Raw genomic sequence first — 57,671 nt, forward strand, 5'->3', positions numbered from 1 at the left:
ATGTCTAGTGATACAGTGGAACTGTTGTTGATAGGTAACGTCACGCCAATCCGAGAAGGCCGCACATATCCAAGAAAAAAGCATACCAAACGTGTAGTTCCACTAAGTTATAGAGCATAAATTTCTCCAAGAATAAATGGCACGGAAGAAGCAGGAGCAATCCTGCTTTCTTGGCGTGCCATTTGTTTTGCAAACAAGATATGAAGTTTTCTAAAACGGAGTTTTTATGCCATCCGTTATGTATTAAATGCACTTGAATACCTTAACTAAATGACATTGGGACGTCCCCATGGTCCGTTATTCGTTTCCTCCTGTCTCAAATATGTTCGCCATGATGATCTCGTCTCTGTAGGTTCCGTCCTTTAGCTTGAAAGCTCTTGGATTCATCCCGTATTCCTTGAATCCCATCTTCTTGTACATATGCCTGGCTCTGTCATTGTCAGAGAAAACTCCCAGCTCTACCTGCTCAAAGCCATTTGCTTTCGCCTGCTCAAGCGCGGTCTTCATCATAAAGCTCCCAAGTCCCATTCCTGTGTACATCAGGCGAATAGACATTCCAAGATATGCGCGGTGAAGATATTTTACATGTGGCCTAATGAGCGTTATTCCCAAATCTCCAATCAACTCATCGCCGAGATAAGCGCTTACCATGAAGTCTCTGTCACTTTCTGCAATACTTCCAAGTATCTCTTTGATTCTCTCAAGATTGAATGGACCATCTTCAGGTTCCCTCGCCATAAAATGCGTCTCAGCTGAAACTGCCTCCCTGTGAAGTTTTACCTTCATTGCATCCTCAGGACCTGCACTCTTTATAGTTACCTCTCGTCCATCAGGTAAAAGAAATTTCTGCTCTTTTATTCTCATAGCCACCTCCATAAGTTTTTATATTTTTTGAAATAAAATAAGCCCCATCAAACTATCGCTTGATGAGGCCCTGCATACTATTTTGGTTTTAAGCATTATCTATGCCTTACAAATAATCTTATCCTCATCACACATATCAAAAACAGACCCCTGAATCACATTCACGGATGTCAAATTGACTATATTCATTGTGACGAGATTAAGTCTTATCATATTGTTTCTCTTTCTGAAAAATTATTAGTTGTTAGTATAATTGACAGAAAACTTAATGTCAACCGTTTTGTTGTTATGAAATTATTTTGATGTTATCGTCTTACCGTCAATCAATGGATACAACCAGTCATTAAGCTCACGGAATCTATAACCGGTTGATTCAGCCTTTTTGGTATTAAAACTTAGTGTATCTTCAAGACCATTATATGGGGCATCATCCCCCTGACTACTTATCACAGCGCTTTTGCCGAGACGTTTCTCTATATGCTCAATGATATCTGAAATCTTAACGGTTTCTTTTGAGCAACCGTTTACCGGGCCTGATACAAAATGATCCGCCAGATATGCAATGAAATCACCGGCATCTTGTTCATATATGAATGCCATATCCTTATCAAGGTCATCAACATTCATCGGCTTTTGATTTCTTATGTGCTCTATATAGAAATCCAATCTTCCGGTGTAATCATTCTCACCCATAACAATCGGATATCTGACAAAAGAAATATTGGCAGGGTCCATATACTCAAATACTGCTCTTTCTGCCTGCCTCTTTGACTCTCCATAGTTCTGTATTCTGTCTATCCAATGAAGTTCATATTCTTCAGCTTTATATTCATCTTCCACAATCTCAGCGTGATCTTTAAAATAAACAGAGCATGTAGACATCTGTATGTATCTGTCACAGCTTACGTTTTCCAAAAGCGCCTTTACATCATTGGAACTGTAGGCAATTTTATCTATTATCAAATCAAAATATTGTCCATCCAAAGCGGCTTTGACGCTTGCCCCATCCGTCCTATCCATTGCAACATAGTCTACGGAACCTTCAAAAATCGGTTTTGAATTACCTCTTGTTGCAATCGTGATATCATGGCCGTTTTTGAGCAATGTATTGACCATAGGTATACCAAAATATCTCGTTCCACCAACAACAAGTATTCTCATATCATTCTCCTTCAGCATTTGCTTATATAATGTGATATTTATCATATATTCTGAAGAAACTCCACATTAGCATAAAAACTTAAAAGCCGCCAGAAGCAAAGCTCTGACGGCTTTAGATATTAATTATATTTACTTTCCTGTCCGGAGGAACCGATTCTTACGAGAGCTCTGTAGAGCTTGGCTTCTGCACGGATACGTGTTTCTTTATCAAGCTGCTGGTTCTTAAGAGCTTCTTCAGCTTTTGCCTTGGCAGCTTTAGCACGATCAACATCGATGTCTTCGCTCCACTCCCACGTAGTAGGAAGAACTCTGACTTCTCCGTTCATAACCGAAAGCATTCCACCGATACAGGCAGCCTTTCTTTCCTGGCCGTCGTCCATGGTCACTTTGGCAGTTCCCATACCAATAGCAGTACAGTAGTTGGTGTGGCGAGCAAGAATCTCCACATCACCATCTATTGTACGGAGCAGTATTTTCTGAACTTCACCTTCAAATTCCAGACCATCCAGGGACACAACCTGTAAATGATAAGAAGTGGACATAGGTTACTCCTTTGCTATTACTTGTTAGCTTTTGCTTTCTCGAAGACTTCATCAATAGTTCCTACAAGAAGGAATGCACTCTCAGGAAGATCATCGCACTCACCATCAAGGATCATCTTAAAGCCTCTGATTGTCTCTTTAAGAGGAACGTATTTTCCAGGAAGACCTGTGAACTGCTCAGCAACTGAGAAGCTCTGTGACAGGAAGTTCTGAACCTTACGAGCTCTGTAAACAGTAAGCTTATCCTCTTCTGAAAGCTCATCCATACCCATGATAGCAATGATATCCTGAAGTTCACGATATCTCTGAAGCACCTGCTGAACTCCCTTAGCTACTTCATAGTGCTCTTTTCCTACGATATCAGGAGAAAGAATACGGCTTGTTGAATCAAGAGGATCTACGGCCGGGTAAATACCCTTAGATGCGATATCTCTTGAAAGAACGGTTGTAGCATCAAGGTGTGTGAATGTTGTAGCAGGAGCAGGGTCAGTAAGGTCATCGGCAGGCACGTATACAGCCTGAACTGATGTGATTGAACCCTTCTTTGTAGATGTGATACGCTCCTGAAGAGCACCCATTTCTGTAGCCAATGTAGGCTGATAACCTACGGCTGAAGGCATACGTCCAAGAAGCGCTGAAACCTCTGAACCAGCCTGTGTGAAACGGAAAATATTATCAATGAATAAAAGCACATCCTGATTTTTTACATCACGGAAATACTCAGCCATTGTAAGTCCGGAAAGACCTACTCTCATTCTGGCTCCCGGTGGCTCATTCATCTGTCCATAAACCAGGGCAGTTTTATCAATAACTCCACTTTCCTTCATTTCTCCGTAAAGGTCGTTTCCTTCACGAGTACGCTCACCAACACCGGTGAATACTGAAATACCACCGTGTGCCTTAGCAACGTTATTGATAAGCTCCATGATAAGTACGGTCTTACCTACGCCGGCACCACCGAACAAACCAATCTTACCACCCTTAGCATAAGGGCAGATAAGGTCAACGACCTTAATACCTGTCTCAAAGATTTCTGTAGCAGGAACCTGATCCTCATAAGCAGGAGCCGGACGATGGATTGCCCATCTCTCTACTCCTTCAGGTGCAGGCTCGTTATCTACAGGTTCTCCAAGAAGGTTGAAAATTCTTCCTAAGCACTTGTCACCAACCGGTACAGTGATTGGACTTCCTGTGTCTACGGCATCAACGCCACGAACAAGTCCGTCTGTGGAGCTCATGGCTACGCAACGAACTACGTCATCGCCGACCTGCTGCGCAACTTCTGCAACAAGTTTGCGGTCTTCGATCATAATTTCTATGGCATTGTGAAGATCAGGAAGTTCACCCTCTTTGAAGCGGATGTCAAGTACAGGACCTGTAACCTGTATTACCTTTCCAACATGATTTTCACTCATTGTTAAACTCCTTAATATGTTTTAGTTAATTCCAGAATCTGCGGAAGTTCAGCTTTCTGCTCCAGCAACAATCTCAGTAATCTCCTGAGTAATGCTTGCCTGACGGGCTCTGTTATAGTAGAGACTCAAGTTATCGATCATTTCTTCTGCATTATCTGTTGCTGCTTCCATAGCTGTTCTACGAGCAGCAAGCTCAGATGCATAAGAAATATTGATACTTGAATATAATATTCCTGCCAGATACTCTGGAACAATCTCATTGAACACTGTCTCACTGTCAGGTTCATATAGTATCAGGTCTTTTGCCTTTCCATCTTTTTCCAGGTTTTCAGATTTCAAATCTGAAAGAGGAAGAAGCGATGTGGATGTAGGTACCTGAGACAGCATGGACACGAAGTTTGTGTAGCACAGGAAAACGTGTCCGAAGCCATCGCCACCATATGATCCGCAGATAAGCTTTGCTACCTGGAAACAGTCTGAAATGTTTACCTTGGCAACTTCGGCGTATTCCTCTGTGAGGATAGGCACATTTCTATGCTTAAAGAACTCCACAGATTTTTTACCGATAGGGAGAACTGTTACATTGTTCTTGTCCTTGATCTCCGCTTCCACAAACTTAAACAGGTTTGAGTTGTATCCGCCTGCAAGACCTCTGTCTCCGGCAATTACAACGTACAGCCATCTGTCATTTTCACCGCTCTTGGTGTAAATCGAACGGAAATCATTGTTTCCGTTGGCAATATCTGTAAGTGTGGCAAGAATTGTCTCAAGATAAGGCTTCGAATTATCAGCTCTCTCTTTAGCTTTACGAAGCTTTGAAGCTGCAACCAGCTGCATTGCTTTCGTTATCTGCATTGTGCTCTGGACGCTTTTTATTCGGAGTTTAACAGCTTTCATTGATCCAGCCATTTAGTTTTCCTCCTGATTATTTTCTCTTTAAAAAGTTTTCAGTATAAGCGTTCAGTGTCTCTTTAAGCTTTGCTTCTGTTTCAGTCTCAAGCTTTCCTGTCTCACGGATCTCGCGCATAGCTGCGATTCCGGTAGGATTGCTATCAAGGAATTCATAAAGTCCGGCTTCATATTCTGCAACATCAGAAGCAGCAACCTTGATAAGGATATTGTTGATAACGGCGTAAAGAATAGCTACCTGTTTTTCTACAGGAACCGGCTGATTCTTGTCCTGCTTAAGAACTTCAACGATACGTTCACCTTGTGCAAGACGTGCCTTTGTATCCTCATCCAGATCTGAACCGAACTGAGCGAAACTCTGAAGTTCACGATACTGTGAATATACAAGTTTAAGTGTACCGGCAACCTTCTTCATAGCCTTGATCTGAGCATTACCACCAACTCGGGATACTGAAATACCAGGGTTAACGGCTGGCATGATTCCTGAGTGGAAAAGCTCTGTCTCAAGGAATATCTGTCCATCAGTGATGGAGATAACGTTTGTAGGAATGTATGCTGATACATCACCTGCCTGTGTCTCAATGATAGGAAGGGCTGTAAGTGAACCTCCTCCATTTTCTTCTGAGAGTTTGGCAGCTCTTTCAAGAAGTCTTGAATGCAGATAGAAAACGTCTCCAGGATAAGCTTCACGTCCCGGTGGTCTTCTGATCAGCAAGGAGAGTGCACGGTAAGCTACGGCATGCTTGGACAAGTCGTCGTAGATACAAAGTACATGCTTTCCTTTATACATGAAGTACTCACCCATAGCACAGCCTGTGTATGGTGAAATGTACTGCAGTGGGCTTGGTTCTGAAGCTGTAGCTGCTACAACGATTGTGTAGTCCATAGCTCCGCCCTTTTTAAGGTCTTCAACAAGAGCTGTTACTGTTGAACGTTTCTGTCCGATAGCAACATAAATACAAATAACATCCTTGCCCTTCTGGTTAAGGATTGTATCTATAGCAATTGTTGTCTTACCTGTCTGTCTATCGCCAATGATAAGCTCACGCTGACCTCTACCGATAGGGATCATTGAGTCGATAGCCTTGATACCAGTCTGGAGAGGCTCCTTAACCGGCTGTCTGGCAATAATACCAGGAGCTGGTGATTCAACTGGTCTATACTCTGTTGTTTCGATTGGGCCTGCTCCGTCGATTGGCTGACCAATGGCGTTAACAACACGTCCAATCATTTTTTCTCCTACAGGAACAGATACGACTCTTCCTGTACGCTTAACGGTTTGTCCTTCGCTGATTCCTACATCCTCGCCGAACAAAACCGCAGATACTACTGTTTCCTCGAGGTTCTGAGCCATTCCGAATGTACCATTCTCAAACTCCAAAAGCTCACCGGACATACAGTTCAAAAGTCCGCTTACACGTGCGATACCATCACCAACTGTAAGAACTGTACCAGTCTCATTCTGGATAATTGCATTCTGATAATTCTTTATCTGGCTTCGAATGACCTCGGATATTTTTTCTGGTTTTAGTTCCATATCATCCTCCGATATATTTTTTAGATGACTGTCTCATCGACTCTTCTGCGAAGCTCGGATAACCTTCCCTTTACTGTTCCGTCAAAGAGCTGTCCCTCAAGATCTACTCTCACGCCGCCAAGAACGCTGCTATCAACCTTCTGTCGTAGCAATACTTTCTTGCCGCTTATGTTCTCAAGTTTTGCCTTGAGAAGTGAAAGCTGAGAATCATCTAAGGCCACTGCCGTGGTAACAAGGGCATCAGCGATGCCGTGTTCCTCGTTGTAGCATCTTCTGTATCTCTTTTGACATGCAGAAAACTCTCTTAGGATTCCCTTCTCAATGAGAATCTTGATGAAGTTTAAAAGGTACTCCTGGCAACCATCACCAAGTGCCTGGTCAACCAGCTGAAGCCTTTCCTTCTTTGGGACTGAGGGTTCCGAGAGGAGTGTTACATAATCCGGATTCTCTTTGAAGATTCCGTTTATTACCTCCATTTCGCCCAATATTTCATCCGATAGGTTTGATTCCGCTGCCAGATCATATAGGCTCTGCCCATAAAGATCTCCAGCTTTACTCATAGTTTCTCCTTATTACGCCCTCAGCAGCAAGTGCTTTCGGGCTGTTTTATTCCTTTATGCTCCAACTTGATTGATGAACTCATCAATAAGTTTCTTATGATCGGCTTCGTTGATCTCTTTTTCAACAACCTTGCCTGCAATATCCATTGCAAGTGAGCCAATCTCGTCTTTGGCCTCGTTGACCGCCTTTTTCCTTTCCTGCTCAATATCAGCAGCCGCCCTGGCTTTGATGCCTGCTGCCTCTTCCTGTGCCTCTTTTACAAGGGCATCAGCTTTGCTCTGCGCCTCTTTCTGTGCGTCAGAAACAATCTTTGCAGCCTCAGCATGAGCACTGGTCAGGCTATCTTCGTATTGATCTTTAAGAGAATCGGCTTCTTCCTTGGCCTCTCTAGCTTCCCTGATCGTCTTATCAGCAAGATTTTTTCTCTTTTCAAGAATGTCATTGATAGGCTTGAAAAGAAACTTCTTTATCAGGAACATCTGAATGAACAAGTTGATTATCGTTGCGATAAATGTCCAGGGAACCAATGTAACCAGCTCCTGCGTGTTTTCCGCAGAAAGCATCATTAGAGCCTGTAATTGCATATATATTCTCCTTTTAAAAAATTAGAGATTAGTTTAAGTATCCCATGAACATTCCAGGTGCAACGAAGATAAGAAGAAGACCTGTAACGAAACCGTAAATACCGGTTGTCTCTGCAACGGCACAACCAAGAAGCATAGTACTTGTTACATCGCCCTTACACTCAGGCTGACGTCCAATAGCTTCAAGAGCCTTAGAAACAGCAGTTCCTTCACCAATACCAGGTCCGATACCAGCTATCAGTGCACATCCAGCACCAATACCGCATCCTGCAAGTGCAATACCTTTTGCTAAAATCTGAAAATCACCCATGTTTTTTGCCTCCTAAAATATGGTTTTTAGTTTAATAAATGATTCAATATTTAGTTTTAAATTTTGCTTAGCCTTCTTCTGCCGCATTGGCGATGTACATGACGGTCAGCATACAGAAGATAAATGCCTGCATGCATCCTGAGAACCAATCAAAATATACGCCTGTAATTGCCGGAATACCTACGCTAAGAATTGGAATGTTGGATAAGAAATTGCCAACAACTCCGGGAATGAGTCCGAACAATGCTGCGGACGCAAGACCCAAAGCCCAATAGATAAGTCCGTCGATTACTACGCCTGAAAGGATATTTCCAAAGTGACGGCAAGCCATACTAACCGGTGTAGCAAGCTCTGACAAAATATTAAATGGTGTCATAACTGCTATAGGTGTTGTGAATCCCTTTAAGTATCCGCCAACTCCATTGGTCTTGATCTTAGTAGCTGTGATCATGATGAAAACAACTACAGCCCAACCGGCTTCTGTCGATAAGTCTGCTGTAGGACTACGAAGCCCCACAAGGCTGATAAGATTTGATATTACACTTGTGGCAAAAAGAGCTGACACAAATGGTATCAATTTATCGAACTTATTGCCTCCAGTATTGTTACGGACAAAATTATTGCCCATTTCCACAAGCATTTCTGCAAATGCCTGTCGTTTGGAAATATTCTCAATGCGTAGGTCTCTTGTGAGGAAGATACACAATCCTGTGATAATTATCATTACAAGCCAACTGACGATCAGCGTCTCTGTAATATTGAAGTCACCAAGAATCGGAATTCCTGTGTGGATCGTATAGTATATCTTCGGTCCAACGACTGAGAAATCATTACTCATATCTTCGCCTTCAACCTCCTTTCCCCGCAGACAAGATCCCGCGTAGTTTGATTATGATGCTCGGGATGAAAAGCGGTGCAATTCCTGACACCAGGTTGAATACCGGCAGAACAATAGCAAGTATCACCCACAGGAACTGGAGCATGGTCCTATATCTATAGCTTACGCTCATAGTCCTTCTTGCTCTCTCCTCATCCGTTATAGATGCAACTTTTTGCACTGATACAGCCATCCAGAAAAAATTACCGACAGCCACTATAAAGCCGCCTATTCCACCTAAGATGACCTTTATATCAAATGGTGCCCAGCTTGGAACAACCATGTGCAAAACATAAAACACTACATATATCACAAGAACCCCAACTGCTGTTCCTGCTGCAATTATCCCCGTTTCTTTCTTTACAGCATCCTGTAATTTCATACTTTCCTTTGTCTCCTGTCGAATTAAATATCAGAAGTGTTTATTAAAATAGACTTCTGTACTGGATTTTTCTTTTTTCTTTTTCTCTTCCCTGTGAATCACTGCCAGATAAACTTTATAGGCAGTTGTCATAGATCCTCCCAGGCCCAAAATGAACCCCGGTATATAAACCCAAGCCCCGACCGAAAGTCTGGTGCATAGAAGATAACAGATGAATAAACACATAAGTAGTGGCATAAGGAGTGATAGGCCAAGTTGTCCGACCATAGCAAATTGACTTAATATTTCTGACATTCGCTTTGCCTGCATTTGGGGCTTTACTCCTTTCGCTGTTGTCGCAAAATCGTTTATTGAGCATAAAATAAACAGTATAACAAGTTAATAATACACTTTTTGCCTATAATTCTCAACCTTGTTAGACAATTTAGTGTATCTGAAGTTTTTGGCATATAAAAGCCGGAGACCGCGCAAATTCTATGAATTCAGCGGCTCCGGCCACAATATTTATAAATATTTTATCAAAATTTCGGTTATTGTTCTTTAAATCTTGAATTTACTGATGAGTTCCTCAATTGCATCTGAAGAATCTGATACAGCTGCAGCACTGTTATCAACTCCCTTAGAGTTTTCAGCCACCTGTTCTGCACTTGTTGCAAGTGTTGTTGCTGTAGCACTTACTTCCTGCGTGCTCGCTGACTGCTCCTCAGAAATTGCCGCCATAGATGTCGCAATCTCATCAACAGTTCCTACCTTAGAAATCATCTCTCCTACGATATCGCTGGCCTCATCAAGGCTCTTGAAAATCTCTTCAAAGGTTGATCCTGCTGTAGTAACAGCATCCATGTTGTTACTGATCTCTTCCATGTTGGTCTTTGACTTATCTGAAAGATCCTGGATCTGAGATGTAATATCTTTTATGATCTCTGCGATCTGAGTAGTTGATTCAGCACTGTTATTGGCAAGCTGTCCGATCTCAGTAGCAACAACTGCGAATCCTTTTCCGGCCTCTCCTGCTCTTGCAGCCTCAATTGAAGCATTAAGTGAAAGAAGGTTTGTCTGCTCTGCAATAGATGTGATCATTTCAATAATAGAATTGATCTTGTTAGCTGATTCTCCAACGTCGCCAACAACTCTGTTCATTTCTTCCATGGAGGAAGATATATTGGTCATTCCTGTCTGAACAGCTTCCATATCACGCTGTCCTTCTTTTGCCTTTGTTACAAGACTGGACATTGTATCCTGAGTCTGATGGCTCTTGTCTGTAAGATTGCTAACTTCCTGAGCAAGTGTTGTTGCCTGGTTTGCAAGCTCAGTAACTGCATCTGCCATATCATCCATAGCGCCCTGGATCTGCTGCATTGCCTTGCTCTGCTCACCGGCCTGTTCGTTAAGGTCGCTGGATGCACTCTTACTGTTGCCCGCCTCGTCAGCAAGCTTATGTGTTACATTTTGAAGTTCAGCAAGTGTCTCTCTCATCTGGTTGACATAATCAAACATATTATTGTTCATTACGCCAATCTCATTTTCATTGTCTCCACCTTTTTGAATCTCAACTGTGAAGTCGCCCTGTGCAATCCTTGTGATGTTATCTGTAAGACTACTGACTGGCTTTGTAACCATCTTGCTTATGATCATTGCCATGATCACTGCCATTGCAATTATCATGATCAATGCCATTAAAATACTAATATTGAGGAACTTATAAAGAGAGGACATAACGTCAGATACCTTAGTGAAGGAAACAAGATACCAGTCAGTTCCCTCTACGTTGTTAAAAGCAACATAGTAATCTTTTCCATCTGTTCCATGAATAATCTTTATCTCACTTGTTCCACCTGATGATACAATCTGCGCAACCTGCTGAATGAATGCATCATTCGGGTATTCTGAAACATCTTTTCCTATTTGGTCTTCTGCAGGTGATGCAACCATCATTGTACCTGAGAACATCATTGATGAACCTGTGCCAAGAGGCTTGTATGCACTTGCGGTTTTGGATATATCATCCAGGAACACGTCAGATGACATAACGCCAGTTCTGCCATCTTTCATTGTGATCTTTCTTGAAATGGCCGCTACCATCTCTCCGGTGCTAAGATCAACTGAAGGAGGGTTTAATGTCATAGTGCTATTTGAACTTCCTGAGATATACCAGGGCCTTGATGTTGGATCGTAGCCCGCATCAGGAACCCATCCAGATATGTCTATATAATCTTTATTTGAAAGTCCAATATAAAAACCTGTACCTGTTTCAGCAAACTGTGACTGAGTGAACTGGTAAGCGTTTATCAATTCCTGATCACTTTCATAGGCAGTATTTTGAATTGCATCACAAATACCGTCATAGAAGACTTTTATACTCTCTACTTTTCCACTGATCTCAGCAGCATTAGCTCTTGCTTCCTGCGCAAGTCCATTGGTAGCCTGCGTCTCGATTACATTTTTCGCCTGAACGGCAATAAAAATAGCAACTATAGCAATTGCTGCAATGAGCATTGGCACCAATACAACCAAAAGTTGAACGCTAATTTTCTTTCCCTGCTTTGCACTTTTTTTACTATTATCTGACATATCTGCCTCCTTATGTAAAAATGTCACAATAATAGTATACAAAGCAATAATTAACGAAATATAAATTAAGTCTATTTTTATTATTAAATAAAAACCTAGAAAAAATGCGGCTTTGCGCCGCATTTTAAATTGAATCTTTATTCATGTAAATAAACTTTATAAGGACCAAAATCATACTCTTTAAAATCAAGTCCAATCAGTGATTTCCTCTCGCTTTCCTCAGGAAGATACATCACATAATTGCATGACACATCATATGGCTCCGGAGCCCAAAAACTGTATTTTAATCCATCTCCATTGTTGCCATATTTGTTGTGATCGTACTCATATGGCGAGATTTCTTTTGCCCAAAGGTAGTAAATATAAGCTTCGTTGGCACCGCCCACATAAGTAAGCCTTGACCTGACACTTTCCGACTGACTATCGAGGAAGTTATACACATCAGTAGGGTCTTCTGCAAAAAGTCTCTGTGGATAAACAGTGTCTGCATATTTATTAAAATAAAAATCAACAAACTGAACACCTTGTATCAGGTACAGCGCCATAAGGCAGATGGCAAGGGCAGTTGACGCAACCTTCTGTCTGTTTCTGGCAAAAAGGAATTCGATAGTTGCCACAATAAAGAAGGCCAGGCCAAAAAATGCGCTGTTAATCCTGTATGTGGTAACTCCCTGAATGAACAAACCAAAAAGAAGCACTGAAAATGTATAGATAAGGATAACGCTTTCAAATCTTATCTTCTTTTCGCGAACACTTTTTACAAGCCTTGTCAGAGTATAGAGCCCACCAAAAGCAATAACCGGAAGCGAGAACATATAAAGAGCTCCAAACTGAGGAAATGAATCAAAATCAGTGTTGTCCGCCCTGAAGAGACTGTCAAACGTCCAGCGCAGATTTGGCTTTACCTGGTCAAAGACAATGTCATCAAGTCTGTAGTTTAGGACTATCGGAATTGTCATCGGTCCAATGTGTATTGCGGGAAGGCCGTATATATTCACTATCTGCAAGAGTATCTGTGGAATGGCAAAAATAATAACAGGGATTGCAAAAGCTACTACGGAGCTTATTGCGACTTTTTTCCTTGCTACAATGAGATAGATCACCAAAAATAAGTAAAATAGCGGAAGTACAACATCGCTGAGGGCATAGGAATAAAAGGTTATTCCTGTCACTGTCCCAAGAAGAACAAAGCATGTCTTTTTCCCATAGTTCTCGTCCCTTAAGCAGTACTCCAAAATATTAAGCATAATGACGCTAAGTCCAAGCATCAGGTTGCAGTCAAGTGCTATTCGTCCAGCCTGGGTAAAATAAGGTACCGCAAGGAAAATAAACAGATAGATGAGACTAGCTCTTTTACCTGAGACTATGCGAACGAGGCGCCAGCCAAAGATTCCGGCAAGCATTGAAAAAATAACCGATGGAAGTCGTAGCATAAGCGGGGTAAATCCGCCTAAAAGAATAAACGGAACTGTGAGATAGCAATATAATGCGCTCTGTCCGCCGCCATAATTGCTTAAGTACATGGGAAAACTGTTAAGATATCTGTCTACACCAAAGTGAGCTATGCACCAGGAATCATACCCCATGCCTATCTCATCAACGTGGAGGCCTCGTGGGATATCACTAAGTTTATATAATCTCAAGATAAGCGCAAGAACCAGCATTACTACAGAAACAACTGTATAGAAATATTTTGAATCATTTATTTTCTTAAAAGTTGAAGTCATTTTTCCCCCAAAAAGTATAGTGTTAAAAAAGCACCATCACCATTATATCAGTGACAGTGCTTTTATTCATCATATTATCAAGCTTCGTCTTCTGTCTTTGTAACAGCAATATGGAGCTCTTCAAGCTGCTTGTCTGTAACGTATCCGGGAGCGCCCATCATAATATCCTGAGCATTCTTGTTCATAGGGAAAGGAATAATCTCACGGATTGAATCCTCACCTGCAAGAAGCATTACCATACGGTCTACTCCAGGAGCAATACCTGCGTGTGGCGGTGCGCCATAGCAGAATGCGTTGTACATAGCAGGGAACTTAGCCTTAACATCTTCCTCGCCAAGTCTTACCATCTCAAAGGCCTTGATCATAATCTCAGGATCATGGTTACGAACAGCACCTGATGAAAGCTCTACACCATTACATACAAGGTCATACTGATCAGCAGTGATTGAAAGAGGATCTATCTCACCTCTCTCTGCCTTAAGAAGTGTTTCAAGTCCACCTGAAGGCATTGAGAATGGATTGTGACAGAACTCAAGCTCGCCTGACTCCTCACCGATCTCATACATAGGGAAGTCTACGATCCAGCAGAATGCATACTGCTCTTTGTCCATATGTCCAGGTACTGCAGCACCGAATGTCTTAACAATAACGCCGGCTGTCTTCTGAGCTGCACCAAGCTTTCCGCTTGAAAGGACTACGAGGTCGCCAGCCTTAAGTGAAAGAGCTGAAACAACTGCATCCTTAATAGGTGCAACAAATTTGGAGATACCACCAACAAGCTCTCCGTTCTCATCCATTCTGAACCAGTAAGCTTTATTGCCTGACTGAACTTCTACATCTGCGATTGTCTTGTCGATGAACTTTCTGCTTTCCTTGAAATCAGAAATAACTACAGCTTTGATTCTTACGTTTGTATCACTGCCGTCCTCAGCCTTTGTTGCAAAAGGTCCGAAACCGCAATCAGCAAGGCTTTCTGTAACGTCATCAACTGTAAGATCTATACGAAGATCAGGCTTGTCTGAACCATATTTTTCCATAGCCTCAAGATATGGAATTCTCATAAATGGAGCGCCTGATGCACGGTTATATGTACCATACTTAGCAAAAATAGGAGGAAGAACATCCTCTAATACTGCAAATACGTCTTCCTGAGAAGCGAAAGCCATTTCCATATCGAGCTGATAGAACTCTCCCGGGCTTCTGTCTCCTCTTGCATCCTCATCTCTAAAGCAAGGTGCAATCTGGAAGTAACGGTCAAATCCTGCAGTCATGAGGAGCTGCTTGAACTGCTGTGGAGCCTGTGGAAGTGCATAGAACTTACCGGGGTGCTTTCTTGCAGGTACAAGGTAATCTCTTGCTCCCTCAGGAGATGATGCTGTAAGGATAGGAGTTGTAATCTCCAAGAATCCGTGCTCTGTCATGGCCTGACGAAGAGCTGCAACAACGTTGCATCTGAGAATAATATTCTTTTTAACTTCAGGATTTCTAAGATCAAGATATCTGTATTTAAGTCTTGCTGTCTCATCTGCTTCTCTTGAGTGGTTAATCTCAAATGGAAGCTCATTGTAACGGCATCGTCCAAGAACAGTAATGCTCTCAGGAACAACTTCGATGTCTCCTGTCGCCTGCTTAGGGTTCTTGGAACTTCTCTCTCTAACAATTCCCTTTACTGAAATAGTTGATTCCTTGTTGATGGCCTTGGCTGTCTTAACCATCTCTTCTGTCTCAAGGACGATCTGTGTTGTGCCATAGAAGTCTCTTAAAACAACAAAGCCGAGTCCGCTTCCAACTTCACGCATGTTCTCGAGCCAGCCAACAAGAGTAACACTCTCGCCGACATTTTCCATGCGCAGCTCGCCACAGTTATGTGTACGTGATTGCATCATACTAATGTACTCCGTTTCTATTAAAATCTCTACAAGCTCAACTAAGCTCGATAAAACCTCGCTAAGTTGACTTGTATGGTTCGCACTAAGTTCGTAAAATACCTCACTAAGTGCTCTACTCAAAAAAATGTTGTGCGTAATTTTGAAAAAATCCAATACTACGCACAACATTTTAGACTATCATCGTAATAGTTTCAAGGTCTTTTATTTTACCTTGTTTCCACCCCATTCAACTACTGTAAATCCACTTCTGTCAGTTCCCTCGATATACTGAGGATTGATCTTCACAAATTTATCTGTCGGATACCACGCCATAAATACCCTTATAACTGTATCAGGCTCAGGAGAAACTGAAAGCTTTGCTCCATTTTTGTAAGCATCTGTCTGGAAGCTGATCATGTTGTATTCGTTGCCTTCCATCATAGGAAGCCAGAAATCCATAAATTCCGCTGTCTCTGCATCGTTAAGTCCAAGAGCGTGAAGCTTTTCATCAAGGAAAGCACTTGTATCCGCTCCTGCTACACAGAAACCTGAAAAGAAATCATAGGAGAAGTTTGGATCTCCCTCCCAGAAAAGGTAATCATACTGCTGTCCTTCAAAGGTTATCTTTCCATCAGTATTAGCAGTGACATTCCAGGTATTCTCTGCATTAAACTCAGGGATCAGATCAACAAGATTTCCATCATAATCCAGACTTACGGAAATCTCTGTGTTATCTTCCGTAGGATATAAATAGATTACAGGCTTAAGATCGCGCCCTGCTATGCATTTATCACTTGGTTTCTGGGGGACATTGGCGACATTGGCAGCAAAAGCTGTTACTCCCACTCCTAACATTAATACGCCAGCTAGAAATATACCCACAATACTCTTCTTACCCATAGAAAGTACCTCCATTTCGTACTAATATTATAATTCTTTTTTCGGAGTTATTAAACGGTTTTTTGCGCGAATTTATCGTATTTTTTCAAATTTTATCAATTGTTTTCAGGTGTAAAAAATGCCACCACAACATAGCCTTAGAACATGGTTTTGGGGCACAAGATATTGATTTGTAAAAAGTATGAGTCTATTACAATCTGGCATAAAAAAAGACTGCGAAAAAATGATCTCTCATTTTTCGCAGTCCCTTCTAAAGCATATTTTTACATCATTTTCTTTATCTCATCGAATACGAACTGAACCTTAGGTCCAACGATAACCTGAACAGTTGACTTTGATGGACGTACAACTCCGGCAACTCCGGCTTTTTTGATAGTCTTTTCATCAACCTGAGTATAATCATTAACTTCTACACGAACTCTTGTAGCACAGTAATCATATTCCTTGATGTTCTCTTTTCCGCCAAGGCCTTCCAGAATAATCTTAGCCATTGTGGTGAAATCATCATTTGAAAGCTCGATCTTGTTTTCTTCTTCCTCGTCATCCTCACGGCCCGGTGTCTTAAGGTCGAATTTAACAATGACAATACGGAATACAACGTAATAAATTACTGCAAACACAAGTCCTACAGGAATAAGGAGCCAAGGATTAACTGCCATAGGTGCCTTAAAGCTCAAGAACCAGTCAACGAAACCTGCTGAGAAATTGAAACCAATTCTAAGAGGAAGCATTGCACATACGATAGCTGAGATACCTGTGAGAACTGCATGTACAAGGTAAAGTCCCGGAGCCATGAACATAAATGCAAACTCAAGGGGTTCTGTAATTCCTGTAAAGAATGAAGCAAGAGCACCTGCAAGGAGAAGAGATGCAGCTGTCTTCTTTTTGCTGTCTTTTGCTGTATGATACATAGCAAGAGCTCCGGCAGGAAGGCCGAACATCATAACAGGGAAGAAGCCTGTCATGTACTGTCCTGTAACGCCCTTAACTGCGCCATCAGCTCCTGACCAGAAAAGTCCAAGGTCATTGATTCCTGCTGTATCAAACCAGAATACAGCATTGAGGGCATGGTGAAGTCCCAGAGGAATAAGTGCACGGTTAAGCATTGCATAGATACCTGCTCCGACAGGACCAAGTCCTAAAATAGCTTTTCCGAAAGCAACAAGAGCACCGAAGATAATTGGCCATATAAAGTAAAGGATAACAGCACACACAATAGAAGCTGCGGCAGTTACAATGGCAACACATCTTTTTCCACTAAAGAATGCAAGCCAATCCGGAAGCTTGGTGTCTTTGTACCTGTTGTAGCAGCTTGAACCGATAACACCGGCCAGAATACCGATGAAGGCATTGCTGATCTTGCCAAAGGCTGCGGGTACTTCAGATGCATCCACACCTCTGTACATTGCAACTGCGCCTGTACTCAGCAAAGTGGTGATCATAAGGAATGAAACAAGACCTGCAAGAGCACTTGTTCCATCGTGATCTTTTGCCATACCTACAGATACACCGATGGCAAAAAGAATAGGAATCTGGTCGATAATAGCAGATGCTGCCTTGATGAAAAATGCTGCAACAACGCTGTTAGCACCCCAACCAGTTGGATCGATCCAATAGCCGATACCATAGAGAATACCTGCTGCCGGTAAAACAGCTACTGGAAGCATCAGGGATTTCCCGATCTTCTGTAAATACTTCATCATACTTTTGTTCCTCCTTATATTATTGTAATTTTCATTACAATGGTCACTGAGTCAAAAGAATTACTGTGTCCCCTGCGGATACGACTCCGCTCTTCTTTTCAATTTTTGAAAACTTTCCTGAATTAGAAATGATGACAGGCGTAACAGTATCGAACCCCGCATTCTTAACGCCCTCAAGATCTACTTCGACGATCAGATCGCCTTTTTTCACATCATCGCCCTGTTTGGCATGAATTGTATAGTGTTCACCGTTTAATTTAACAGTATCAATTCCTATATGTACAAGTATCTCGGCACCATCCTTGGTAGTCATGGCGTATGCATGGCCTGTTGGAAAAAGAGCCATAAGCTTCCCATCAGCCGGTGCATAAAATTTACCTTCAGAAGGCTGAATGGCTACTCCTTTTCCAATCATTTCCTGTGCAAAGGTAGGATCACTAACTGTCTCTATCGGTACCAATTCACCATTTACCGGTGATGATATTTCTATACTATTTCCTTTAAATAACTTATCTAAAAGCCCCATTACTGCACCTCCAATGTTACTATTAATATAACGCTAAACCGATAAAAATTCCATTGAAAAACTTTATTTATTTTTAATATAAATTGTGTTACATTAAACTCGGTATTAAATCTCGTATGAAAGGTGGTGGTTTTTATGAAGTCTGATTCACATATATGCAGTAGTGACTCTGCTCCCGGTCGAAGTACCAATTTAACCACCATTAACAAATTCATAGGAGATTATTATCATGGAATTACAAGAAGAAAAAACAATCGCTGAAATCTTGCAGGAGCTTCTTGAATCCAGACAGTATACTAAGCTTCGCCAGACTATCTCTGAAATGAACACGGTAGATATCGCTACTGCTATGGGAGAGATGGAAAACGAGGATTCTCTTAAAATGTTCAGAATTCTCCCAAAAGATATGGCTGCAGATGTATTCGCTGATCTGGAATTGGATGCTCAGCAATATATTATCCGATCACTATCTGATCGTGAAGCTTCCAACATTATTGACAATCTGATGGCCGATGATGCTACTGACCTGCTTGAGGAAATGCCCGCAAACGTAGTTAAGCGTATTTTGGCCAATGCAAGCCCTGAGACCAGAGCTGATATCAATCACCTTCTCCAGTATCCTGAGGATTCTGCCGGAAGTATCATGACTGTGGAGTATGTAGATCTCCGCGAAGACATGACTGTAGCAGACGCCATTGAAAGGATTAGGAAAAAAGGCGTAGATTCAGAGACCATCAATATTTGCTATGTAGTTACAAGGCAAAAGGTACTGGTTGGTACTGTTGCTCTTAGATATCTGCTCATAATGAAGCCTGATGAGATTATCGGCGACATCATGAACACCAACGTCATCAGCATCAACACCATGACTGACCAGGAGGAAGCTGCAAGAGTCTTCCAGAAATACGGATTCACTGCTATGCCTGTAGTTGATAATGAGAGCCGTATGGTCGGTATCATCACTATCGATGACGTAGTAGACATCCTCGAAGAAGAGGCAACAGAGGATATCGAAAAGATGGCAGCTATCGTGCCATCCGACAAACCTTATCCAAAGGTTGGTATTTTAGAGACCTACAGAAGCAGAATACCCTGGCTCTTGTTTTTGATGATAAGTGCTACATTCACAGGCGCCATCATCACTGGATTTGAAGATGCACTGTCCGCTTTCGTTGTACTTACAGCATATATTCCAATGCTTATGGACACAGGCGGAAATGCCGGTTCACAGGCAAGTGTTTCCATTATCCGTGGACTTTCACTTAAGGAAATAGAGTTTGAAGATATATTTAAGATCATCTGGAAAGAAATACGAGTTGCTGCTCTGTGTGGCCTTACACTGGCAGGCGCAAACTTCGTAAAGCTTATCTTCCTTGACAGATTATCTATCACAGTTGCAGCTGTAATCTGCGTGACGCTTTTGATAGTAGTTCTTATTGCAAAAATGGTTGGCTGCTGCCTTCCTATGCTTGCCTCAAAACTTGGATTTGACCCGGCTGTAATGGCAAGCCCGTTTATCACAACAATTGTTGATGCCCTTTCACTTTTGGTTTATTTCAACATCGCCACAAGGGCACTGCATCTGACTATATAAATGACATGTATTTTTGTCTCGTCTATCTACAAATAATAAGCCTTGTTTTCTTTCATGTTTATTTAGCAAAGAAAACAAGGCTTTTGTTTTATATCAGCTCATAGATTTGTATATCCCATGAGGTACTCATCTACTTCTTTTGCACAGGCTCTTCCTTCGGCAATTGCCCAAACTACCAGGGATTGGCCTCGGTGCATATCTCCTGCGGAAAAGAGCTTTGTATTTGGAATATGATAGCCATCATCAGCTGTTACTACTGTTCCGCGCGGGCTCCTCTTTAAAGAGAACGCATCTGCAGAGTAGTCTTCACATCCAATAAATCCAGCTGCGATAAGTAAAAGGTCACACTTAAGTGTCTTTTCTGAACCGGGAACTTCTGCCAGCTTACCGTCTTTGAAGGTAACCTTTACTGTTTCAATCTGTTTGATATTTCCCTTTTTGTCAGTGACCACATTTTTTACCGTGGTTTCGAAAACCCTCGGATCACTACCATATACATAAATAGCTTCTTCATGACCATAGTCGGTCTTAAGGGTCTTTGGCCATTCAGGCCATGGGTTGCTCTCTGCACGATCTACAGGTGGCTTTGGCATCATTTCAAGAGCTGTGACAGATTTGGCTCCCATCCTTATAACTGTTCCTATGCAGTCATTTCCGGTGTCTCCACCTCCGACTATCACAACATTTTTTCCTGCTGCATCAATATAGCCGCCATGATTTTTAAGTGCCTCAACTGTTCTGTTTTCACTGTCCAAAAGAGCTTTTGTAGTCCTTGTCAGGAAATCAACCGCGTAATATACACCTTTTATCTTCTCAGGATCTGCTACCGGAAGTGGTCTTGCTTTCTTGGCTCCGCAGCACAGTACTACTGCATCGAAATTCTCCAATATTTCTTTCTGCGATACTTTTTTCTCACCTGTTTTATCACCTTCTGAAGAGTCACCTTTTCCAACGTTAACTCCTGTATGGAATACTAATCCCTCTTCCTCCATGAGCTTTTTTCTACGCTTTATGACTTTTTTGTCGAGCTTCATGTTAGGGATTCCATACATGAGAAGTCCGCCCACTTCATCTTCTCTCTCAAAGACCTCTACAGTATGACCTCTGTGATTTAGTTCATCAGCAACAGCAAGGCCTGATGGGCCCGCTCCAATAACAGCAACCTTTTTCCCGCTTCTGATTGAAGGGACAACAGGCTTTATATATCCTTTTGAAAAAGCAGTTTCCACAAGATAGAGCTCGTTATCATGCACTGTTACTGAATCACCATTCTGTCCACACATGCATGCCTTCTCACAAAGGGCCGGGCATACACGGCCGGTAAACTCTGGGAAATTGCTGGTTTTGTAGAGTCTGTCAAAGGCGTGTTTTTCATGACCCTTATAAATTTCATCATTCCACTCAGGGATAAGGTTATGAAGTGGACACCCTGTTACCATTCCTCCAAGGTTCATTGCGGACTGACAAAAAGGCACTCCACAGTTCATGCATCTGGCTGCCTGCTCTCTTCTTGGCTGTGTATCAAGAGGTGTATGAAATTCTTCAAAATTCTTTATTCTTTCTTCAGGTGGTACATCACCGTTATTTGTTCTTTTATATTCAAGAAATCCCGTATCTTTTCCCATAATTCCTATAATCTCCTATTTAAAGTCCCACTTTATGCAAGTTCCTTAAAGGCTTCAAGAACGGCATGTTCATGGTCTATTCCCTGTTCCTCAAACTTTCCGATTGCTGTTATCATCTTTTGGTAGTCGTTTGGAACTATCTTTTTGAAATCAGGAATATATGCTTCAAAGTTATCCAGTATTTCTTTTGCAAACTCAGAGTTTGTTTCTTTTTCGTAATCCTCAAGAATACTCTTAAGCTCTGCGATGTCATACTTCTCGGTTAGTTCATAAAGAGAGGCCATATCTTTGTTCATGCGAAGATATAATGTGTGTTCTTTGTCCAGTACGTAAGCAATTCCGCCGCTCATACCTGCAGCAAAGTTCTTACCTGTCATTCCAAGGATCACTGCCCGGCCGCCTGTCATATATTCAAGTCCGTGGTCGCCGCAGCCTTCTGCTACTGCCACTGCACCTGAATTTCTAACGCAGAACCTCTCGCCGGCAACACCGCATACATAGGCCTTTCCTGCTGTTGCACCATAAAGAGCCACGTTTCCGACGATGATATTCTCATGGGCTTTATAGGTCGCTTTCTCAGAAGGTCTTACGATGACCTTTCCTCCCGACAGGCCTTTTCCGAATCCGTCGTTGGCATCACCGTAGAGCTTTAAGGTCACGCCCTTTGGAATAAATGCGCCAAAAGACTGTCCGCCACCGCCAAAAGCTTCAACATAAACTGCATCGTCACTTAAGGTATTTCCAAAGTCTCTTGTAACCCTGCTGCCAAGAAGTGTTCCAAAGCTTCTGTCAGTACTTGATACATCCACTTTCATTGTTATCTGTGATGCAGTCTTTGACTTTTCAAGGCTCTTCTTGGTCTTCTCATACTCAGGAATAAGAACTCTTGAATCCAGAGTTTTCTCAAGTTCAAAGTTATAGACATCCTTTGGATCAAAATGATTGTCTTTTCTCTCAGCAAAAGCCTTATCAAGAATCCTGCTAAGATCTGCTGCCTCTTTTCTCCTCTTGATGTCAGGGTCCTTGCCCTCGTAGCTTCTGACCTTCAGGCAATCTGTGCGTCCTACCATTTCTTCTATAGTCCTAAAGCCAAGGACGCTCATGATCTCACGGAGCTGTCTTGCAACAAAGAGCATAAAATTCATGACATGCTCAGGTTTTCCTTTAAATCTTTTTCTGAGTTCTTCGTTCTGTGTAGCAATTCCTACAGGGCATGTGTCTTTTGAGCAGACTCTCATCATCATACATCCCATGCATACAAGTGGCGCTGTGGCAAAGCCAAACTCCTCTGCACCGAGGAGCGCTGCGATTGCAACATCTCTGCCTGTCATGAGCTTTCCGTCGGTCTCAAGCACTACTCTGCTTCTTAAGCCATTGGCCAAAAGAGACTGATGTGCTTCGCTTACTCCAAGCTCCCAAGGGAGTCCTGCGTGATGGACAGAAGATGAAGGAGCTGCGCCTGTTCCGCCGTCATAGCCGGATACCAGGATTACCTGTGCTCCTGCCTTGGCAACGCCGGAAGCTATAGTTCCAACGCCTGCTTCGGATACAAGTTTTACAGAAATTCTTGCCTTATCGTTGGCATTTTTAAGGTCATAGATAAGCTGTGCCAGATCCTCAATTGAGTAAATATCATGATGAGGTGGAGGGGAAATAAGTGCCACTCCCGGTGTTGAAAACCTGGTACTTGCAACCCACGGGTACACCTTTTTACCGGGAAGATGTCCGCCTTCTCCCGGCTTTGCGCCCTGGGCCATTTTTATCTGGATTTCTTTTGCACTCAAAAGATACTGGCTGGTAACGCCAAATCTACCGGAGGCCACCTGTTTAACAGCGCTGTTTCGCTCAGTGCCAAAACGCTCTACATCTTCGCCACCCTCACCGGTGTTGGATTTACCACCGAGTCTGTTCATAGCTGTAGCAAGAGTTTCGTGAGCTTCCTTTGAAAGGGAGCCGTAGGACATGGCTCCTGTCTGGAATCTTTTTACAATCTGCTCTTCGCTCTCAACTTCATCAAGTGGCACAGGCTCTTTTGCCGGAACAAATGAAAGAAGTGCTCTTAAAGTATGAGGTCTGTCCTCATCATCGACCATCTGAGTGTATTCCTTAAAGCGCTCATAATCTCCCTCTCTTACTGCTCTCTGGAGTGTTACGATGGTCTTTGGGCTATACATGTGGTCTTCTTTGTCTTCACCACTTCTAAGGGAGTGGAAGCCTATAGAATCAAGTGTCGTATCGCTCGGAAGTCCCAGCGGATCGAAGGCTTTATTGTGCCTTGATTCTACGTCCTCGCCAATTTCTGCGATTCCAATACCGCCAACACGGCTCGTTGTTCCGGTAAAATACTTATCAACAAACTCTTTTGACAGTCCTATTGCCTCAAATATTCTTGCAGACTGATATGACTGGAGTGTTGAGATTCCCATCTTTGCAGCGATCTTTACAACGCCGCCAAGGAGGGCTTTATTATAATCTGCAATTGCAGTGTGGTAGTCTTTATCAAGTATTCCAATATCAATAAGCTCAGCTATGCACTCCTGGGCAAGATAAGGATGGATAGCTCTCGCACCAAAGCCAAGGAGAGTTGCAATCTGATGAACATCCCTTGGTTCGCCGCTCTCAAGTATTAGAGAAACCGCTGTGCGCTGCTTGGTCCTTACAAGATGCTGCTCCACTGATGAAACAGCAAGAAGTGATGGAATTGGCATATGGTTTTCATCTACGCCTCTGTCTGAGAGAATGATGATGTTAACGCCATCTGCCACAGCTCTGTCCACTGAGACATCAAGCTGCTCAAGAGCTCTTTCCATTGGTGTGTTCTTATAGTACAAAAGAGATATCTTTTTTACCTTAAATCCTGGCTGATCAAGGGCCTCGATCTTCATGAGGTCAACACCTGTCAGGATCGGATTATTGACTTCAAGGACTCTGCAGTTATCACTTTTTTCTTTTAACAGATTTCCATCAGAACCAATGTAAACCGTAGTATCTGTGACCACTTTTTCTCTAAGTGAATCGATAGGCGGATTGGTTACCTGGGCAAAGAGCTGCTTAAAATAGCAAAAAAGCGGCTGGTGGTGCTGGGAAAGCATAGCCAGCGGGATATCTGTTCCCATTGAAACTGTTGGCTCTATGCCATTCATGGCCATTGGCATGATCTGATTTTTTACATCTTCATAGGAATATCCAAAGACCTTGTACAGCTTATCTCTCATCACCTGGGAGTGGGTCGGGATCTTTCTGTTGGGAATCGATAGTTTACCCAGATGAAGCAGGTGGCGGTCAAGCCACTCGCCGTAGGGTTTTGCCTTTGAGTATTTATCTTTGCACTCTTCATCTGAGATGATGCGCCCGGCCTTGGTATCGACGAGAAGCATATGCCCGGGGGACAGGCGTGATTTTTTCACAATGCTCTCTTCAGGGATGTCGAGCACTCCCACTTCTGATGAGAGGATAAGCCTATTGTCATTTGTCACATAGTATCTGGATGGACGCAGTCCGTTTCTGTCGAGGGTTGCGCCGAACACCTCCCCATCGGTGAAAAGAACTGCCGCAGGGCCATCCCATGGTTCCATCATTGTTGCATAGTAATGGTAAAAGTCTTTTCTGTCCTGAGCCATGAAATCGTTGTGTTTCCATGGTTCAGGAATTGTGAGCATCATCGCAAGGGGAAGGTCCATGCCGTTCATGTACAAAAATTCAAGGGTGTTATCAAGCATGGCGGAATCTGATCCTGAGGAAGCGATGACAGGATATACTTTTCCAAGTTCTTCGCCAAACATATCGGAAGACATGGTCTCCTCACGGGCCAGCATTCTGTCACTGTTACCTCTGATGGTATTGATCTCACCGTTATGTGCGATCATCCTGTATGGATGGGCACGCTGCCAGGAAGGAGTTGTGTTAGTAGAGAAACGGCTGTGAACCATGGCAATCGCAGTAACGTATTCCGGCGATAAAAGATCTTCGTAGAAATTACGCAATTGCCCTACCAAAAACATTCCTTTATACACAATGGTTCTGGATGAAAAAGAGCAAATATAGGTGTCCTCAGAGGATTTCTCATACTCTCTTCTAAGGCAATAGAGCTTTCTGTCAAAGGGAATTCCAGCTTCTACATCCGAGGGTCTTTCAATAAAGCACTGCTCAATATGTGGCATGCAGCTTATTGCAACTTCTCCCAGGATTTCAGGATGGACAGGTACTTCTCTCCATCCGATAACCTTAAGATTTTCCTTCTGGGCAATAACTTCAAGCATGCGCTTTGCAAACATGCGCTTCATGGAGTCCTGTGGAAAAAAGAACATTCCTATTCCATAATCTCCGGCATTTTTAAGTGTTATTCCCTGCTTCTTTGCTTCTTTTGAAAAGAACTTGTGTGAGATCTGAAGAAGTATTCCAACGCCATCGCCTACTTTACCTGTGGCGTCTTTTCCGGCTCTGTGTTCAAGTTTTTCGACGATAGAAAGGGCATCGTCCAAAACTTTATTATCCGGTTTTCCATCTATATTTATTACGGCGCCTATACCACAGGCGTCTCTTTCATTCATCCATGGTTCCATGTGGGCTTCCTTCCTTTTTTGATCAAATTTACCTTAATGAGAAAAGCATCTGGCCATATGTTGGGTAGCTGAGGTACTTGTCAGGGATAAGGGCTTCAGCCTGATCTGCATATTTTCTGAGTTCATCCATATCTGCAAGGACTGTGCTCTGATAGAATGCTGCTGTCTCAAGAGCATCTGTCTTTTCCTCAGCTGTTACAGTATCTTCTGCCAGTTTCTCAAGTGCCTTGCTCATCTCATAACTTGCTTCATCTAGTTTTTTTAGAAGTGAAATTTCAAGAGAAGCTGCGTTTTCTCCAAGGAGACTCTTTTTCTGCATAGCCTCTTTGCTGAGGTCTTTTTCGTAAGCAACAATGCCTTCTGTAAGGTCTTTCCTTACCATCTCCTGCATGGTGAGAGACTCGATGTGAACTGACTTTGAGTAGTTCTCAAGAAGAATCTCATATCTTGAGTGAATCTCTTCTTTTGTGAAGATGCCATGCTTTGTGAAAAGCTCAACTGACTCATCTGAAATCCAGTATGGCATTGCATCAGGAAGTGACTTAAGGTTTGGAAGACCTCTTTTTGCTGCCTCTTTTACCCATTCCTCTGTATATCCGTTTCCGTTGAAAAGAACTCTCTTGTGAGCTACAAGTGTCTCTTTGAGAACTTCTGCTATCTTTGCTTTAAGTTCTTCGCCCTTGAAAGGAGCAAGCTTTTCATAAAGCTTTGCAACTTCTTCTGCAACTGCTGTGTTGAGGACGATGTTGGCATTTGCTACAGAAACCGATGAACCGGGCATACGGAACTCGAACTTGTTTCCTGTGAAAGCAAATGGTGATGTTCTGTTTCTGTCTGTGTTGTCTTTTGTAAAGTGCGGAAGGACTGTTGCGCCCATTGCCATCTGAACTTTGCCTGCACTCTGATATGCACTGCCTTCTTCTACTGATTTAAGTACTTCTGCCAGCTCATCACCAACGAAGATTGAAATGATAGCAGGTGGTGCCTCATTTCCGCCAAGTCTGTGATCGTTTCCTGCAGATGCAACGGAAAGTCTGAGAATTGGTGCATACTCATCAACAGCTGCAATCACAGCCATAAGGAATACAAGGAAAGGAGTGTTCTCTCCCGGATTTTTGCCCGGATCAAGAAGGTTCATTCCGGTATCTGTGCATACAGACCAGTTATTGTGCTTACCTGAACCATTGATTCCCTCAAACGGCTTCTCATGTAAAAGACATGCGTAGTTGTGCTTGTCAGCAACTTTTTTCATAACTTCCATTGTGAGCTGGTTGTGGTCAACAGCGATGTTTGCTGTCTCAAATACAGGTGCGAGCTCATGCTGTGAAGGAGCAACCTCGTTGTGCTTGGTCTTTGCAGGGATTCCAAGTTTCCAGAGTTCTTCATCAAGATCATGCATGTATGCGGATACCTTTGGCTTGATAACGCCAAAGTAGTGATCTTCCATCTCCTGCCCCTTTGTAGCAGGAGCGCCGATAAGGGTTCTTCCTGTGAAAAGAAGGTCTTTTCTCTTTTTGTAATAGTCCTTATCGATAAGGAAGTATTCCTGCTCTGAACCGATTGTTGTATTTACTCTGTTCACATCCTCATAACCTAAGAGATGAAGGAGTTTTACAGCCTCACCTGACAGAGCTTCCATTGATCTTAAAAGAGGTGTCTTTTTATCAAGTGCTTCACCGCCATAGGAGCAGAATGCTGTAGGAATGTAAAGTGATCCGTCTTTGATAAATGCAGGTGATGATGGATCCCATGCTGTATAACCTCTTGCCTCAAATGTTGCACGAAGTCCTCCTGATGGGAAGCTTGATGCATCAGGTTCGCCCTTTACAAGCTCTTTTCCTGAAAATTCCATAATGACTCTTCCGTCATCTGTAGGTGAAATAAAGCTGTCATGCTTCTCTGCTGTGAGACCTGTCATAGGCTGGAACCAATGTGTAAAATGAGTTGCTCCGTTTTCAACAGCCCATTCTTTCATGGTTGCAGCTACGCAGTTAGCAACCTCAAGCTCTAAGTGTGTTCCTTTTTCAATTGTCTTATGAACTGCCTTATAAATGTCTTTTGGAAGACGCTCTCTCATTACTTTGTCGTTGAATACAAGACTTCCAAATTCTTCTGTTAATTTGCTTGCTTCTATCATCCTTTTCTCCTCCGTTAAAATTGATTTATGAGATTATGACTAGTTGCTTACTGGCCGGATGCGCCATAATTTGAAAGAACTCTGGCTGAAGGATCTGTAACGTTGCAGCCTTCCCAGTTTTTATTTGGCATCCAGAAATCTATAACCATATCCGACTGTCCCGGATAGTATTTTTCAAATATCTCTCTATAAAGAAGTGATTCCTTTGTGAAGGGCTTCGCGTGAATGTATTTTTTCCTGAGGCCCTCATATTCCGCGTAAGTGTACTTTTCATCTGCATATTCCATGAGGTCATCTCTAAGGGAATGACCCACAGCATCTGAGAAAGCTGCTTTTTCTCTCATAAGGATTGAATGGGGTATCACTTCATCCTTTTCAAAGGCCTTTCGCAAAAGAAATTTCCCAATTCCGTAAGTGTTTAATTTCTTTTCAGGGTCAATGCTCATAACATAATCCACAAAATCCAAATCTCCGAAAGGAACTCTTGCTTCGAGTGAATTTACGCTTATGCATCTGTCTGCCCTTAAGACGTCATACATGTGGATTTCTCTGATTCTTTTGGCTGCTTCTTCCTGAAAAGCTTCTGCACTTGGCGCAAAGTCTGTGTACTTGTAGCCAAAGAGCTCATCCGATATCTCACCGGTAAGAACCACTTTGATGTCTGTGTTTTCATGGATCCACTTGCACAGAAGATACATTCCGATTGAAGCTCTTATGGTAGTGATGTCGTAGGTTCCAAGGGCATGTATAACAGGTTCTATGGCTTTAATGACATCTTCTTTTGTGATGATCACTTCATGGTGGTTGCTGTGAATGTAATCAGCTACTTCTCTTGCATATTTAAGGTCAATGGCGTCTATGTCCATGCCGATCGCAAATGTCTCAAGTGGCTTATCTGAAAGGCTCGCCGCCACACCGCAAACAAGTGATGAATCAAGCCCTCCGGATAAAAGAAATCCCACGGGCGCATCAGCGTCCAGGCGCTTTTTTATTCCATTAAGGAGTTTGTCGTGGATCTTCTCGGTTACGACTTCGAGACTGTCTGTTGATATTTCTTTTACCTTAGTCAAATCCCTATAGCAGACAAACTCTCCATCTTCATAGTAATGCCCCGGTGGGAAAGGCATTATTCTATCTGTGACTCCCACCAGGTTTTTAGGTTCTGATGCAAAAATGATGTATCCTTCGCTGTCATAGCCGTAGTAAAGCGGTCTGATCCCGATTGGATCTCTGGCTGCTATGAATTTCTTTTTCTCCCCATCATAGATAACGCATGCGAACTCAGCATCGAGGATACTGAACATTTTTGTACCAAGTTTTTCATACAAAGGAAGCAGTATCTCGCAATCGCTTTCACTTTTAAAGTTATAGCCGAGAGATGTCAGGTACTTTTTTAAAACTTTGAAGCCGTATAGCTCTCCATTACAGATAACGGTATTTTTTCCATTATTGAATGGCTGCATACCTTCCTCTGAAAGGCCCATGATTGAAAGGCGATTAAAGCCCATCCATCCGCCTTTTACCTTTTGGATCCTTGTCATGTCAGGTCCACGAGATGCTGTTTTTTCCAGCATTTCTTCAAAGAAATCTTCACTTACCGATTCTCTTGCGTATGTAAGAATTGCGCACATACTGTTTCCTCCTGGGTGGTTTAAATTATTCTACATCAGCCAAAGCAGCGGCACCTTCTTCTCCGGTGCGGATCTTAACTACATTGTCGAGGCTGTAAACGAAGATCTTGCCATCTCCAATGTGGCCTGTATAAAGAGTTTTCTTAGCTGCTTCTATAACGTCTTCAACCGGAATCTTGCTCACAACAACTTCCAGCTTAATTTTAGGAAGGAGTGTGGCATCCATTTCGACGCCACGATACATGTCGCCGGAACCCTTCTGGACGCCACAACCCATGACTTGAGTAACAGTCATTCCGGTTACGCCAAGGTCGTTCATAGCGCGTCTTAGCTTGTCGTAACGGGATAACTTTGCGATAATAACAACTTTGTGAATTCCTGATTCTGTATGTACAGGTGCTGTAACGACAGGAACTGAAGCTTTCTTCTGGAACTCTGAAGCCGCTTCGTAGTCGCTTACACCAAGATCTGTGTTTTCATTTACTGCCATGTTCAATGTGTTTGAAACATCCATGATTGCAAATCCTGAATATGCTGATGCAAGTCCATGCTCTGTAGAATCAAGTCCAAGGATCTCCTCTTCTTCTGAAACACGAAGCCCAAGAACTGCTTTGATAGCAAGAAATGTGATGCTGATAGCTACTGCTGTCCAGGCTGCTGTAGCAAACATTCCAACAAACTGGATTCCCAGGAGTTTAAATCCGCCGCCATAGAAAAGGCCGACCATTTCGTTTCCTGCGGCATCAGCTATTGAATAGCCGGGTGCTGAATTTGTAGCAAAAAGACCTACTGCAAGTGTTCCCCAGATACCGTTGAGGCAATGTACTGCAACAGCTCCTACAGGATCATCAATGTGGAGCTTGTAATCAAGGAACCATACACCGAAGCAAACAAGAAGTCCTGCTACGATACCAATCACGATTGCACCAAAAGCATCTGTTACATCACATGGAGCTGTAATAGCTACAAGTCCTGCAAGTGAAGCATTGAGACACATTGAAACATCAGGCTTACCATATTTGAGCCATGTGAAGATCATACATGTAACTGTAGCAAGTGCAGGAGCAATTGTTGTTGTAACAAATACGCTGCCGAGCTGATCAACTGATGTACAAGCTGCTCCGTTAAATCCGTACCAGCCAAGCCAGAGAATGAATACACCAAGGGCTGCTGCTACAAGATTGTGACCAGGGAAAGCATTTACCTTTGTAACTTTTCCTGATTTATCTCTTTCGAACTTACCAATACGAGGTCCAAGGAAGGCTGCTCCGATAAGAGCTGAAATACCACCAACCATGTGAATGCAGTTAGAGCCTGCAAAATCGTGGAAGCCCATCTGTGCAAGGAAACCGCCGCCCCATGTCCAATGTGCTTCAATTGGATAAATGATTGCTGAGATAACTGCCGAGTACACACAATAAGAAATAAATTTTGTTCTCTCAGCCATTGATCCTGAAACGATTGTTGCTGTTGTAGCACAGAAAACAAGGTTAAATACGAAGTTTGACCAATCAAAACCTGCATAGTTAGTAAAAATATCAAATCCCGGCTTTCCGATTATTCCGGCTAAATCCTCCCCAAGAAATAATCCGAAACCGATAAGAATAAATACTACTGTTCCAATACAGAAATCCATAAGGTTTTTCATTATGATATTTCCTGTATTTTTGGCTCTTGTAAAACCAGCCTCACACATTGCAAATCCGGCTTGCATCCAGAAAACCAATGCTGCACCTATAAGAAACCAAACACCAAAAACACTGCTGTCTATTGCGCTTAAGATTTCCTCGCTCATACTTTTTCTCCTCTCTCCCGGGAAAAACATAAAATTCAAACCCTCACAGATCTCCCGGTAAAAAAGCGATGCAACGGCATACTACGTTTTTGTAGTATGATGCCCCATTGCATCGCTTAGTCTTAATCTTTATGCTGTTTTATTTTTTAACTTTTATGGAATACATGTATACACATTAGTGTGTAGTCCGCGGATCATGCACCCATATATGCAAAAAGCGCCTTAGAGAGTACTCTCTAAGACGCCTTTGTCTTTATGAATATGAAGTTTACTCCTGTATAAAAAACATGTCAAGAGATTTTGTATACAATTTTTTATCTCTTTTTATCCAGAACGAGTTCTGGATTGGCCACCTTTTTGTCCGTTTACCTACATTTATTCTATTATTTTCCAATAGAACCTTCTTGTAGCTTTTGTTCTGCTACTATTCTATTCCTTGTAATATAGGCAGTGTATTTTAGATGTCCGGTTCTGCCTATATTTTACTTTTAATAAATATAGGCATTGAATTTAAGCCATATCTTTCTGCCTCCCTAACGCTCTTTTACAATATAGGCAGAACAACTGCTGTAAAATTAACTGCCTCTATTCCCTATCCCTTTGATATAGGCAGAATACCACCCAATAAATCAACTGCCACCATTCGCAAATTCCTTGATATAGGCAGAATTTCGTTCATTCCATTTATGCATAATCCTGCGTTATCCTGAAGCATAACCATTATGCATTCAAAATACGTTTTCCAAATTCTTTTGCCGCCTCAAGCTTCCCATCTATATTAAGCATGTGCGCAAAAAAATAATCTTCACAAACAGGTATTCCTTTCGCCTTAAGCATTCTCTTAAGCGCAAGTACTGTTCTTCTTGACCAGTTCGAAGTTGTAAAAAGAACTACCTTTGAAACCATCTTAGCGTCAAGCTCTTCCGCATATTCTTTCAGCTCGGGAGCCATGATATTTGCATATGGAGCCCCACCAAGAAAGAGAATATCAACCTTTTCTTTGAGCTTTGGCTCATCAGCTATACTTGTAGCCTTTACGCCAATCCCATCAGCGATTGCCTCAGCAATTCTCCTTGTATTCCCAAATTTAGTCTTTGAACAGTATCTGACTGCAATATTCATAACAAAAAACCTCTTTGAAATCTTTTATTTTATGCAATAAGATTGCATCATGCATATAATCAATTTCAAGAGGTTTTTTTTCGTTATATATTTGAATACTTATATATCTTTTTACTGCTGGAACAGCCATTCCATAACTGCTATGCAATTATATGCGTAATCAAATGAAGCCATATGGTATGAAGCTCCACCGCCGGCGCCTCCACCATTTCCGCCCATCATTCCTTCAGGCTTCTCTCCGGTCATTTCCATTGTAGGCTTGTCTTCATTTATATCTGAGGAAGCGTCTGTTGCAGAATTGGTAGTTGAAATATTGCCTTCTTCAGAAGGACTCATTTGTCCACCGCCCATAGGTGAATTGCCAGTTCCTGCGTCAATTGTTCCTGTTTTCCATGATATGAAATACGCTCCTGTGGCTTCTCCACTGAATAATTCTGCTGCAGCCGATGAAAGTTCATCTGCTGACCAAGTACCGTCCCACTGTGCATATGTGTATGTAACTCCATCCGCATCATATCTGGCCATTAGATCCTGCGCTCCGCTCCATGCACTTGTATCATCTTCTGCTGCAAAATAAACAAAGGTCTGTCCTTCCAGATTTGAAAGAAGTTCTGTATCCCACTGTCCATCAACAAACATGCAGCCTGCATACAGATCCGGGTATTCCGAAGCAAGAATAAGTGTTGTCATGCAGCCCATGGACTGGCCTGTTCCATATATCTTTTCTGTATCTACCGCATATTCTTCGGACATGTATTCGATAAATCTCTTCGTTAACTCAACATATTCTGTTGTAGTATATCCATCATGGTCATCAAGTATTGTTTCCGGATATGTTGGTACAGCTACGATTGTTGGGTATACTGACTGCCACTCTGACGATGCCCACACAATACCGCCCAAGCCCTGAGTAAGTGAGTACTCTGCATCAGTTCCAGCAGTTGTTGAATCACCAATGGTCCATCTCCATCTTTACATGAGGAATTCCATCTTCCATAAACGGCTCTGATACTACTTCAAATCCCTCTTTTTCGTAATAACCAATAGCATATTCCTGGGCCTCAAGATAAATCTTCTTAGCCTTAAACTGCTCCGTTGCGACCCTGACACCCTCATGAAGCATCTGGCCGCCTATTCCTTTGCCGTGCTCTAGTGTTACCACTCTGCCAATCTGAGCCACTCCTGCTGACTCGTCATGATCTTTCCAAAATACTCTGAGACACCCTGCAACTCTGCCGGAATCATTCCAGCAAAATACATGAATTGCATCCTGGTCCTTATCATCAAGATCCTGATATATACATTCCTGCTCTGTGACAAAAATCTCAAATCTTGTTTTTAAAATCTCGTATAGCTCCGTGGTACTGAGCTCGTTAAAATGCTTAACTATAAAATTCATTTATCCAATCCACTTGTTTCTATCATTTTTATCTTAAAAGAATTATTGCATGAATGAAGTGTTTTCATCATGCCTGTTTAAGTTGGCTTCTTTTTCAAAAAATGCTTTCTTCAACTGTTGATACTCCTCATCCGTACAAACCTCCTTACACTTTGGTTCAAAAGACTTTGTAACTTCAAAGCATTCTCGCATATTATCGCAAGGATATTCCTTGCACTCCGCGCAAGTGCTGATTCCTCTATCCTCACAGCATTTCACAACATGATATCTACACCAATTCTCGGGTTTGCAGCCTGTACATGATATCTCTTCATTAGACACAACCCGGTCACGATATCCTATCTTAAGCCATACCTCTGCTGTATGATGAAGTTCCTCCGCTGTTTTTTCGTAAGGATGTGCCACATAACGTGGACATGCTGCACAGTCGTTTCCACAAGCCGCAATTATCTTACTCATATTTTCACTCCCCCAGATACTGCGCTAAGTGGTCTCTTGGGGACGGGGTTAGCGGTCCATTTTCGTATATACTACCCTTTGGAAAATGAACCATTAACCCCGTCCCAAATGGACCATTAAAGGTTATAAATCTTCGAATACTTCTCTTTGAAGTGTTTGATGAGTGGCTTTGCAGAGAGTTCCTGTCCGCACACAGCGTTGAGAACTTCACTGGATATTCTGGTTGCGCCATACTGGTGGATCTTCTCATTGAGCCACTTTGTGATCTTCTTTATTTCTCCGGAAGCAAGGATGTCATCAATACTTCCAAGGTCTTTCTCGATTGCTTCAAGGAACATTCCATCATAGATGCTGCCAAGAAGATATGATGGGAAATATCCAAAGCTTCCGTCCGACCAGTGCATGTCCTGTAAAACGCCCTGAGCATCAGTTTCAGGTACTACGTGAAGAAGCTCATCCATCTTTTCATTCCACATCTTTGGAAGGTCTTTTACATCCGCACCATCAATGAAAATAGCTCGCTCCATCTCGTATCTGAGAATAATGTGGAGACAGTATGTAAGCTCGTCAGCTTCAGTTCTGACAAGGCTGTTTTCAATGTGGTTAATTTCCTTATAGAATTCCTCTAATGTTACAGACTTTAACTCCGGGACAATTTCGCATACCTTTGGCCAGATTGGTTTCCAGAAATTGATGTTTCTTCCAAGGATATTTTCATAGAACCTTGACTGGCTCTCATGAAGTCCCATGTAGCTGATGGAAGCGCCTTCAGTTCCTTCATACTTGTGGTCAACATTCTGCTCAAAGATGGCATGTCCACCTTCATGAATAGCTGAGAAAATTGCAGAAATAACCTCATTCTCGTAGTAATGGTTTGTGATCCTGACATCATCAATAGACATGTTTGTGGTAAACGGGTGCTCGGTCTCAGCCTGGGCAAATCTTTCCATGTCAATTCCCATGTACTCCACAAGGAACTTGCAAAGCTCAGCCTGCTCGTGAGCAGGTACTTTCATAGTAAACTTGCTGTGATCCGGCTGTGGGCAGGCAAGAATCTTATCCAAAAGAGGGATCAGCTCTTCTTTAAGTTCCTCGAAAACTGCATCAATCTTATCCTGTGTCATGCCTCTTTCATAATCATCGATAAGAGCATCATAGGTCTGCATATCAGGAGAAACATATTTCTTATATTCTTTAACTGCTTTAATAGTTTTCTCAAGCGGTGCTTCGTATGCTTTCCAGTCATTGTTCTGTTTAGCCTTAGGCCACGCAATTGAAGAAGCTGTAATGGTTTTTACATACTCTTCGTAGAAATCCTGAGGAACGCGTCTCATCTTATCGAGCTGCTCCTTAGTTCTGGTAACGTCAAACTTCATTACATCGTCAAGTTTATCGAATTCTTCTTTTTCAGAAAGTTTGCACACAAGACCATAGAACTCATCGTCTGTTGCTTTCTTAAAATGCTCAGTTGAAAAGAATGAAATGGCATCTGATAATTTCTCTTTTCCACCATCAGGACATGTGGTCTCAAGATCCCAATGCATAAGGGACATTGCATGTCCAAGGTAGTTAAGTTCTTTCTGTTTTGCTTTGTATTTCTCAAGTAATGTCATGTAATATGTCTCCTATTATGAATAATATTTTTCTTTTTCAATATTCAATTTATAGCTTCAAAACACTTACTCCATATCCGGGAAGGGTTATCATTCCTGAAGCATCTTCACCTTTGAATACATCAAGCGCTTTTCCTTTAATTATGAAGTTCTTGGCATCCTTTGAATAGTTAAGTATAAATGCGAATTGATCATCTCCATCCCCTCTTACCGCAAGCTCCAACTCTTCCGGTAGTTCAAGGTATTCTCCATATGGGTTCTTAACTCCAAGTTTGTCAAAAAAGACTTCAACTGACTCTTCGTTAAAGGCACTGCCATAGTAATATACTTCACCATTACCGAATTTATTAGCTGTAAGTGCGCCAAAGCCCTTATAATAGTCATCCTCATAAGTTGCCAGAACTTTGCAGTTTTGTCCACAATCCGCCTCTGATCCGGACCGGTTATCCACAGTGAGCTGATCAGCAAATACACTTGCTGTGAATAATGTATCATCCCACTTAATGTGGACATCACCTGTATCAGGTGCAATGTAGGTATACTCTGGAATGTCACAGCCTGTAAGCGGTTTGAGCTTTCCAGGAAGTTTCTCCATTGTGCACTTTCCGGTTATTTCCTTATAGCCACTTCTGCAGCCAATTACGAGCTTTCCACCATTCTCAACATACTTTGTAAGAGCCGGCAAAAATCTGTCATCTACAATTGTCATATGTGGATAGATCAAAAGATCATATTGGGAAAGGGTTTCAAATAGCAGCTCTGTATCCACTTGTCCACTGGCATCATCTCTTCTGAGATAGCCACTAAGATACACGAAATCAATTGGTGTATGGGTTTTCTGAGAGGCATTTACGATTGCCTTCTGGCTTTGCTCCTCAACACTTTTATGCCATACATCATACTCAGCATCCCAGACATTATCGCAGTCCTTAAGAACAGCAACTTTTGCAGCATACCTGCATCCTGCAACAGCTGATAATTTCTGCACTTTAGTATTAATATCAGAAATCTCTTTTAACCTTCTGTTGTCTCTTCCGGAATAATCAAGGATTCCGTGCCAGTACATCTCCGTTCCGAAAGTCGCAGTTCTCCACCTGAAATAGCTGATAAAATCTGCGCCATGAGCAATTGACTGCATTGTCCACAAAGTGACCTGGCCAGGTCTTGGAGTAGGCGCTCCCATCCCGGAATTCCAGCCGTTGGCGCCGGATTGCTGCTCCATAATGCCAAATATAGGTGATATTGACCTTGTCTCTGTAAGATGCCTGCTCCACTTTCTGTCTCTAAGCGCGTCTTCTGAAGGATCATATCCATCAAGAGTATAAGCAAAGTTTGGATATGAATCATAGGTTATAAAATCGAGACTCTCGTCTCTCATCCTCTGATAATCCACATGTCCAAATATGCCGTTAGTTGTAATGAAGTCATCTTCTTTTTTGTATTTGCGAATTATATCAGCCTGTATCTTAGCCCAGCTGCAGGCACTATCAGATACAAATCTGTAGTAATCCAAGGTCTGATGAGGGTTCACAACTCCCTGAATAGTAGTTCTCGGAATGTGAACCTCGTTCCAGTCAGTATAAGTCTGGTTCCAGAAAACTGCTCCCCATGCATCATTTAATGCATCAAGGCTCTTATACTTATTCTGCAAAAATCTGTTAAAAGCTTTATCATCACTTTCTGAGTAAAACTCAGCTATTTCACAGTTTATCTCATTATCGATCTGCCAGCCTATTACGCTTTTTCTTTTACCATAGTGTTCTGCAAATTTCTCAACAATTCTTGATGACAGTTTGCGATAATTCTCAGAATTGTAATTATAATGACGACGCATTCCATGCCTGAAAAGAACTCCATCTTTCCTTGCATTTAATACATCAGGATATTTCTCAGATAGCCACGCCGGAGGCGTAGCTGTAGGTGTTCCCATGATCACCTGCATCCCAATTTCATCCGTCAGATCAAGGAACTCATCAAAAAAATCAAAGTTAAAATTGCCTTCAGTAAGTTCTACTTTACTCCAGGCAAACTCTGCTATTCTGACTGTCTTTATACCCACAGACAGCATCCTTTCAAGGTCATCTCGCCACAAGGACTTATCCCAGTGTTCAGGATAATAACAGGTTCCGAGCGTTATACTTTCCCCATTCAGTATCTTTCTCATTATGTCGTTTTCCCCTTTTTCCCATTTATATATGAATTACCTTTTCCTTAAGCAAACACCTTAGTGCGCCATCTTCCCTTCATATATCTGATAACGCAGCCAAGTCCTGTGATTGCCCAGGTAAGACCGTTAGTGTACCAGCATCCCCAAAGTCCCACGCCGGGAATAGCCATAAGTATAGTTGCAAAACCGATTCTTCCAACGACTTCTATAAGACCATTTATCAGCGCAAATGCTGCATCACCAACGCCATTAAGCATTCCTCTGAACACATAGATAAGACCAAGTGTAAAGTAGAATAAACTTGTTATTCTAAGACCTCTTGCCCCGATCCTTATGGCCTCTGCGTTTGGCGTAAAGAATCTGATTATGTTCTCACCAAATGCAAACATAACAAAGATCATAAGAGCGCTAAATGCTGCAACAAGGAAAACGCTCTTGATACATCCACTCTTTACTCGGTCAAGCTTTTTAGCTCCTGCATTCTGGCCGGCAAAAGTTGAAACTGCTGTTCCAAGAGAGCCAAATGGCTGCTGAACAAGCTGTTCAATACGTCCTGTAGCAGTATAAGCTGCCATTACGTTACTTCCGAAGCTGTTAACAACTCTCTGAAGAGCCACACATGAAAAAGCAATAAGCGCATTCTGGAGCGCCAGCGGAATACCAAGTCTTATGGCTTTATCAATGATATCTGTGTTGACTATTTTATGTTTAGGCTCAAGCTGCAGATATGGATTCTTTTTTACTCCAACTGCTATAGAGCCGATCATTGCGATTGTCTGGGAAAAAACTGTTGCTATAGCCGCACCTGCAACTCCCATGTGAAGGCCAACTACGGTCACAAGGTCAAGAACAATATTTACGATACATGCTACAACCAGGAAAATAAGCGGAGTCTTACTATCTCCAAGAGCTCTCAGGATTGATGAGATCATGTTGTAAGCCGCAACAAGAAATGTTGCTCCGCAAACTATTCTCATATAAAGTAGCGCGTCGCCCATACACTCATCGGGAGTGTCCATAAGGGTTAAAATAGGTCTCGCAAACACTACGCTTACAACACTCATAAGAATCCCCGCTGCAAGTGTGATATAAATAGAGTTTCCTACAATCTTTTTTACATAATCGTCTTTTCCGGCGCCAAAGTTCTGGGAGATCATGATGCCTACACCGGCGCCCATACCCATGCAAAGTGAAAAGAACAAGAAGTTCACACTTCCAACCGCTCCAATAGAAGCAAGGCCATATTCGCCACCGAACTGACCTACTATTATAGTATCTGCAAGATTGTAAAACTGCTGGAACAGATTACCTAAAAGCATAGGAATAGTAAACTTAATAAGAAGCGCTATTTCATTGCCTTTTGTCATATCGGTAACATATCGTTTTTCCATAAAAACTCCTCAATACACCTCAATACAAATTTGATTGTTACGCCTTAATTGCCCATCTCATCTTGGTAGACTTACTGCGAGGATTCAGCCTGCACTCTTCAGCAGAAGGCCTTGTCACATCCTCTGATATATCGCTGTAAACTCCATTCTTTTTCAGTTCTTTAAAGGACTTTTTTACAAGTCTGTCTTCACCTGAGTGGAAAGTCAAAATCGCAACTCTTCCACCTGGATTCAGTATTCCGGGGAGCTTTTCCAAAAATGAATAAAGAACTTCAAATTCACTGTTTACATCTATTCGAAGCGCCTGAAAAACTCTGGCACAGCTCTTTTTAATAGCCAGCTCTTTCTCTTCTTTTGGAACTTTCCAAAGGGCACCCTCAGTTGCTTCTCTGAGGGCAGTTGTGGTGTCCATTGGATTCCCCTTTTTCATCAGGTTAAAAACTTTGTCGGCAATTTCTTCAGCATAGGGCTCATCTGAGTTCTCAATGAGCATTCCGACAAACTCATCCCTTGTAATGTTATGGAGCCTTTCTGCTGCCGATTCTCCATGCTCAGGGTCAAGCCTTAGATCAAGAGGTCCGTCAACCTTATAGGAAAAGCCTCTCTTGGGATCATCGATCTGCATTGAAGAAACTCCAAGGTCTGCCAGAACAAAGTCAAACTTACCGGCTTCCTCTGCCACTTTATCTATGTTGGCAAAGTTAATGAGTCTGAATTTAAAATTGTCTTCTCCAAAGCCGGCGCTTCTTAGCCTTTCCACAGTCTTTTGTGACTCTATGGGATCGACGTCAAGTCCGTAGACACAGCCGTTTCCTTTAAGCTGCTCCAGCATTTTCCTGGTATGTCCGCCATATCCAAGTGTGCAGTCAAGCCCCTTTTCACCTGGCTGTATCTTAAGCACATCAAGAATTTCTTTTACCATGATAGAAATATGCATACCTGCAGGTGTAGAACCTTTTGAGATAACCTTCGCCACTGTATCTGCATACTTCTCAGGATTCTGCTCTTTATATTTTTCTTCAAACTTTCTGGGATATTTCCCGGAATAGTGCACTCTGCGCTTATGCTGTTTTTCTTCCATTTATCCTCCAAAATTGGTAATGCTATGGAATAATTGTAATATTATCCAAACATAAAAGGAAGTCCGGTTTTATTCAGACTTCCCTTTTTTTCTGTACTATATTTTTATGATTTACATATTTATCTCATCAATAAATCTATATCCCTTTGGTAAATAAAAACCTGTCTCCATCTCCGCAGGCATTGGGTGAGACAGCTCCTCATCATTCCTATAATCCAGCGCAGTTTTATTCCTGAGGAATCCCTCGTGGTTATAAAAGCCTACAGCTCCGGGATGAGTATGTAAAAATGGATTAAGGCCATCCCTTTGGATATCCTCCCCAAGATTCTTAACTATCTCCCATCCGATTCCAAGTCCCTGATAGTCAGGGTCCACGGCAACATTCTGTATATAGGCTTCCTCAACGCCATCGGTTATAGCTCTTGCCACCCCGATCAATTTTTTCCCGTCATAGGCAAATGATACATAGTCGCTTAGGTCAAAAAGATATTTTGTTTTATCCACTTTTTCTTTAGTGATCTCAACTGTCTCATTTCTCTTTTTTCCGAAGGCACCTGACAATACCTCAGTAGCTCTTTCATAGTCTATTCCCGATCTATCTGAAGTATAGACCAGATCAAGGTCTTTCTTTTTGCTTTCTTTATCAGGCTTTGTATGGGACTTTTTTTCGACATATTCATTTTCAAATTTGAAGCCAAGAGGTAAAAAATATCCATCCGGGTATTCATTCTCCTTCCCCTCAAAGCCAACATAGGTATAGGCTGTCTTGGTCCTTTGAAAGCCATTTTCTTCATAAAAAGCAATACTTCCAATCCTTGCATTTACAAATATATGCTGACCTTTAAGCTGAGTAACAAGCCGCTTTATAAGTTCTTTCGCTACTTCATCTGAATAACCATTTTTCACAGCGTGGTTGTAGATTACTGCCCAGTCGCCGTCGGATATTGCTCTTACTGCTCCTACAAGCTTATCTTCATCATAGGCAAAAACAAATTTCTGGCTTTTTTCAAAGGCCTTTTTTGTATGTTCAACATCCCTATTATTTTCTTTATTCACTTCTGAAAGTAGTTGATTTAGTTCATCAAAATCAACACTTTCCAGTTTTTCAACATATTTTAGTGACATTTTGTCCCCCAAAAGCTTTTATTATTCTTAGAAGTTTCCTTCATCCATCGAATTGATCAAAGATTGTGCATTAAAGCAGGCCACATAATGACCTCCGCCAAAATCATGGAGAGGCGGTACGCCTTCTTTTTTGTCGGATGTAGCATACGGGCAACGGCTTGCAAATTTACATCCTGTAGGAATGTCCACAGGGCTTGGAATATCTCCTTCAAGAAGTGATCTTTTCCTTGAGTTTTCCACTAGAGGGTCCGCCACCGGAATTGCTGAAAGTAATCCCTTTGTATATGGATGAATTGGATTCAGATACAGCTCCTCGGCATTGGCAACTTCTACCAGCGACCCAAGATACATAACGCCTACTCTGTCAGATATGTACCTTACAACTGAAAGGTCATGTGCTATGAACAAAAGAGTAAGTCCAAGTTTATCCTGCAGTTCCCTTAAAAGATTTATGATCTGAGCCTGAATGGAAACATCCAGTGCTGATACCGGTTCATCACAAACAATAAATTCAGGATTCACCGCCAGAGCTCTTGCTATGCCAACACGCTGTCTCTGTCCTCCGGAAAACTCATAGGGAAACCTTTGGGCATGCTCTTTGCTCAGACCAACAAGTTCAAGCAGCTCACACATCCTGTCAGTACGATCCTTGTCACTACCAATTTTGTGGATCTTCATCCCCTCTTTGATAATGTCCCCAATTGTCATTCTAGGGTTCAATGATGCGTATGGATCCTGAAAGATCATCTGAACTTTTGATGCATACTCTTTGGCTTCCCTTCTTCCAAGCTTTGCTATGTCCTTTCCGTCATAACGGATGCTTCCGCTTGTCGGCTCATATATCCTGACAAGAGTTCTTCCTAAAGTGCTCTTTCCGCAGCCGGACTCTCCAACAAGTCCAAATGTCTCACCTCTTTTTATCTGAAGAGAAATGCCATCTACCGCACGAAGTTTCTTTTTATTTTCAACATCAAAATATTTACTTAAATTTTCTATTTCAAAAAGTACATCATCTGACATAGGTTTCTTCCCTTTTCTTTGCACCTTTGAATGCAAGTGAGATTCGTGGATACGGACATTCAGGATCAAGCAAATGACACCGGCATAAATGTGTTTCGGATAATTTTGTTTCCTCCGGCATCTGCTGATGGCAGATTTTCATTGCATATTTGCAGCGATCAGCGAATGGGCATCCAACAGGTGGATTTACAAGATCAGGTGGTGTCCCTTCTATAGACTCAAGCTTTTTGTCTTTTCTCTGTTTCTCATTTGGAACTGAATCCAGAAGCCCCTGCGTATATGGATGCTCTCTTCTGTAAAAAATATCTGCAGCTGTTCCTGCCTCAACTATCACTCCGCCGTACATTACAACAACTGTCTTTGCCAGATTTGCCACAACGCCCATGTCGTGAGTGATCACTATTATTGACGTGCCCTTTTCTTTTTGCATTTCCTTCATAAGTTCAAGAATCTGCAACTGTACTGTGACATCCAGGGCTGTTGTAGGTTCATCCGCAATAAGAATCCTGGGTGCACATGCCATTGCCATTGCAATCATAACCCTCTGTCGCTGTCCACCTGACAGTTCATGAGGATACTGATCTACTCTCTGATCAGCATTGGGGATACGGACCATTTTTAAAAGTTCTATAGCCCTTTCCCTGGCTTCTTTGTGGCCAATCTTTTTATTATCTTTTCCCTTTTCATGTCTCTTTAAGATCTCTATTATCTGGTTTCCGACTGTCATGGTAGGGTTAAGGCTTGTCATGGGATCCTGAAAGATCATACTGATCTCTTTTCCCCTGATTTCCTGCATCCTCTTCTCATCAAACTCAAGGATGTCCTGCCCATCAAGTTCAATATGTCCGCCCTTGTACTCTGTGATATCAGGATCATGAAGCTTTAAAATGCTCTGTGCCGTAACTGATTTCCCAGATCCCGATTCGCCTACGATAGCAAGTGTGCCACCTTCTTCCAATGAAAGATTAACTCCTCTGACAGCCTGCACTTCGCCGGAATATGTATGAAATGACACCTTCAGGTCTTTTATCGCTAACATCCTGTCTCCCCCTATCTGCGCATCTTAGGATCTAAAGCATCCCTAAGGCCATCACCAAGCAGATTAAAAGCAAGCATCGCAAGTGCAAACAATACTGCAGGTGCAAAGAATAACCACAGCGATGCCGGAAACTGACTTGATCCTGCCTGAAGCATATTGCCCCAGCTTGCTTCCGGTACCGATATTCCAAGTCCCAGATAGCTAAGACCTGCCTCCGCTCCTATTGCCCCCGGAATGCTCATGGTGTAATTAACAATGATCGGTCCTATTGCATTAGGTAAAAGATGTGTCAAAAGAATCTCTTTTTTCCCTGCACCAAGGACTTTTGCTGCAAGAGCATATTCATTTTCCCTAAGAGACAAGATCTGCCCTCGTACAAGTCTTGCAAGACCGATCCATCCGGTTATTGTCAGAGAAAGAATAAGTGTCGGAATCCCTTTTTTCAATACAGTGAGCATCAGTATCATCACAAGCATCTGTGGAATACTCATAAGAATATCTATAATCCTCATCATGATATTATCTGCCTTACCACCAAGAAATCCTGCGATTCCACCATATAACATACCCACCACAAGATTTATGGTCTCAGCTATGAATCCGATCATTAGAGAAGTTCTGGTCCCACGTATCAGCCTTGTAAAAACATCTCTCCCAAGTTCGTCCGTCCCGAGGATATGCTCTTTGGATGGTGGTGTCAGGGTGTGAAGCAGATCAGTCTTTTCATAATCCGGAAAAGCAATTGGGCCTGCGATTGCCACCACTATCAGGAACAAAATAAAAACCAAAGAGACCATTGCCACCTTATTCTGTAAGAGAGTCCTGACAACTCCCTGTGAATACGAAATAGATTTTCTATATATTTTCTGGCTTGCCTCAAGATCTCTTGGGACAGGTGTAAAATCTTTTACCATTTCCATTTCTGCTTTTTCCTTTGTTATTTTGCAAGTCTTACTCTTGGATCAATTACGCTATAGAGCAGGTCCACCAGCAGCATACTAAATACAATAAAGATTGAATAAAATACCGTAAGGCCCATCGTCATGGTATAATCTCTGGCTGTTATGCTGTTTACCAGGTATTTTCCAAGTCCGGGAATTGCGAACTGGCTCTCAATAATATATGATCCTGTCACAACTCCTCCGATCATTCTTCCAAGTACGGTTATAACCGGCATCATTGCATTTCTGACTTCATGCTTCCAGATGATCTGCTGCCTTGATATTCCCTTTGCCTTGGCCGTCCTTATGTAATCCTGATTTATCACGTCAAGCATCGATGTTCTCATAAGCCTTGCAAGAGAGGCTACGGTCCCCATTCCCAGAACAAAGCTGGGAATGATGGTATACCGGAAGCTCTGCCATCTTGCAATTGGGAAAAGCTGATAATCTGTATGAAAAGTGGCCTTTACCCAACCAGATAATCCAAGTCCAAGAATTGTCTGAAGAATAGTACCTAGAACAAAGCTGGGAATTGAAATACCTATAATCGCTGTAATAGTTGAAATATGGTCTATGGGTTTATTCCTATGTAGTGCTGCCTCAATTCCCAAAAGGATACCTGCTATTGTTCCAAAGATAAGCGCCCTTATTCCAAGGTCTGCAGATACAGGAAATGCTGTAAGGATTATTTCAGTCACGCTCCTGTATCCGTTTGACATTGACACTCCAAAATCGCCATGAAGTATGTTCCAGACATAGGTCAGATACTGTTTATAAAGAGGCTTATCCATTCCGTATTTTTCCATCAGTACCGCCAGTGTCTCAGCCGACATACTGTCATTGTTTCCGGAAAAAGGTGTACCCGGAATGGCATGCATCAGGAAGAATGTCGCAGTCATGACAACAAATATCGTTGCAAAGGCGAGAATTATTCTTTTTATGATATATCTGCGCATGTGTGATCACCTCAAAGCTTCATGTCTATCAGTTAACAGTTGCATAGTAAAGATCAAGATAAGGAACTACTGCTCTTCTTAAAACTCCTCCTACACGGTTTGATACAGAATAGTAATGGCCTGTGTAATAAAGAGGTGTGATTGCTTCTTCCTCAAGAAGGACTTTCTCTGCTTCTCCAAGGAATTTCACTCTCTCTGTAAGATCTGTGCTGTAAGTTGCATCATGATATGCCTTATTGAAATCCTCATTTATGAACAATGCAGGATTAGCAGAGCTGTCTCTCTCATAACCTCCAAGGAAGTTTGTGGCATCATCCCAGTCAGCTCCCCAGCTTGCAAGGTAAAGATCATACTCAAAGGCGTTTCTTCTGGTTCTTACTGCACTACTGTCAGAAGTTTCAACTTCAACATTTATTCCAAGATTTTCTGAGAGAAGCTGCTGGATAGCTCCGGATACTGCAATAAACTCATCAGTGTTTGTTGTAAGGATTGTAATTGTGATATCTTTAGGATCACTTAGGCCAAGTTCATCAATTCCTTTTTGCAAAAGAGCTTTTGCATTGTCTACATCATAGCTGTAATCAAGTGTTGGACCAACAATTTCTCTGAAAGTTTTGCTACCATCACCGGCAAGACCAACCGGAATAAATCCATCTGCAGGAGAACCTACATGAAGCACTCCGTTTACAAGAGCATCTCTGTCAATCGCTGCTGAAATTGCCTGTCTAATATATTTATTTCCAAGATAGTCGTTTGTGAGATTGTAATAGAGGTACGCCGTTCTGCCATTGTTGTAAGTCTGAGCTGTATAGCCTGCTCCCTCAATTGCAGATAATCTCTGGTAAGAGAAGTCAACCACATCAAGCTCACCATTTAAGAACAGGTTAACCTGAGTTGCCTCATCTGGAATTACATAAACATTTACCTGATCGTACTGGATATTATCTGCATTCCAGTAATACTCATTCTTTTTAAACACCAGAAGATTGTCATGCTCCCAGGAATCAATATAAAATGGTCCGTTACTGATTGAGTACTCTGCCTCAGTTCCGATATTCTCTACCCCAACCTCATTTGAAAACTCTCTGTCATAACCAAAGTGCATAGGATGTGTAATAAGATATGGGAAGTAAGTAACAGGATATTCGAGATCAAATACCAGTGTCTTGTCATCAACTGCAGTAACTCCAAGGGTAGAAACATCTGCTTCGCCTGTATAAATAGCTCTTGCATTCTTTATCTCATACAGGAAATCTGCAAAACTAAGCTGTGCTGTGCCATCAAGCATTGCCCCAATCGCATATACCCAGTCATCTGCTGTAACGGGTTCACCATTACTCCAGCCGCTATCTCTGAGTTTAAATGTCCACTGTGTGTAATCATCATTGTGCTCATAGCTCTCGGCAAGGCCATCCCCAAGTTTGCCATCTGCATATCTTGTAAGGCCTTCTCGTAAGAGTCCGTTTGTGACCATGAGACTGTCACCGATAGCATCAAAAGTAAATGTAGGGTCTGATGAAATTGCTATGTTAATCGCCTTTACCCCATTCTCGGTACTCTGCGCTTGAGTAGATGCCGCATCAGAAGGTGCTGCTGAATCTGTGGAAACCGCATTGGCCGCAGGCGCTGACTCGTTGCCTGTCTCAGGACCTGACTCATATGTTCCGCATGCTGTCAGAGCGCTAAAACTCAGTGCTGCTGTTACAATCAAAGCAAATGTCTTATTAATTATTTTTTTCATAAGCTACTCCTCTTCTTTTCTGATCACTTTGTTAATCTGTAACTATTATTGATACTTAATCTATTTCCGACCTTCCCAGCCATGTTGTAAGCTCTGCCACCTTCACAAGTTCGTCCACACAGGTATATTCGTTTGTTGTGTGAACTTCATGCATAGCACTTGCAACCACAAGCCCTTCTATCCCGTGTCTGGCAAAATTGTTCTGATCACTTCCCCCATAGGTCTCTACAAGCTCACCATCAACTGACAAGGTCTTCAAACAGGCTTTTTTAAACCTGTTTACAGCAACGCTGTTTTGTGATGTTCTATAACTTTCTATCTGGATCGTGGCTTCTACCTCTGTCTGTCCTTTATATGCAGCTGCTGCATCCTCAAATGCTTTTCTTACAAGTTCTACCTGGTTCAAGGCTTCCTCATGAACAAGGCTTCTGACTTCTCCTGTTATCTCCACATATTCAGGGACACTGTTTCTCTGGGTTCCTCCCTTTATGGTCCCGATATTAAGTGTGGTATTATCTGACGCCCATCCATTTTTCAAACTGCTTATTGCCTGTGCTGCAATGGCAATTGCATGAATTCCGTCCTGTGGACAAAAGCCTGCATGTGCACTTTTGCCTTTGACCTTTATAAGCAGTGATATGATAGTCGGCGCTGCAAAAGCTGCTCTTCCAAGCGGGCCGCTAAGATCAAGTACAAAAGCCGTTTTTGACTTTACATTAGCGTAATCAAACACTCTGCTTCCCTGTCCATAGGGTTCTTCAGCTATAGGGAAAAGAACTTCTATCTCCGGGTGTGGAATATCGTCCTCCTTAAATACCCTAAGCATCTCCAGAATTGCCACAAGGCCACCGACGTCATCAGCTCCAAGAACTGTGTCTCCTTCAGAAGTTATCTTTCCATCATCATGGATAAGTGCTTTCTTACCGATCCCAGGTTTTACCGTGTCCATATGGGCTGAAAAAAGAATTGGTTCTCCAGCTCCTGTTGCCGGAATCCTTGCAAATATGTTCCCTGCGTTTTCAGGATTTTTATCTATGATCTTCTCACCCGCAAGTATTTCAAAAGCCTCATCTTCTCTGGCTTCTATTCCTAAGTGCCTTAGCTGTGAAAGGATATAGTCAGCAATTTTTCTCTCGTGATATGATTCAGAGTCAAAAGAGACTATTTTTGTAAATTCATCAACTACTCTTTTTTTGTTTACCGGCATTTTTCCTCCTTTCTCACCTTTTTAAAAATGAAACTCTGATATCTTTTCTTCCTTTATTGCAGGCAGCTCTGACTGTGCGCTTCTGGATGGACTGAAATACTCTATCAGATCATCTCTTAATTTTTCAGGTATTACCCTTGGTATCGGGAAAACAATTGAATTTGCCAGTCTGTCAACAATCCTTATAAGAAATCCCGCTTCTTTTTCCAGAATCTTTTCATCTATCAGGTCCATGTTGTCGTAGCGGGTATGCATATATCCTCCACCCCTTGGAGCTCCCTGGCCAAGGCTTATACTGGGAATGCCATGATCTGAAAAGACTGCTGAATCACTGCTCATTACATGCTGGCCAGGATTGGCAGGATATCCTGCTTCTTTCACAAGATGTTCAACCCATGTGACCGCTTTTTCTATTGCAGTGACAAACACTATCTCTTTTCCGAGAATGCTTCCTCCAACATCAACATTTACCATTCCCAGAATCTTTCCAAGCTCTTTCTCATGTCTTTTAACAAATGCTTTTGAGCCTTGAAGTCCTGTTTCTTCTGATCCAAACCAGACTGTATAAACAGTTCTTTTACCCGGATGATCCTTAAGGTGCTCAAGAAGTGATAGAATTTCTACCGTTCCGGCTCCGTTATCCCATGAGCCTTTTGAAAACGGAACGCTGTCGTAATGAGCTCCGGCCACCAGGATCTCCTCGGGATATTCAGTTCCCTGAACTTTTACCAGAAGATTTTGAGATTCTACTTTTTCTTCCTTCAGTGAAAGTGTTACTCTCACTTTTTGTGGATATGACTTAAGTAGTTCTACTGCATCTATCATTCTTATCGTGAATGCAGGGACAGCCCCTATATCCAGTAGATTATCTCTGAACCTTACGGTTTCTAGGTCGCTGTTCTCATAAGTGTCTCTGATGGTTCCACTTGTGGTTATGTATGAAACAATTCCTGCTTCCTTAAGCTTTCTATAGGTCTTAGGCGAAAGTCTGTCATGGATAAGAACAACTTTGCCTTTTATTCTGCCAAGGCTCACGTCATCAAATGAACTTAAGTAGTAAAGCTCTGCTGTGATTCCTTCCTCAGGAGTACTGCTGCTGTCTATTACTCCGGTAACCGAAAAAGATCTCTCCTCGCCATTTTCATATATAGCTGTAAGCGTAGCTTTCTTTGGAACCTTTCTGGTATATTCAAAGGTTTCCACTTCAGGATCGAATCCTATCTTCCTTATTTCTTTTTCAAGAAAAGAAGCTACCTCTTTCTCTTTATCTGTTCCGCTTGGTCTGGAAAAACTGATTGCTGAAAGACGTTCATATATTTTGAGTGACATTTTGTTTTCCCCCTTGCTTTTATTGATTGCTATTATGCCCTTTAGTGCACTGCATTGTAAAACACACGTATCTTATAGGTGGTTATAAGCTTTTTTTATCAGACAAAAAAACGGATACAGGCAAAATCCTGCATCCGCTCTTCCAATTTCATATTCTTTTATTCAAACTGACTTGCGTAAAGCTTGTAATATACACCTTTTCTTTCCATAAGGGATTCATGATTTCCCTGCTCAACTACATCCCCATGTTCCATAACAAGAATATTATCAGCATTTCTTATGGTAGAAAGCCTGTGGGCAATGATAAAACAGGTTTTTCCAACCATGAGGTTCCTCATGGCTGCCTGTACTTTCCTCTCTGTAGCTGTGTCAACATTACTTGTGGCCTCATCAAGTATAAGCATACTGGTGTCATATAACATAGCTCTTGCAATAGTGATCAGCTGCTTCTGGCCCTTACTGATGTTGCCTCCATCTTCCCCTATAACTGTATTATAGCCCTTGGGGAGTCTCATAATATAGTTGTGTATATGAGCAGCCTTTGCTGCTTCTGTAACTTCTTCAATGGTTGCATTCTCTTTTCCATAGGCTATATTGTCAAAAATAGTACCATTAAATACCCATGTATCCTGAAGGACCATTGAATAACTCTTCCTAAGGCTCTCCATTGTGTATAGCTTTGAATCTTTCTCGTCAACAAGGATACAGCCATTTTGAGGATCATAAAACCGCATGAGAAGATTGATCATTGTAGTTTTTCCGGCACCTGTGTGACCAACAATAGCTATTGTTTCTCCGGGATCTGCCTTCATGCTAAAGTCATTTATTATGGTCTTGTTCTTGAGATATCCGAACTTCACATCCCTTGCTTCCACAAATCCCTTTGCTTCATTTAAAGTAATGGCTCCCTCTTTGTCTTTTACTTCCTCAACTTCGTCGAGTAGCTGAAAAACACGCTCTGCCGCCGCAAGCGCACTGAAGATTTCATTTACTATGTTGGAAATCTCATTTATTGGTCCGCTAAACTTCCTGCTATAGAGGATAAAGCTTGATATCTGCCCAAGACCAACGATTCCGTTCATGTAAAGCAGGGCGCCTCCAAGGCCAATTGCAGAAAGCCCAATGTTGTTGATAAGGCCCACAGTTGGTCCCATTGTCATGCCCAGACCGTCAGCGTCACGGTACGCTTCGGCTGCATTTTTGTTTATTTCCTCAAACCTTTCACAGACATAATCCTCATGAGCATAAGAAAGTATTGTCTTTTGTCCGGTAAACATTTCCTCCGCAAAGCCGTTCATCTCGCCGTAGGCAAGGCTGCGCACCCTATATAGTGGTCTGGTCTTTTTGCTCATATACCTTGTAAAAAGAACTGACGCAGGTATTGTAAATGCCATACACAGCACAAGTGGCGCTGAAATAAAGCACATCATTGTAAAACTACCAACCACTGTCACAATACTGGTAAGGATCTGTACCACATCAGATGATAAGCTGGTGCACACGACATCAATGTCGTATGAGACACGGCTTATGATATCTCCTGCAAAATGCTTGTCAAAATAACTTACAGGAAGTTCCATGAGCTTATTAAAAACATCCTGCCTCATATTCCTTGCAACATATCTTCCAACGCGCATCATTCCAATATTCACACAAAAACTAAGGATATTACTCCCGACATATGCCAGTAGCATCAAAAGTCCATAGTGAATAACCCGCGTAAGGTCCACATCTCCTGCCCCTTTACTGGCTTCAGTTATTGCTTTTCCTGCAAAATCAGGTCCTAAAAGATTCCCTATGTTACTGGTAAAAGCACAGATGAGCAAAATAAGTACAATGAAGATATATCGAAACATATATCTGAGCAATCGTCTTAAAGTTTTTCTCGGATTTTTTGGTTTTTGTTTTTCTCTACCTCTGTCTCCAGGTCCCGGCATCGTAAGCTCCTTTATGTAGTCTGCATCTCATATGTTTCTCTATATGCGCTGCAGCTTTCCATAAGCTGCTTATGAGTTCCAAGCCCAATACATTTCCCGTTATCCATGACCATTATCTTGTCCATTCCCATAACGCTGCTGACTCTCTGCGCGATCAGTATCAATGTGCTCTCCTTATGATTTTCTTTAATTGCCTTTCTCATGGCAGAATCTGTTTTGTAGTCAAGTGCACTGGAACTGTCATCAAGTACCAATATCTGCGGTCTTCCTGCCAAAGCCCTTGCAACGAGAAGTCTTTGTTTTTGCCCACCTGACAGATTAGCTCCCTTAATATCAGCCTGATATTCAAGGCCCTTATCGAGAGCATTTATATATTCATCCGCCAAAGCATCCTTTATGGCCTTAGCTATCTCATCTTTTGAAATATTTCTTCCAAAATCTATATTGTTATAAAGCGAATCCTTAAAGATCATGTCATTCTGGAACACCGCACCAAATTTAGATCTAAGCTCATCTTTGTCAAAAGAGCTGATGCTTTTCCCATCAATTCTGATACTTCCTTCATCAGGATCATAGAACCTCATTAGCAGATTTATTATTGTAGTCTTACCACATCCGGTTGGCCCTATTATTCCAAGACTCTCCCCTTTTTTCAGTGAAAAGCTGATATTATCAAGAGCCTTTTCTCTTTTTCCACCTGCAAACCCATTATCTGTATTCAGCTCTTTTCCATAAGAAAAGCTCACATTTTCAAAACTAATGAAATCATCACCTTCTACAGGTTCTTCATCTGTCTTTATCCAGTCGTCATTACCCTTTAGTACGTCGTCAATTCTATCTGCGCTGGCACTTGCCTTTGACAGACTCATGAATATTCGGTTAAGTCCCATCACTCCCATGGTGATCATGTTGAAATAAGTTAAAAAAGCCAGAATAATTCCAGGCTGCATAAGGCCGTCATTAACTCTTTTTGCTCCGAATATAACAACAAACGTAAGTCCAACGTTAAGGCATAGCTGCATAAAAGGTCCCGGAATCGCCATTACAGTTCCCGCTCTTATATCACTTTTCGCCATTTCTTCATTGGCTCTGGAAAATCTTCTTTTCTCATAGTCCGCTTTACTTAAGGCTTTCACAACGCGAATTCCTGTTATGTTTTCTCTCATGATACGAACTACAGAATCAAGTCTTTGCTGAACTTTTGTGTATATAGGGATTCCCTTAAGAGAAACGATGAGCACAACCCCAATCAGAAAAGGGAGCATTACAATAAGAATCATGGCCAAATGGAAATCCATGAAAAGAGTCATGATAACTCCGCCAAGAAGCATCATAGGTGCTCTTACACAGAGACTTTGAAGCTGTTGAACTGCAGATTGAACATTATAGCTGTCAGAAGTCATTCTGCTGATAAGACTGGGAAGAGTAAATTCATCGAAGCTGTCGCCGGATAGATTTGCAGTCTTTTTAAAAAGATCGCCCCTTACATCATAGCTCACCTTGTGGGCATTATAGATTGCTTTCCTATTAGCCATCACATTAAACTGCCTGCAAAAAATAGAAGCAGCAAACATAATTAACCCCCATATAACCACCTGCACAAGATCTTTGGAGGGAACCACATAATCTATCATGTACTCAAGAATATATGGAAGTGAAAGCTCTGACATAGTTCCTATGAGCTTTATGAATATAGCCGCAAAAACAGCCACTTTATACTTTTTCATATACCTGAATATCAGCTTCATCTTACACCCCATACCATTATTATGCCTTCTTGAATATTTTATTCAAGAAGGCATTTTTATCAGGCGTTCTTTAATTTTCCTTTTATAGGATTTATCGTAGCATCAAATTCAGGTCTGTAGTTAGTTGGTTCTCTGTCATCCCATGATGGTGAATTCCAGATAGTCTCAGAAATCTCTGACTGGTAATCCTCAGGAGTTTCTCCCTCAGGGTGCTTTAAGAAAAGATTGTCCGGGTCCGCTGAAAGTTTTGCTCTCTCATGGTCTGTCTTCCAGATTTCCTCAAAAGGAATAAGCGGAACAATCCTTGACTCATATCCCTTAAAGAAGCCTCTGTCACCTCCTATGCCGCGACCTTCTCTGAAGAATGTGTACTTGGCAAATGTAGGAATTGAGTATAGCTCTCTTAAGTAACCCCAAATATTTTTATATTCCGTGATTCTCTTTTTCATCGGTCCAATTGATCTGAAATATCCTGTTTCCCATCTTACAAGAGATACATATGCTCTGATGTCAGAGTCAGTAATATAATCACCAAAGATAAAGCGGTTTGTCTCAAGTCTCTTATCGAGCTTTTCAAGTGAATCGAAGAAATCTTCATAGCCCTCGTTATAAGCCTCCCATGACACGCCAAAGGCCATGCGGTAATGACCATTGTTGATGTGTGGGAAAAGCCAGTCGTTAAACTCATCGATTTCTTTTCTATATTTCTTTGGATAAAGGTCAGGCGCATCTACAGGCTGGAACTTTCTAAACTGCACCTCAATGTAGTTAGACAGTCTGTGATAATCATTGTTTACAGCCTTTTTCTCCTTGATGTCTACAAAGGTTGGAGTCGTTGCTCTGCCCTTGTAATCAGGATTAGCATTTTTATAAAACTCTGAAAGGAAATGCACACCTGTTATAGGATCCTTATAGTCTTTCTGATCCGCAAATCCATGGCCGTAAACATTAGTCTGTCCGGAATGGCTTGTTGTCTGATCCCTGATCACATCCTGAAGGCCTAAAAGATCTCTTGCAATGACAGGTCTGTTTGACCAATTGCAGCCATGGGCCCAATAGATTGCGTATCTGCCATCTTCTGCCTTAAACTCACCCTCCTTATCTCCAAATGGGACAATAAAGGAATTAGGCTGTCTCACAAATACGCCTCTCTCATTGGTTTCATCACGCTGTTCATTGGGCCTTGGTGCAAGACCACCGGCCTGTCTTGCAAACTCTTCAGCAAGCTCATCAGTATATCCGTTAACGTCCTGCTTTACCGAATTTGAATAATTGACTGTGCAACTGTTACTCATTTTCACGCTCCTCCTTACTTGTACTGTCTCGTTTCTGTGTTGGTTAAATGCTAATACGGTATGAGGAGTCTGTAAAAGACACTAATCTTATAGGCAAATATAAATTTTTCTTATACCGGTGAAAATGTAGTTTGCCTGTCCTTTATTTCTCTTGTAACTAATTTAGTAATTTGCTATGGTTGAAACATCATCAAAAATAAGAAATGAGGATTCTATGTCTTCCAGTTTTATTTCTATCACAAACTTAAATACTCCTGATCTTCGCGTTTATCACGAGTACTCCGAGAATCAGTTATTTCACATAAATGAACCAGACTTTGGGATATTTATTGCAGAGAGTCCCAAAGTTATTGGCCGGGCACTTGATGCAGGCTATGAGTCAATATCTCTTTTGCTGGAAAAAGATCAGACGGAAAAAGAGGCAGAGGAAATCATAGCGAGGATCACTAATAGATTCGATATTCCGGTATACGTTGCTGAATCTGAAGTTTTGACGCAGATCACTGGTTTTCACCTTACAAGGGGCGTGCTCTGCGCTATGAGGAGAAAAGAGCTGCCATCTGTAGCTGATGTATGTCAAAAGGCCAGAAGAGTTGCAGTTCTTGAAAATGTAACTAACCCAACAAATCTCGGCGCCATTGTAAGAAGTGCTGCTGCCCTTGGTATGGACGCAGTTCTTTTCACCCATGGCTGCACTGATCCGCTGTACAGGCGTGCTGCCAGAGTCAGCATGGGAACTGTATTCCAGGTGCCCTGGACATTTCTCCCTGAGGGAAAAGAGTTTGAGAGTTTAAAAGAGCTTGGATTTAAGAGCGTCGCAATGGCACTTAGAAACGACACTAAGGATATTAGCGATGATGAACTTCGACGCACAGATAAACTCGCCATTTTCCTTGGTGCTGAAGGCGACGGGCTTTTACCAGAAACAATATGCGCCTGCGACTATTGCGTTAAGATTCCAATGGCACATGGTGTTGATTCTCTTAACGTTGCAGCCGCAAGCGCTGTAGCTTTTTGGGAATTATCAAAATGATCAGATATCAACTTTCAGTTCTGATATTCCGTCAGCATTAACTGAAACTGTAGATTCAGAGCCCTGTTCTTTCTTCCTGAAAACTGCCAGTAGTTTTCCGGCGAGCATGGCTCTTTTTTCTTCTTTATAGCAGGACAGATCAAGCATATTACCTGCGTCCATTCCAATGAACTCAACTGTGTCGTCGTATTTAACAGTTACTACAGGAGCCGCATTTGGAACAACATCTCCGTTTTCATCTGCAGCACTTATTTCCACAAACGTAAACTCTCCGACGTTCTTCACATCTGCTGCCAGTTTTGACATTTCTCCGGTAGTTTTGACCACACACTCTTTTACAAGCTTATCTCCTATATAGCCCTCTGCACGGAGCTCGCCCGCTTCATATGGCACATCCCAGGACAAGTGAAGGTCACCTGTAGTCGGATGGTATCTTCTCATCTCATCATCCCAGCTCTGTGTGGCTCCATACCTTGGACACGCAGCACCGGACTTTTCTGAAATAAGTCGCCCGTTCAGATAGAGCTTAACTCTCTCGCAGTTAGTGTAGCAAAGGACCTGCTTGAACTCTCCTTCGTCTCCTCTAAAGTTCCAATGAGGCAAAAGATGTAGTGTCACATCATCCTTATTCCATATGGATCTGAAATAGTAATAAGCATCTTTCTTAAATCCCGCAGTGTCAATTGCTCCAAAGTTAGCGCCACGCCTTGGCCAATGAGCTTCGCCGAGGTAATCTATTCCTGTCCAGATATAATCTCCAGCCACATAATCCCTGCTTGCAGTAAATCTCCAAAGAGCTTCATGGGTCAGAGTCGCTGTGATATAGTTTGTGTTATTTGGCCCGTCTAAGCAGTAATCTCCTCTGTCTCCGCATACAGAGGGATTCTCTGTTCCAATAAAAAGTCTGTCCGGGTGAGCAATCTTATCGTCTTCATAGAACCTTTCAGCTCTCTCACGCCACCTTCCTACATAGTTATATCCCACTACATCCAGAGCCTCAAGAAAGCTGTCTTTGGTAGCAATTGCAGGAAGGGATGCGATGTTATCGCAGGCACTTGTAACAAGCCTTTGTGAATCCTCTGAGTGCACTATGTCAGAGAGCATTTTTACTATCTGTGCCCCAGACGCATAACCCTGCTCCGGAATCTCATTTCCAATGCTCCAAAGAACAATACTTGGATGGTTATAGTCGCGCCTTATCATGGTTCTTAGCTCTTTTTCCGCATCCTGTGAAAAGAACTGACTAAAGCCGTAGGATGGTTTATCCGAATAATAGTTCTCATTTTT

Annotated in this window: 45 protein-coding genes (1 of these 45 running past the window's edge); 2 read left to right on the plus strand and 43 right to left on the minus strand. The window is 42.1% G+C overall.

From position 1 onward, the window contains the following. Positions 1–297: 297 nt before the first annotated feature. The 18 genes from C4S54_RS11755 to C4S54_RS11840 form a co-directional block, all read right to left on the minus strand. Positions 298–864 (minus strand): GNAT family N-acetyltransferase, encoded by a 567-nt coding sequence (locus C4S54_RS11755; RefSeq protein ID WP_103869714.1) that lies wholly within the window; start codon positions 862–864, stop codon positions 298–300. Positions 865–1,158: 294 nt separating this feature from the next. Next, complete coding sequence (locus C4S54_RS11760; protein ID WP_160110758.1) at positions 1,159–2,025, minus strand: NAD-dependent epimerase/dehydratase family protein; 867 nt, start codon at positions 2,023–2,025, stop codon at positions 1,159–1,161. Positions 2,026–2,144: 119 nt separating this feature from the next. After that, entirely contained in the window at positions 2,145–2,567 is a 423-nt protein-coding gene (gene atpC / locus C4S54_RS11765; RefSeq protein WP_022772479.1) for an ATP synthase F1 subunit epsilon, read from the minus strand. Between the two features lie 17 nt (positions 2,568–2,584). After that, entirely contained in the window at positions 2,585–3,982 is a 1,398-nt protein-coding gene (gene atpD / locus C4S54_RS11770; RefSeq protein ID WP_103869716.1) for a F0F1 ATP synthase subunit beta, read from the minus strand. Positions 3,983–4,030: 48 nt separating this feature from the next. Further along, the gene (gene atpG / locus C4S54_RS11775) at positions 4,031–4,891 is read right to left on the minus strand and encodes an ATP synthase F1 subunit gamma (RefSeq protein ID WP_103869717.1); all 861 of its coding nucleotides are present in this window, start codon (positions 4,889–4,891) and stop codon (positions 4,031–4,033) included. Positions 4,892–4,907: 16 nt separating this feature from the next. After that, on the minus strand, positions 4,908–6,428 hold the full coding sequence (gene atpA / locus C4S54_RS11780; RefSeq protein ID WP_103869718.1) for a F0F1 ATP synthase subunit alpha: 1,521 nt from the start codon (positions 6,426–6,428) through the stop codon (positions 4,908–4,910). A 20-nt stretch (positions 6,429–6,448) separates the two neighbouring features. After that, positions 6,449–6,988: an ATP synthase F1 subunit delta gene (gene atpH, locus C4S54_RS11785; protein WP_022772484.1), complete on the minus strand. Its 540-nt coding sequence runs from the start codon at positions 6,986–6,988 to the stop codon at positions 6,449–6,451. Between the two features lie 54 nt (positions 6,989–7,042). After that, positions 7,043–7,573: a F0F1 ATP synthase subunit B gene (gene atpF, locus C4S54_RS11790; RefSeq protein WP_022772486.1), complete on the minus strand. Its 531-nt coding sequence runs from the start codon at positions 7,571–7,573 to the stop codon at positions 7,043–7,045. A gap of 28 nt (positions 7,574–7,601) precedes the next feature. Continuing rightward, entirely contained in the window at positions 7,602–7,883 is a 282-nt protein-coding gene (gene atpE, locus C4S54_RS11795; RefSeq protein WP_022772487.1) for an ATP synthase F0 subunit C, read from the minus strand. A 67-nt stretch (positions 7,884–7,950) separates the two neighbouring features. Then, complete coding sequence (locus tag C4S54_RS11800) at positions 7,951–8,721, minus strand: F0F1 ATP synthase subunit A (RefSeq protein ID WP_022772488.1); 771 nt, start codon at positions 8,719–8,721, stop codon at positions 7,951–7,953. Between the two features lie 10 nt (positions 8,722–8,731). Beyond that, positions 8,732–9,142: an ATP synthase subunit I gene (locus C4S54_RS11805; RefSeq protein ID WP_022772490.1), complete on the minus strand. Its 411-nt coding sequence runs from the start codon at positions 9,140–9,142 to the stop codon at positions 8,732–8,734. 30 nt (positions 9,143–9,172) lie between these two features. Next, complete coding sequence (locus tag C4S54_RS16330; protein ID WP_103869719.1) at positions 9,173–9,451, minus strand: AtpZ/AtpI family protein; 279 nt, start codon at positions 9,449–9,451, stop codon at positions 9,173–9,175. 231 nt (positions 9,452–9,682) lie between these two features. Next, positions 9,683–11,713, minus strand: a complete 2,031-nt coding sequence (locus C4S54_RS11815) for a methyl-accepting chemotaxis protein (RefSeq protein WP_160110759.1) — start codon at positions 11,711–11,713, stop codon at positions 9,683–9,685. A 137-nt stretch (positions 11,714–11,850) separates the two neighbouring features. Next, entirely contained in the window at positions 11,851–13,440 is a 1,590-nt protein-coding gene (locus C4S54_RS11820) for an ArnT family glycosyltransferase (RefSeq protein ID WP_103869721.1), read from the minus strand. Positions 13,441–13,517: 77 nt separating this feature from the next. Beyond that, complete coding sequence (gene aspS / locus C4S54_RS11825; protein ID WP_103869722.1) at positions 13,518–15,326, minus strand: aspartate--tRNA ligase; 1,809 nt, start codon at positions 15,324–15,326, stop codon at positions 13,518–13,520. 204 nt (positions 15,327–15,530) lie between these two features. Beyond that, positions 15,531–16,208, minus strand: a complete 678-nt coding sequence (locus C4S54_RS16260; protein ID WP_103869723.1) for a hypothetical protein — start codon at positions 16,206–16,208, stop codon at positions 15,531–15,533. A 263-nt stretch (positions 16,209–16,471) separates the two neighbouring features. Further along, positions 16,472–17,911 (minus strand): N-acetylglucosamine-specific PTS transporter subunit IIBC, encoded by a 1,440-nt coding sequence (nagE, locus tag C4S54_RS11835; protein ID WP_200821071.1) that lies wholly within the window; start codon positions 17,909–17,911, stop codon positions 16,472–16,474. A gap of 43 nt (positions 17,912–17,954) precedes the next feature. Then, entirely contained in the window at positions 17,955–18,437 is a 483-nt protein-coding gene (locus C4S54_RS11840; protein ID WP_103869724.1) for a PTS sugar transporter subunit IIA, read from the minus strand. A gap of 229 nt (positions 18,438–18,666) precedes the next feature. Here C4S54_RS11840 and mgtE point away from each other — a divergent pair, with 229 nt between their 5' ends. After that, entirely contained in the window at positions 18,667–20,031 is a 1,365-nt protein-coding gene (mgtE, locus tag C4S54_RS11845; RefSeq protein ID WP_103869725.1) for a magnesium transporter, read from the plus strand. Positions 20,032–20,129: 98 nt separating this feature from the next. Here the strand turns inward: mgtE and C4S54_RS11850 are convergent, their stop codons facing one another. From C4S54_RS11850 to C4S54_RS11965, 24 genes are all read right to left on the minus strand, one after another. Then, positions 20,130–21,656, minus strand: coding sequence for a glutamate synthase subunit beta (locus C4S54_RS11850; protein WP_103869726.1), 1,527 nt, complete (start codon positions 21,654–21,656; stop codon positions 20,130–20,132). A gap of 32 nt (positions 21,657–21,688) precedes the next feature. After that, a complete protein-coding gene (gltB, locus tag C4S54_RS11855) occupies positions 21,689–26,218 on the minus strand; it encodes a glutamate synthase large subunit (RefSeq protein WP_103869727.1) in 4,530 nt (1,509 codons plus the stop codon). Between the two features lie 28 nt (positions 26,219–26,246). Continuing rightward, complete coding sequence (locus tag C4S54_RS11860) at positions 26,247–28,355, minus strand: glutamine synthetase III family protein (RefSeq protein WP_103869728.1); 2,109 nt, start codon at positions 28,353–28,355, stop codon at positions 26,247–26,249. A gap of 47 nt (positions 28,356–28,402) precedes the next feature. Beyond that, positions 28,403–29,986, minus strand: coding sequence for an asparagine synthase B (gene asnB / locus C4S54_RS11865; RefSeq protein WP_103869729.1), 1,584 nt, complete (start codon positions 29,984–29,986; stop codon positions 28,403–28,405). 25 nt (positions 29,987–30,011) lie between these two features. Beyond that, positions 30,012–31,781, minus strand: a complete 1,770-nt coding sequence (locus C4S54_RS11870) for an ammonium transporter (RefSeq protein WP_103869730.1) — start codon at positions 31,779–31,781, stop codon at positions 30,012–30,014. A gap of 720 nt (positions 31,782–32,501) precedes the next feature. Next, on the minus strand, positions 32,502–32,903 hold the full coding sequence (locus C4S54_RS11875) for a flavodoxin family protein (protein ID WP_103869731.1): 402 nt from the start codon (positions 32,901–32,903) through the stop codon (positions 32,502–32,504). A 111-nt stretch (positions 32,904–33,014) separates the two neighbouring features. Continuing rightward, on the minus strand, positions 33,015–33,794 hold the full coding sequence (locus tag C4S54_RS11880) for a hypothetical protein (protein WP_103869732.1): 780 nt from the start codon (positions 33,792–33,794) through the stop codon (positions 33,015–33,017). A 58-nt stretch (positions 33,795–33,852) separates the two neighbouring features. After that, entirely contained in the window at positions 33,853–34,302 is a 450-nt protein-coding gene (locus tag C4S54_RS11885; RefSeq protein ID WP_103869733.1) for a GNAT family N-acetyltransferase, read from the minus strand. 42 nt (positions 34,303–34,344) lie between these two features. Then, positions 34,345–34,761, minus strand: coding sequence for a DUF3795 domain-containing protein (locus C4S54_RS11890; protein WP_103869734.1), 417 nt, complete (start codon positions 34,759–34,761; stop codon positions 34,345–34,347). Between the two features lie 116 nt (positions 34,762–34,877). Beyond that, on the minus strand, positions 34,878–36,374 hold the full coding sequence (locus C4S54_RS11895; protein ID WP_103869735.1) for a carboxypeptidase M32: 1,497 nt from the start codon (positions 36,372–36,374) through the stop codon (positions 34,878–34,880). Between the two features lie 49 nt (positions 36,375–36,423). After that, positions 36,424–38,538, minus strand: coding sequence for a beta-galactosidase (locus C4S54_RS11900; protein WP_103869736.1), 2,115 nt, complete (start codon positions 38,536–38,538; stop codon positions 36,424–36,426). Positions 38,539–38,585: 47 nt separating this feature from the next. After that, entirely contained in the window at positions 38,586–39,932 is a 1,347-nt protein-coding gene (locus C4S54_RS11905) for an MATE family efflux transporter (RefSeq protein WP_022772516.1), read from the minus strand. Between the two features lie 37 nt (positions 39,933–39,969). Next, positions 39,970–41,013, minus strand: coding sequence for a 16S rRNA (cytosine(1402)-N(4))-methyltransferase RsmH (gene rsmH, locus C4S54_RS11910; RefSeq protein ID WP_103869737.1), 1,044 nt, complete (start codon positions 41,011–41,013; stop codon positions 39,970–39,972). Positions 41,014–41,124: 111 nt separating this feature from the next. After that, positions 41,125–42,138 (minus strand): GNAT family N-acetyltransferase, encoded by a 1,014-nt coding sequence (locus C4S54_RS11915; RefSeq protein ID WP_103869738.1) that lies wholly within the window; start codon positions 42,136–42,138, stop codon positions 41,125–41,127. Between the two features lie 27 nt (positions 42,139–42,165). After that, the gene (locus C4S54_RS11920; protein WP_103869739.1) at positions 42,166–43,158 is read right to left on the minus strand and encodes an ABC transporter ATP-binding protein; all 993 of its coding nucleotides are present in this window, start codon (positions 43,156–43,158) and stop codon (positions 42,166–42,168) included. Further along, positions 43,148–44,197, minus strand: a complete 1,050-nt coding sequence (locus C4S54_RS11925) for an ABC transporter ATP-binding protein (protein WP_103869740.1) — start codon at positions 44,195–44,197, stop codon at positions 43,148–43,150. Before C4S54_RS11925 ends, C4S54_RS11920 begins: the two co-directional genes overlap by 11 nt. 11 nt (positions 44,198–44,208) lie before the next feature. Further along, on the minus strand, positions 44,209–45,117 hold the full coding sequence (locus C4S54_RS11930) for an ABC transporter permease (protein WP_022772523.1): 909 nt from the start codon (positions 45,115–45,117) through the stop codon (positions 44,209–44,211). Between the two features lie 17 nt (positions 45,118–45,134). Further along, a complete protein-coding gene (locus tag C4S54_RS11935; RefSeq protein WP_022772524.1) occupies positions 45,135–46,094 on the minus strand; it encodes an ABC transporter permease in 960 nt (319 codons plus the stop codon). Positions 46,095–46,122: 28 nt separating this feature from the next. Continuing rightward, a complete protein-coding gene (locus C4S54_RS11940) occupies positions 46,123–47,835 on the minus strand; it encodes a peptide ABC transporter substrate-binding protein (RefSeq protein WP_103869741.1) in 1,713 nt (570 codons plus the stop codon). 55 nt (positions 47,836–47,890) lie between these two features. Then, complete coding sequence (locus C4S54_RS11945) at positions 47,891–49,042, minus strand: M20/M25/M40 family metallo-hydrolase (RefSeq protein ID WP_103869742.1); 1,152 nt, start codon at positions 49,040–49,042, stop codon at positions 47,891–47,893. 21 nt (positions 49,043–49,063) lie between these two features. After that, positions 49,064–50,371: a M28 family peptidase gene (locus C4S54_RS11950; protein ID WP_103869743.1), complete on the minus strand. Its 1,308-nt coding sequence runs from the start codon at positions 50,369–50,371 to the stop codon at positions 49,064–49,066. A 158-nt stretch (positions 50,372–50,529) separates the two neighbouring features. After that, a complete protein-coding gene (locus C4S54_RS11955) occupies positions 50,530–52,308 on the minus strand; it encodes an ABC transporter ATP-binding protein (protein ID WP_103869744.1) in 1,779 nt (592 codons plus the stop codon). 11 nt (positions 52,309–52,319) lie between these two features. After that, positions 52,320–54,068 carry an ABC transporter ATP-binding protein gene (locus tag C4S54_RS11960; protein WP_242973800.1) on the minus strand — a complete coding sequence of 583 codons (1,749 nt, stop codon included), beginning with the start codon at positions 54,066–54,068 and terminating at the stop codon, positions 52,320–52,322. 47 nt (positions 54,069–54,115) lie between these two features. After that, complete coding sequence (locus C4S54_RS11965; protein ID WP_103869746.1) at positions 54,116–55,351, minus strand: glutathione S-transferase C-terminal domain-containing protein; 1,236 nt, start codon at positions 55,349–55,351, stop codon at positions 54,116–54,118. Between the two features lie 214 nt (positions 55,352–55,565). On the opposite strand from C4S54_RS11965, the gene C4S54_RS11970 reads away from it, so the two are divergent. Then, complete coding sequence (locus C4S54_RS11970; protein WP_103869747.1) at positions 55,566–56,384, plus strand: TrmH family RNA methyltransferase; 819 nt, start codon at positions 55,566–55,568, stop codon at positions 56,382–56,384. On the opposite strand, the gene C4S54_RS11975 is transcribed toward C4S54_RS11970, so the two are convergent. Further along, a protein-coding gene (locus C4S54_RS11975; protein ID WP_103869748.1) for a glycoside hydrolase family 2 TIM barrel-domain containing protein crosses the window boundary here: on the minus strand, positions 56,385–57,671 show its 3' portion. 1,098 nt of this gene lie beyond the right edge of the window; 1,287 of the gene's 2,385 nt are visible here — the last part of the coding sequence; its start codon lies off the right edge, out of view; the stop codon is at positions 56,385–56,387. It lies immediately after the preceding gene.

Source organism: Butyrivibrio sp. Su6 (genome assembly GCF_900108105.1).
Classification (GTDB): domain Bacteria; phylum Bacillota; class Clostridia; order Lachnospirales; family Lachnospiraceae; genus Butyrivibrio.

What these genes read in the sequence shown, in the direction of transcription:
- C4S54_RS11755 (WP_103869714.1), bottom strand. Translation starts at nt 864, where the DNA reads ATGAGAATAAAAGAGCAGAAATTTCTTTTACCTGATGGACGAGAGGTA.
- C4S54_RS11760 (WP_160110758.1), bottom strand. Translation starts at nt 2,025, where the DNA reads ATGAGAATACTTGTTGTTGGTGGAACGAGATATTTTGGTATACCTATG.
- atpC (WP_022772479.1), bottom strand. Translation starts at nt 2,567, where the DNA reads ATGTCCACTTCTTATCATTTACAGGTTGTGTCCCTGGATGGTCTGGAA.
- atpD (WP_103869716.1), bottom strand. Translation starts at nt 3,982, where the DNA reads ATGAGTGAAAATCATGTTGGAAAGGTAATACAGGTTACAGGTCCTGTA.
- atpG (WP_103869717.1), bottom strand. Translation starts at nt 4,891, where the DNA reads ATGGCTGGATCAATGAAAGCTGTTAAACTCCGAATAAAAAGCGTCCAG.
- atpA (WP_103869718.1), bottom strand. Translation starts at nt 6,428, where the DNA reads ATGGAACTAAAACCAGAAAAAATATCCGAGGTCATTCGAAGCCAGATA.
- atpH (WP_022772484.1), bottom strand. Translation starts at nt 6,988, where the DNA reads ATGAGTAAAGCTGGAGATCTTTATGGGCAGAGCCTATATGATCTGGCA.
- atpF (WP_022772486.1), bottom strand. Translation starts at nt 7,573, where the DNA reads ATGCAATTACAGGCTCTAATGATGCTTTCTGCGGAAAACACGCAGGAG.
- atpE (WP_022772487.1), bottom strand. Translation starts at nt 7,883, where the DNA reads ATGGGTGATTTTCAGATTTTAGCAAAAGGTATTGCACTTGCAGGATGC.
- C4S54_RS11800 (WP_022772488.1), bottom strand. Translation starts at nt 8,721, where the DNA reads ATGAGTAATGATTTCTCAGTCGTTGGACCGAAGATATACTATACGATC.
- C4S54_RS11805 (WP_022772490.1), bottom strand. Translation starts at nt 9,142, where the DNA reads ATGAAATTACAGGATGCTGTAAAGAAAGAAACGGGGATAATTGCAGCA.
- C4S54_RS16330 (WP_103869719.1), bottom strand. Translation starts at nt 9,451, where the DNA reads ATGCAGGCAAAGCGAATGTCAGAAATATTAAGTCAATTTGCTATGGTC.
- C4S54_RS11815 (WP_160110759.1), bottom strand. Translation starts at nt 11,713, where the DNA reads ATGTCAGATAATAGTAAAAAAAGTGCAAAGCAGGGAAAGAAAATTAGC.
- C4S54_RS11820 (WP_103869721.1), bottom strand. Translation starts at nt 13,440, where the DNA reads ATGACTTCAACTTTTAAGAAAATAAATGATTCAAAATATTTCTATACA.
- aspS (WP_103869722.1), bottom strand. Translation starts at nt 15,326, where the DNA reads ATGATGCAATCACGTACACATAACTGTGGCGAGCTGCGCATGGAAAAT.
- C4S54_RS16260 (WP_103869723.1), bottom strand. Translation starts at nt 16,208, where the DNA reads ATGGGTAAGAAGAGTATTGTGGGTATATTTCTAGCTGGCGTATTAATG.
- nagE (WP_200821071.1), bottom strand. Translation starts at nt 17,911, where the DNA reads ATGATGAAGTATTTACAGAAGATCGGGAAATCCCTGATGCTTCCAGTA.
- C4S54_RS11840 (WP_103869724.1), bottom strand. Translation starts at nt 18,437, where the DNA reads ATGGGGCTTTTAGATAAGTTATTTAAAGGAAATAGTATAGAAATATCA.
- mgtE (WP_103869725.1), top strand. Translation starts at nt 18,667, where the DNA reads ATGGAATTACAAGAAGAAAAAACAATCGCTGAAATCTTGCAGGAGCTT.
- C4S54_RS11850 (WP_103869726.1), bottom strand. Translation starts at nt 21,656, where the DNA reads ATGGGAAAAGATACGGGATTTCTTGAATATAAAAGAACAAATAACGGT.
- gltB (WP_103869727.1), bottom strand. Translation starts at nt 26,218, where the DNA reads ATGGAACCATGGATGAATGAAAGAGACGCCTGTGGTATAGGCGCCGTA.
- C4S54_RS11860 (WP_103869728.1), bottom strand. Translation starts at nt 28,355, where the DNA reads ATGATAGAAGCAAGCAAATTAACAGAAGAATTTGGAAGTCTTGTATTC.
- asnB (WP_103869729.1), bottom strand. Translation starts at nt 29,986, where the DNA reads ATGTGCGCAATTCTTACATACGCAAGAGAATCGGTAAGTGAAGATTTC.
- C4S54_RS11870 (WP_103869730.1), bottom strand. Translation starts at nt 31,781, where the DNA reads ATGAGCGAGGAAATCTTAAGCGCAATAGACAGCAGTGTTTTTGGTGTT.
- C4S54_RS11875 (WP_103869731.1), bottom strand. Translation starts at nt 32,903, where the DNA reads ATGAATATTGCAGTCAGATACTGTTCAAAGACTAAATTTGGGAATACA.
- C4S54_RS11885 (WP_103869733.1), bottom strand. Translation starts at nt 34,302, where the DNA reads ATGAATTTTATAGTTAAGCATTTTAACGAGCTCAGTACCACGGAGCTA.
- C4S54_RS11890 (WP_103869734.1), bottom strand. Translation starts at nt 34,761, where the DNA reads ATGAGTAAGATAATTGCGGCTTGTGGAAACGACTGTGCAGCATGTCCA.
- C4S54_RS11895 (WP_103869735.1), bottom strand. Translation starts at nt 36,374, where the DNA reads ATGACATTACTTGAGAAATACAAAGCAAAACAGAAAGAACTTAACTAC.
- C4S54_RS11900 (WP_103869736.1), bottom strand. Translation starts at nt 38,538, where the DNA reads ATGAGAAAGATACTGAATGGGGAAAGTATAACGCTCGGAACCTGTTAT.
- C4S54_RS11905 (WP_022772516.1), bottom strand. Translation starts at nt 39,932, where the DNA reads ATGGAAAAACGATATGTTACCGATATGACAAAAGGCAATGAAATAGCG.
- rsmH (WP_103869737.1), bottom strand. Translation starts at nt 41,013, where the DNA reads ATGGAAGAAAAACAGCATAAGCGCAGAGTGCACTATTCCGGGAAATAT.
- C4S54_RS11915 (WP_103869738.1), bottom strand. Translation starts at nt 42,138, where the DNA reads ATGTCACTAAAATATGTTGAAAAACTGGAAAGTGTTGATTTTGATGAA.
- C4S54_RS11920 (WP_103869739.1), bottom strand. Translation starts at nt 43,158, where the DNA reads ATGTCAGATGATGTACTTTTTGAAATAGAAAATTTAAGTAAATATTTT.
- C4S54_RS11925 (WP_103869740.1), bottom strand. Translation starts at nt 44,197, where the DNA reads ATGTTAGCGATAAAAGACCTGAAGGTGTCATTTCATACATATTCCGGC.
- C4S54_RS11930 (WP_022772523.1), bottom strand. Translation starts at nt 45,117, where the DNA reads ATGGAAATGGTAAAAGATTTTACACCTGTCCCAAGAGATCTTGAGGCA.
- C4S54_RS11935 (WP_022772524.1), bottom strand. Translation starts at nt 46,094, where the DNA reads ATGCGCAGATATATCATAAAAAGAATAATTCTCGCCTTTGCAACGATA.
- C4S54_RS11940 (WP_103869741.1), bottom strand. Translation starts at nt 47,835, where the DNA reads ATGAAAAAAATAATTAATAAGACATTTGCTTTGATTGTAACAGCAGCA.
- C4S54_RS11945 (WP_103869742.1), bottom strand. Translation starts at nt 49,042, where the DNA reads ATGCCGGTAAACAAAAAAAGAGTAGTTGATGAATTTACAAAAATAGTC.
- C4S54_RS11950 (WP_103869743.1), bottom strand. Translation starts at nt 50,371, where the DNA reads ATGTCACTCAAAATATATGAACGTCTTTCAGCAATCAGTTTTTCCAGA.
- C4S54_RS11955 (WP_103869744.1), bottom strand. Translation starts at nt 52,308, where the DNA reads ATGCCGGGACCTGGAGACAGAGGTAGAGAAAAACAAAAACCAAAAAAT.
- C4S54_RS11960 (WP_242973800.1), bottom strand. Translation starts at nt 54,068, where the DNA reads ATGGGGTGTAAGATGAAGCTGATATTCAGGTATATGAAAAAGTATAAA.
- C4S54_RS11965 (WP_103869746.1), bottom strand. Translation starts at nt 55,351, where the DNA reads ATGAGTAACAGTTGCACAGTCAATTATTCAAATTCGGTAAAGCAGGAC.
- C4S54_RS11970 (WP_103869747.1), top strand. Translation starts at nt 55,566, where the DNA reads ATGTCTTCCAGTTTTATTTCTATCACAAACTTAAATACTCCTGATCTT.